Origin of the sequence: Solitalea lacus (assembly GCF_022014595.1) — a bacterium.
Lineage (GTDB): Bacteria > Bacteroidota > Bacteroidia > Sphingobacteriales > Sphingobacteriaceae > Solitalea > Solitalea lacus.
This window is the reverse complement of the sequence record NZ_CP091740.1, coordinates 2191516-2249186: the sequence shown is the minus strand read 5'-3', so window position 1 is coordinate 2249186 and position 57671 is coordinate 2191516. Positions and strand designations below refer to the sequence as shown.

The 57671-nt window shown below is 35.8% G+C and carries 57 protein-coding genes (2 of these 57 only partly in view); 29 read left to right on the top strand and 28 right to left on the bottom strand.

Annotated features, from left to right (window positions below; all coding sequences use genetic code 11):
• From L2B55_RS09535 to L2B55_RS09520, 4 genes are all read right to left on the bottom strand, one after another.
• Positions 1-265 carry the 5' portion of a CoA transferase subunit A gene (locus L2B55_RS09535; protein WP_237844412.1) on the bottom strand. It extends 434 nt beyond the left edge of the window, so 265 of the gene's 699 nt are visible here — the first part of the coding sequence; the start codon lies at positions 263-265; the stop codon falls past the left edge of the window.
• A gap of 447 nt (positions 266-712) precedes the next feature.
• Positions 713-3112 (bottom strand): heavy metal translocating P-type ATPase, encoded by a 2400-nt coding sequence (locus L2B55_RS09530; RefSeq protein ID WP_237844410.1) that lies wholly within the window; start codon positions 3110-3112, stop codon positions 713-715.
• Positions 3113-3203: 91 nt separating this feature from the next.
• Positions 3204-3917 (bottom strand): Crp/Fnr family transcriptional regulator, encoded by a 714-nt coding sequence (locus tag L2B55_RS09525; RefSeq protein WP_237844408.1) that lies wholly within the window; start codon positions 3915-3917, stop codon positions 3204-3206.
• A gap of 97 nt (positions 3918-4014) precedes the next feature.
• Positions 4015-4404, bottom strand: coding sequence for a GIY-YIG nuclease family protein (locus L2B55_RS09520; RefSeq protein ID WP_237844406.1), 390 nt, complete (start codon positions 4402-4404; stop codon positions 4015-4017).
• 119 nt (positions 4405-4523) lie between these two features.
• Between L2B55_RS09520 and L2B55_RS09515 the strand changes: the two genes are divergently transcribed.
• The 4 genes from L2B55_RS09515 to L2B55_RS09500 all read left to right on the top strand — a co-directional run bounded on the left by L2B55_RS09515 (position 4524) and on the right by L2B55_RS09500 (position 8299).
• A complete protein-coding gene (locus L2B55_RS09515) occupies positions 4524-5321 on the top strand; it encodes an XRE family transcriptional regulator (RefSeq protein ID WP_237844405.1) in 798 nt (265 codons plus the stop codon).
• Positions 5322-5342: 21 nt separating this feature from the next.
• A complete protein-coding gene (locus L2B55_RS09510) occupies positions 5343-5906 on the top strand; it encodes a GNAT family N-acetyltransferase (RefSeq protein ID WP_237844403.1) in 564 nt (187 codons plus the stop codon).
• 79 nt (positions 5907-5985) lie between these two features.
• Entirely contained in the window at positions 5986-6390 is a 405-nt protein-coding gene (locus tag L2B55_RS09505; RefSeq protein WP_237844401.1) for a hypothetical protein, read from the top strand.
• A gap of 283 nt (positions 6391-6673) precedes the next feature.
• On the top strand, positions 6674-8299 hold the full coding sequence (locus L2B55_RS09500) for a L,D-transpeptidase family protein (RefSeq protein WP_237844399.1): 1626 nt from the start codon (positions 6674-6676) through the stop codon (positions 8297-8299).
• A 17-nt stretch (positions 8300-8316) separates the two neighbouring features.
• On the opposite strand, the gene L2B55_RS09495 is transcribed toward L2B55_RS09500, so the two are convergent.
• The 3 genes from L2B55_RS09495 to L2B55_RS09485 form a co-directional block, all read right to left on the bottom strand.
• Positions 8317-8697, bottom strand: coding sequence for a DUF1398 family protein (locus L2B55_RS09495; protein WP_237844397.1), 381 nt, complete (start codon positions 8695-8697; stop codon positions 8317-8319).
• A 34-nt stretch (positions 8698-8731) separates the two neighbouring features.
• Complete coding sequence (locus L2B55_RS09490) at positions 8732-9130, bottom strand: hypothetical protein (protein WP_237844395.1); 399 nt, start codon at positions 9128-9130, stop codon at positions 8732-8734.
• Positions 9131-9341: 211 nt separating this feature from the next.
• The gene (locus L2B55_RS09485; RefSeq protein ID WP_237844393.1) at positions 9342-10610 is read right to left on the bottom strand and encodes a BamA/TamA family outer membrane protein; all 1269 of its coding nucleotides are present in this window, start codon (positions 10608-10610) and stop codon (positions 9342-9344) included.
• Between the two features lie 293 nt (positions 10611-10903).
• Between L2B55_RS09485 and L2B55_RS09480 the strand changes: the two genes are divergently transcribed.
• Positions 10904-11965 (top strand): PA0069 family radical SAM protein, encoded by a 1062-nt coding sequence (locus L2B55_RS09480; RefSeq protein ID WP_237844391.1) that lies wholly within the window; start codon positions 10904-10906, stop codon positions 11963-11965.
• A 245-nt stretch (positions 11966-12210) separates the two neighbouring features.
• Positions 12211-12648 carry a GNAT family N-acetyltransferase gene (locus L2B55_RS09475; protein ID WP_237844389.1) on the top strand — a complete coding sequence of 146 codons (438 nt, stop codon included), beginning with the start codon at positions 12211-12213 and terminating at the stop codon, positions 12646-12648.
• A 127-nt stretch (positions 12649-12775) separates the two neighbouring features.
• On the opposite strand, the gene L2B55_RS09470 is transcribed toward L2B55_RS09475, so the two are convergent.
• Genes L2B55_RS09470 through L2B55_RS09455 form a run of 4 tightly spaced genes read right to left on the bottom strand, consistent with a single transcriptional unit; the run spans position 12776 to position 19402 of the window.
• Positions 12776-16174: an efflux RND transporter permease subunit gene (locus L2B55_RS09470; protein ID WP_237844387.1), complete on the bottom strand. Its 3399-nt coding sequence runs from the start codon at positions 16172-16174 to the stop codon at positions 12776-12778.
• 49 nt (positions 16175-16223) lie between these two features.
• Positions 16224-17345, bottom strand: a complete 1122-nt coding sequence (locus tag L2B55_RS09465) for an efflux RND transporter periplasmic adaptor subunit (RefSeq protein ID WP_237844385.1) — start codon at positions 17343-17345, stop codon at positions 16224-16226.
• Positions 17346-17371: 26 nt separating this feature from the next.
• Complete coding sequence (locus L2B55_RS09460) at positions 17372-18769, bottom strand: TolC family protein (protein ID WP_237844383.1); 1398 nt, start codon at positions 18767-18769, stop codon at positions 17372-17374.
• A 6-nt stretch (positions 18770-18775) separates the two neighbouring features.
• Complete coding sequence (locus L2B55_RS09455; protein WP_237844381.1) at positions 18776-19402, bottom strand: TetR/AcrR family transcriptional regulator; 627 nt, start codon at positions 19400-19402, stop codon at positions 18776-18778.
• Positions 19403-19611: 209 nt separating this feature from the next.
• On the opposite strand from L2B55_RS09455, the gene purB reads away from it, so the two are divergent.
• Both purB and L2B55_RS09445 read left to right on the top strand, forming a co-directional pair.
• The gene (purB, locus tag L2B55_RS09450) at positions 19612-20955 is read left to right on the top strand and encodes an adenylosuccinate lyase (protein ID WP_237844379.1); all 1344 of its coding nucleotides are present in this window, start codon (positions 19612-19614) and stop codon (positions 20953-20955) included.
• A gap of 175 nt (positions 20956-21130) precedes the next feature.
• Positions 21131-21694, top strand: a complete 564-nt coding sequence (locus L2B55_RS09445) for a NifU family protein (protein ID WP_237844377.1) — start codon at positions 21131-21133, stop codon at positions 21692-21694.
• Between the two features lie 85 nt (positions 21695-21779).
• On the opposite strand, the gene L2B55_RS09440 is transcribed toward L2B55_RS09445, so the two are convergent.
• The gene (locus tag L2B55_RS09440; RefSeq protein WP_237844375.1) at positions 21780-22772 is read right to left on the bottom strand and encodes an outer membrane beta-barrel protein; all 993 of its coding nucleotides are present in this window, start codon (positions 22770-22772) and stop codon (positions 21780-21782) included.
• Positions 22773-23049: 277 nt separating this feature from the next.
• On the opposite strand from L2B55_RS09440, the gene L2B55_RS09435 reads away from it, so the two are divergent.
• Positions 23050-24231: an AIR synthase related protein gene (locus L2B55_RS09435; RefSeq protein ID WP_237844373.1), complete on the top strand. Its 1182-nt coding sequence runs from the start codon at positions 23050-23052 to the stop codon at positions 24229-24231.
• 73 nt (positions 24232-24304) lie between these two features.
• On the opposite strand, the gene L2B55_RS09430 is transcribed toward L2B55_RS09435, so the two are convergent.
• The 7 genes from L2B55_RS09430 to L2B55_RS09400 all read right to left on the bottom strand — a co-directional run bounded on the left by L2B55_RS09430 (position 24305) and on the right by L2B55_RS09400 (position 33125).
• Positions 24305-25447: a glycosyltransferase gene (locus L2B55_RS09430; protein ID WP_237844371.1), complete on the bottom strand. Its 1143-nt coding sequence runs from the start codon at positions 25445-25447 to the stop codon at positions 24305-24307.
• A 174-nt stretch (positions 25448-25621) separates the two neighbouring features.
• Positions 25622-26572: a glycosyltransferase family 2 protein gene (locus tag L2B55_RS09425; protein ID WP_237844369.1), complete on the bottom strand. Its 951-nt coding sequence runs from the start codon at positions 26570-26572 to the stop codon at positions 25622-25624.
• 183 nt (positions 26573-26755) lie between these two features.
• The gene (locus L2B55_RS09420; protein WP_237844368.1) at positions 26756-27319 is read right to left on the bottom strand and encodes a DUF4199 domain-containing protein; all 564 of its coding nucleotides are present in this window, start codon (positions 27317-27319) and stop codon (positions 26756-26758) included.
• 22 nt (positions 27320-27341) lie between these two features.
• Positions 27342-28070 (bottom strand): hypothetical protein, encoded by a 729-nt coding sequence (locus L2B55_RS09415; protein ID WP_237844366.1) that lies wholly within the window; start codon positions 28068-28070, stop codon positions 27342-27344.
• Positions 28071-28137: 67 nt separating this feature from the next.
• Complete coding sequence (locus L2B55_RS09410) at positions 28138-29403, bottom strand: dihydroorotase (RefSeq protein ID WP_237844364.1); 1266 nt, start codon at positions 29401-29403, stop codon at positions 28138-28140.
• Between the two features lie 28 nt (positions 29404-29431).
• On the bottom strand, positions 29432-31480 hold the full coding sequence (locus L2B55_RS09405) for a vWA domain-containing protein (RefSeq protein ID WP_237844362.1): 2049 nt from the start codon (positions 31478-31480) through the stop codon (positions 29432-29434).
• 61 nt (positions 31481-31541) lie between these two features.
• Entirely contained in the window at positions 31542-33125 is a 1584-nt protein-coding gene (locus tag L2B55_RS09400) for a L,D-transpeptidase family protein (protein WP_237844360.1), read from the bottom strand.
• 406 nt (positions 33126-33531) lie between these two features.
• Here L2B55_RS09400 and hisG point away from each other — a divergent pair, with 406 nt between their 5' ends.
• From hisG to L2B55_RS09350, 10 genes are all read left to right on the top strand, one after another.
• On the top strand, positions 33532-34383 hold the full coding sequence (gene hisG, locus L2B55_RS09395; RefSeq protein ID WP_237844358.1) for an ATP phosphoribosyltransferase: 852 nt from the start codon (positions 33532-33534) through the stop codon (positions 34381-34383).
• Positions 34384-34436: 53 nt separating this feature from the next.
• On the top strand, positions 34437-35729 hold the full coding sequence (gene hisD / locus L2B55_RS09390; protein WP_237844356.1) for a histidinol dehydrogenase: 1293 nt from the start codon (positions 34437-34439) through the stop codon (positions 35727-35729).
• Positions 35730-35763: 34 nt separating this feature from the next.
• Complete coding sequence (gene hisC, locus L2B55_RS09385) at positions 35764-36819, top strand: histidinol-phosphate transaminase (protein WP_237844354.1); 1056 nt, start codon at positions 35764-35766, stop codon at positions 36817-36819.
• Between the two features lie 32 nt (positions 36820-36851).
• Complete coding sequence (gene hisB / locus L2B55_RS09380; protein ID WP_237844352.1) at positions 36852-37988, top strand: bifunctional histidinol-phosphatase/imidazoleglycerol-phosphate dehydratase HisB; 1137 nt, start codon at positions 36852-36854, stop codon at positions 37986-37988.
• Positions 37988-38575, top strand: coding sequence for an imidazole glycerol phosphate synthase subunit HisH (gene hisH / locus L2B55_RS09375; RefSeq protein ID WP_237844350.1), 588 nt, complete (start codon positions 37988-37990; stop codon positions 38573-38575). The genes hisB and hisH overlap by 1 nt, the downstream gene beginning before the upstream one ends.
• A gap of 37 nt (positions 38576-38612) precedes the next feature.
• Positions 38613-39362: a 1-(5-phosphoribosyl)-5-[(5-phosphoribosylamino)methylideneamino]imidazole-4-carboxamide isomerase gene (locus tag L2B55_RS09370; RefSeq protein WP_237844348.1), complete on the top strand. Its 750-nt coding sequence runs from the start codon at positions 38613-38615 to the stop codon at positions 39360-39362.
• A gap of 70 nt (positions 39363-39432) precedes the next feature.
• The gene (gene hisF / locus L2B55_RS09365; RefSeq protein WP_237850282.1) at positions 39433-40203 is read left to right on the top strand and encodes an imidazole glycerol phosphate synthase subunit HisF; all 771 of its coding nucleotides are present in this window, start codon (positions 39433-39435) and stop codon (positions 40201-40203) included.
• A gap of 85 nt (positions 40204-40288) precedes the next feature.
• Complete coding sequence (gene hisIE / locus L2B55_RS09360) at positions 40289-40876, top strand: bifunctional phosphoribosyl-AMP cyclohydrolase/phosphoribosyl-ATP diphosphatase HisIE (protein WP_237844346.1); 588 nt, start codon at positions 40289-40291, stop codon at positions 40874-40876.
• Positions 40877-40895: 19 nt separating this feature from the next.
• Positions 40896-41807: a WD40 repeat domain-containing protein gene (locus tag L2B55_RS09355; RefSeq protein ID WP_237844344.1), complete on the top strand. Its 912-nt coding sequence runs from the start codon at positions 40896-40898 to the stop codon at positions 41805-41807.
• 75 nt (positions 41808-41882) lie between these two features.
• Positions 41883-42635: a class II glutamine amidotransferase gene (locus tag L2B55_RS09350; RefSeq protein WP_237844342.1), complete on the top strand. Its 753-nt coding sequence runs from the start codon at positions 41883-41885 to the stop codon at positions 42633-42635.
• An 8-nt stretch (positions 42636-42643) separates the two neighbouring features.
• Here the strand turns inward: L2B55_RS09350 and L2B55_RS09345 are convergent, their stop codons facing one another.
• The gene (locus L2B55_RS09345; RefSeq protein ID WP_237844340.1) at positions 42644-43474 is read right to left on the bottom strand and encodes a C40 family peptidase; all 831 of its coding nucleotides are present in this window, start codon (positions 43472-43474) and stop codon (positions 42644-42646) included.
• 98 nt (positions 43475-43572) lie between these two features.
• Positions 43573-43923 (bottom strand): 4Fe-4S dicluster domain-containing protein, encoded by a 351-nt coding sequence (locus tag L2B55_RS09340; RefSeq protein WP_237844338.1) that lies wholly within the window; start codon positions 43921-43923, stop codon positions 43573-43575.
• 85 nt (positions 43924-44008) lie between these two features.
• Between L2B55_RS09340 and L2B55_RS09335 the strand changes: the two genes are divergently transcribed.
• The 5 genes from L2B55_RS09335 to dnaJ all read left to right on the top strand — a co-directional run bounded on the left by L2B55_RS09335 (position 44009) and on the right by dnaJ (position 47853).
• Entirely contained in the window at positions 44009-45031 is a 1023-nt protein-coding gene (locus L2B55_RS09335) for an acyl-CoA reductase (RefSeq protein ID WP_237844336.1), read from the top strand.
• Positions 45032-45106: 75 nt separating this feature from the next.
• Complete coding sequence (locus L2B55_RS09330; RefSeq protein ID WP_237844334.1) at positions 45107-45310, top strand: fructose-6-phosphate aldolase; 204 nt, start codon at positions 45107-45109, stop codon at positions 45308-45310.
• Positions 45310-45993 carry a cell division ATP-binding protein FtsE gene (locus tag L2B55_RS09325; protein ID WP_237844332.1) on the top strand — a complete coding sequence of 228 codons (684 nt, stop codon included), beginning with the start codon at positions 45310-45312 and terminating at the stop codon, positions 45991-45993. The genes L2B55_RS09330 and L2B55_RS09325 overlap by 1 nt, the downstream gene beginning before the upstream one ends.
• 99 nt (positions 45994-46092) lie before the next feature.
• Positions 46093-46689 (top strand): nucleotide exchange factor GrpE, encoded by a 597-nt coding sequence (locus L2B55_RS09320; protein WP_255696401.1) that lies wholly within the window; start codon positions 46093-46095, stop codon positions 46687-46689.
• Positions 46690-46692: 3 nt separating this feature from the next.
• On the top strand, positions 46693-47853 hold the full coding sequence (dnaJ, locus tag L2B55_RS09315; RefSeq protein ID WP_237844330.1) for a molecular chaperone DnaJ: 1161 nt from the start codon (positions 46693-46695) through the stop codon (positions 47851-47853).
• Between the two features lie 70 nt (positions 47854-47923).
• On the opposite strand, the gene L2B55_RS09310 is transcribed toward dnaJ, so the two are convergent.
• Positions 47924-48994, bottom strand: a complete 1071-nt coding sequence (locus tag L2B55_RS09310; RefSeq protein ID WP_237850263.1) for an acyltransferase family protein — start codon at positions 48992-48994, stop codon at positions 47924-47926.
• A gap of 177 nt (positions 48995-49171) precedes the next feature.
• Here L2B55_RS09310 and L2B55_RS09305 point away from each other — a divergent pair, with 177 nt between their 5' ends.
• The 5 genes from L2B55_RS09305 to L2B55_RS09285 all read left to right on the top strand — a co-directional run bounded on the left by L2B55_RS09305 (position 49172) and on the right by L2B55_RS09285 (position 54245).
• A complete protein-coding gene (locus tag L2B55_RS09305; RefSeq protein WP_237850262.1) occupies positions 49172-50089 on the top strand; it encodes a DUF6624 domain-containing protein in 918 nt (305 codons plus the stop codon).
• A 153-nt stretch (positions 50090-50242) separates the two neighbouring features.
• Positions 50243-51178: an ABC transporter ATP-binding protein gene (locus tag L2B55_RS09300; protein ID WP_237850261.1), complete on the top strand. Its 936-nt coding sequence runs from the start codon at positions 50243-50245 to the stop codon at positions 51176-51178.
• Between the two features lie 23 nt (positions 51179-51201).
• Positions 51202-52521, top strand: a complete 1320-nt coding sequence (locus L2B55_RS09295) for an ABC transporter permease (protein WP_237850260.1) — start codon at positions 51202-51204, stop codon at positions 52519-52521.
• A 30-nt stretch (positions 52522-52551) separates the two neighbouring features.
• Positions 52552-53181: a hypothetical protein gene (locus tag L2B55_RS09290; protein ID WP_237850259.1), complete on the top strand. Its 630-nt coding sequence runs from the start codon at positions 52552-52554 to the stop codon at positions 53179-53181.
• Positions 53182-53303: 122 nt separating this feature from the next.
• Positions 53304-54245 (top strand): Ppx/GppA phosphatase family protein, encoded by a 942-nt coding sequence (locus L2B55_RS09285; protein ID WP_237850258.1) that lies wholly within the window; start codon positions 53304-53306, stop codon positions 54243-54245.
• Here L2B55_RS09285 and L2B55_RS09280 read toward each other — a convergent pair.
• The 6 genes from L2B55_RS09280 to L2B55_RS09255 all read right to left on the bottom strand — a co-directional run.
• Positions 54238-54807, bottom strand: a complete 570-nt coding sequence (locus tag L2B55_RS09280; protein WP_237850257.1) for a Maf family protein — start codon at positions 54805-54807, stop codon at positions 54238-54240. The two genes, L2B55_RS09285 and L2B55_RS09280, sit on opposite strands and share 8 nt — an antisense overlap.
• Positions 54808-54853: 46 nt before the next feature.
• Positions 54854-55375 (bottom strand): KdsC family phosphatase, encoded by a 522-nt coding sequence (locus L2B55_RS09275; protein WP_237850256.1) that lies wholly within the window; start codon positions 55373-55375, stop codon positions 54854-54856.
• Between the two features lie 75 nt (positions 55376-55450).
• Positions 55451-55693, bottom strand: a complete 243-nt coding sequence (gene iscX / locus L2B55_RS09270; RefSeq protein ID WP_237850255.1) for a Fe-S cluster assembly protein IscX — start codon at positions 55691-55693, stop codon at positions 55451-55453.
• A gap of 111 nt (positions 55694-55804) precedes the next feature.
• Positions 55805-56137, bottom strand: coding sequence for a 2Fe-2S iron-sulfur cluster-binding protein (locus L2B55_RS09265; RefSeq protein ID WP_237850254.1), 333 nt, complete (start codon positions 56135-56137; stop codon positions 55805-55807).
• A 38-nt stretch (positions 56138-56175) separates the two neighbouring features.
• A complete protein-coding gene (locus L2B55_RS09260; protein ID WP_237850253.1) occupies positions 56176-56940 on the bottom strand; it encodes a Rossmann-like and DUF2520 domain-containing protein in 765 nt (254 codons plus the stop codon).
• 114 nt (positions 56941-57054) lie between these two features.
• Positions 57055-57671 carry the end of a heme lyase CcmF/NrfE family subunit gene (locus tag L2B55_RS09255; protein ID WP_237850252.1) on the bottom strand. 1915 nt of this gene lie beyond the right edge of the window, so the window shows 617 of its 2532 coding nt (coding positions 1916-2532); its start codon lies beyond the right edge, outside the window — the gene reads right to left on this strand; the stop codon is at positions 57055-57057.

Here is a 57671-nt window from a genome sequence, read left to right as displayed (position 1 = left end):
GCAACTGTCGTTCAAACTCTGCGTTCTCACCAACATAAGAAGATATCATCTTCTTAATTTGCTTATTTTGAAGCAACAGACCTAAGCCAAAATCGTCAACTCCGGCATTGTTAGAAATACAAGTAAGATTTTTCACATTTTTCTTAACTAAAGCAGCTATAGAGTTTTCCGGAATCCCACAAAGACCAAAACCTCCAACCATTAAAGTTAATCCATCAGTTATGTCTTTAACCGCTTCATCAGCGTTAGCAACAACTTTATTCATAAGAGTATTGATATATTAATTGGTTATTTAACTAATTGGCACTTAAGGAAAAACATAGTATTAGCCATCCCAAAAACGCATCATAAATTGGTGTTCTAAAATACCATTTTGCTTTAATTAATAATCACAATCAATCAGGATAATTTCCAGGGTTATCAATGGCCTAATTTAAAATTTGTCTAAATATTATTTGTATTTAATCTAAATATTGCCTTATATTTGCCAAGCTTTAAGAATAGATGGAAGAGGTAAAATTTTTAGAATCTGATAGTTGCAAACTTCCGGTGATACCAACTGATCCGGAAATGGCAAAAGGCTTCAATGTTTATTTGAGTGGATGTTGTGCCTTTAAGAAGTGTTGTAAAAAATACAAACGTGGCAAAGCTTGCAAAAGCTGTCCTAAACGATAATTAGAACTCTCCGAATTATTAAGCTCGGAGAGTTTTTTTATTTTAGTCCCTTAATTTTTGCCATAAATGCGCTTGCTCCTGTTGTAAACAGAATTATGCTTATTGAGCTGGCAGGCATTAAAATAGCTGCAATAACTGGCGAGAGCGTACCCTGAACGGCAAATGACAACCCAACGATATTATATAAAATAGATATAATAAAGCTGATCATCACAATGGATTTGGCAGATTTCGCGTAACGTATTAATGAACTAAGTTTTATCAACTCACCACCAGCCAAAATAGCGTCACATGCAGGTGAAAAATTATTGACCTCATCAGAAACCGCAATCCCTACATTACTTTGCTTAAGAGCTCCGGCATCATTCAAACCATCTCCGATCATCATCACATTTTTACCGTTCCTTTGTAAGTTCTTTATATAATTTAGCTTGCTTTCCGGAGTTTGATTGAACAGTAATTCATTTTTGGTCTCAAACAATTGCGTGAGTGCACCTTTCTCTGCATCATTATCTCCTGAAATTAAGGACATTTTATATTGACCGCGCAATTCTCCAATCAACGGCACCAATCCTTTACGATATTGATTAGAGATGCTAAACACTCCCAAAAACTGTTCATTAATTGAAACGTATGTTTTTCCTGTTTTCACCTCGGATAGCTGTGTTGCTCCTGCAAAATCAGCCGAACCCACACGAATGATATTACCTTTAATCTCGGCCTGAATACCTTTACCTGGTAATTCAACCAAACTTTCAACGGTAAGAGTGTTAAACTTAGGTAAAAAAGCACTAATGGCTTTACTGTGCGGATGAACTGACTGTAACACCACGGAGCGTATCAGTTGCTGCTGTCCCTCAGAGAGATCCACACCAACATAGTTTACCATCGATTGCCCGTTTTGGGTAATTGTTCCTGTTTTGTCAAAAACAATAGTATCAGCATCAGCAAGCATTTCTATAACGGTTGCGTTTTTTAGATAGAAATTATTTCGTCCAAATATTCGCAGCACATTCCCATTTGTAAAAGTTGACGACAATAATAATGCGCACGGACAAGCAATAATAAGCATGGCAGAAACTGCATTTAGAATTTTGGAAGGATCATTTATAGCCCAAAATATTGCTGTTAAAGCAGCCATGGTAAACAATGCAATAGTAAAATAACGGCTTATACTATGTATATAAGAGTTCTTTTTGTCTTCATATAATCTAAAAACATCTTTGTTCCATAATTCTGTTAAATAGCTATTTGAAACATTTCGGGTAATCTTCAGTTCTATTGCACTTCCTACTTGCTTTCCACCTGCATAAATATTTTCACCTATTGACTTTTGGACAGGATCTGATTCACCAGTAACAAAGCTGTAATCAATATTGGCTTTCCCCTTAATTAAAATAGAATCAGCCGGTATCAATTCATTGTTTCTAATAATAAGCGTATCTCCACAATTCAATTGCGTCACAGGAATATTCTCTTCTTCACCATCATCCTTCTTAAGGGTTACAGCGATAGGAAAATAGGATTTATAGTCCCTGTCAAATGATAATTTCTGATATGTTTTATTTTGTAAATACCTACCAATAAGCATAAAAAACACAATTCCTGTCATCGAGTCGAGATAACCGGCACCTGTTCCACTTAAAATCTCATAAACACTTCTAATGAACGTAATGAGAATGGCCAATACAATTGGAGCATCAATATTTAAAAAACGTTTTTTAATTCCGGCCCAGGCAGATAAATAAAACACATTAGCACTATAGAAAAATACCGGAAGTGATAATGCCAAGTTCAGATAATTAAATATTTTTTTAAGAGTATAATCAACCGTTCCGTCTGAAAAATATTCAGGAAAACTTAGCATCATTATATTGCCAAAACAAAACCCGGCTATGCCTAATTTGTAAACCAAACCTCTATCAACCAAATAATTCTTCTTGCTGGAAATATCATTTAAATTAAGGTAAGGTTCATAACCAACACTAGTCAAAAGTTCGGCTATCACCGGAAGTGATACCTCATTTTCATTAAAAACAATGGTAATTTCTTTTAGAGCAAAATCAACCCTTGAGTGAATAATACCCGCGTTGATACGATGAAGATTTTCGAGCAACCAAATACATGAACTGCAATGGATTTGAGGAAGAAAGAAAACAACATGGGTCTGTTTTCCATTTGTAAACCGAATCAGTTTTTCCTTAATCTCCTGATTATTCAGAATTGAGAACTTGCCTTTGGCTGTTTTTTTTATTTTTTGAGAGATACCGGCATTAGCCGCAATTTGGTAATAATCACAAAGGTGGTTTTCTGCTAAAATTTCATAAACCACTTTACATCCGTTACAACAAAACGTTTTTTCGTCGAAGACAACGGTTTCTTCATCACAGTCAAGACCGCAATGATAACATGTGGTTTTAGTATCGGTTAGCTGCATAGTGTCCGCAAGGTTAAGCCCTAAAATTTAATGGATAGGACAAAACTATTTCCGATAAGTTAAGAAAAACATGATAAAAATCATGCTAGCGTTAATTGTAAATATTAGCCCTACGAACTAATTCTTTAACATTGACAATTTTAATTTTTTTTCCGACAAATTCAATCAAACCATCTCCCTTAAGTTCTGAGAGTAAACGAATTGCGGTTTCAGTAGCGGTGCCGGTCATATTGGCAATTTCTTCTCTGCTTAATACTACTTTAATTGAACCTGTTATTTCATCTACACCAAAAGTTTCTTTCAACAATAAGATATTTTCGGCAATTCGTTCACGAACAGGTTTTTGAGCTATATCAGTAAGCTTATTTTCAGCATGTCTTAAATCAGCAGAAAGCAGTTTAACCAAATTCAATGACAATGATGGGCTCTTATCAAAGATTTCAAAGAAATCAGTTTTTGGAATAAAGCATACATCAGTTTTTTCTAAAGCTATAGCACTACAATCGTACATCTCATTACCTAGCAAGGCGCGGTAACCTAATACATCACTTTCTTTTGCAAAACGTACAATCTGTTCCTTACCTGTCTCACCATGCTTAGACAGTTTTACTTTCCCTTCATGAATACAATAAATACCATGAGGACGATCTCCTTCCACAAAAATCTCTTCACCTTTATTAAAAGTAATATGGCCTTTATGAGAGTCAATAACGTCTAATTCATTCTCCCTTAAACCACAAAAAACTGAGTCTTTCCGGTATTGGCAGGATTTGCAGCTAAAATAATCTGAATGTTTTTTCGACACCTAAAGAATATTAAAAGTACGTGGCTAACACTTATTATTACAAAAATAGTATTTAAAGTTTAATACCACTACGTTCTTAAGGTTAAATGACGCAGATTTAACATGCAACAGCTGTATACCTGAAATTGGTACGGGGAAACTTCGGATCTAATATATTTTCAAAATCAACTCCTAAGGAAAGATCAACCCAGTCAGCGTTCACCGAACGAATAATTTTCTCTTTTTGTGCTTTGGTAAGATGTTGTAATATCAATAAACGTTTTTGTAATAACACTTCATTTTCAAACTCCTCAAAATACACCAAACGTGAATAGTGTCCAGAAGCATCGAAATGCAAGGTCGGAATTGCTCTGAATTTATTGATGGTGTTTATTAAATCATCACTGGTTCCAACTATAATACTTGAGCGATTACGATCAGTCATAAAATAGATGTAACGTTTGCTACCAGCTGAATTAATTCTTGAAGTGTTATTGAAAAGTGCCATAATCGTTTTTCTTTTAAAATCTATTTTTATTTATTTCTTGATAATCCCGAAATTGTCACTAACTTTATTAGCAAATATATACTATTATTTTTAGTATTATAAAATTTTTGGCAAAATTCATGGGCACTATCTCACAAAACTTAAAATACCTGCGCAAAAAACAAGGACTTACGCAACAGCAATTAGCTGACAATCTAGAAGTTAAACGGGCTGTTATTGGTGCATACGAAGAAGATCGGGCAGAACCAAAAACAGAACTACTTCTTAAGATGGCTAATTTATTTAGCATTTCAGTTGATGAATTGATTTCGGAAAGAATAACCGATAAATGGTTTGCTAAAAAGGAAAAAGCTGCAGAAGAGGAGAAAAACAAAACAAGTGGCGGCCTCCGGGTTTTAAGTATTACTGTAGATAAGGATCAAAATGAAAACATTGAATTAATCCCGGCCAAAGCAAGTGCAGGCTATTTAAACGGTTATGCCGACCCCCAATATGTAGCAGAGCTACCAAAGTTCCATCTCCCGTTCTTAAAAGGAGGAACATTCAGGGCATTTGAATTAAAGGGAGACTCCATGCTTCCATTAGAACCAGGAACCATTGTAGTTGGAGAATACATAGAGAACTTTGGTGATATTAAATCAGGTGATACATATGTTGTACTAAGCAAAGATGAAGGCATTGTTTACAAACGCGTAACCAATAAAATCAAAGAAAACCAACGCTTGTACCTTGCATCAGACAACAAAGCCTATGAAACTTACAGCATCAATGCCAGCGATGTGCTTGAAATATGGAAAGCCAAAGCCTTCATAAGCACAGCCTTCCCTACCCCAGCAATTGAACCTTCACTCGAAAAACTAACCGAAATGGTAGAGCAATTACAAAAGACTGTTACCAAACTAAAGCCAAATGATTAACTTTTTAGCAACTTTTCGGTAATGCTGGACATAAAGTTTGATTCGTTCCCTATACTCTCAACCCCTAGGTTAAACCTTAGGGCTATTGACCATTCTGACAGCATTGCTTTGTTTGAATTAAGAAGCAATGACCAAGTATTAAAGTATTTAGACCGCGAGCCACCCAGTGATATCCAAGAAATAGAAACACTGATTCAAAAGATAGTTGATTCCTTTGCTGAAAATGAAGGGATCAACTGGGCTATTACTTTAAAAGGCAACAATCAATTGATCGGAACAATAGGATTTTGGCGAATAATCAAAGAACATCACCGAGCCGAAATTGGCTATTTACTTCACCCCAATTACTGGAATAATGGTTTGATGTTTGAAGCTTTGATGAAAGTAATCAGCTATGGTTTCAATAACATCAAATTCCATTCTATTGAAGCCAATGTCAATCCAAACAATTTGGCATCAATAAAATTGCTAAAAAAAACAGGGTTTAGGCAAGAAGCCTATTTTAAAGAGAACTATTACTACAATGGCAAATTTTTCGATTCGGCCATTTTCACATTGCTATCAACTAAAACGAATAATATATAATTAATCACCAGCTATTTTTTTTTCATTTTACATTAAACCTTTTTTATAAATAAAACTCAAAAGCAAAAGAACAATAGAAATGAAAAAATTAGCTTTAGCAATTGTCACTTTATTAATTGCAACAACCATGTTTGCTCAAGAAAGACAACCTCGCAGTGCAGAGGAAAGAGCTTCGATGCAAACCCAGCAGCTTACCAAAAAGCTAGCATTAACCGATGATCAGCAAAAAAAAGTTCATGAAATTAATTTAAGTTCCGCAAAGAAAGTAGATGAATTAAGGGAAGCCAATGCGGGCGACCGTGCAGCCATGATGGAAGGCATGAAGAAAATTAACGAAGAAAAAGAGACTGCATTAAAAGCGGTTTTAACTGAAAAGCAATGGGCCGATTATGAAGTTTTGAAAAAAGAACGCATGGAAAAGATGAAAAGCAGAACACAAAACCAGAAAGGCAATGAATCTCCTGCAAACAACGGTTCAAATTAGTGAAATAAAAAAAGGAGTTGAAACCTGGGAAGTGTCAACTCCTTTAATTTAACCTAAACCAAAAGAAAAAGAATAATGGAAGGAATATAAAATATAACTTATACTCTTTTTCCTAGGCGCTAAAGTAGAGCATTAATTTGAATTAGCAAAATATTTTTTCCAAAACTCACATAAGCAACTTGATTATGTGCATATTACAAGAAAGCATTTATCCCTTCCAACAATTATCCATAGAGTTTTAAAAATGATAATACATTTGTAGCTTGACTGCAAATTTCACTCTATGAAATTAAAAACAACCATAATTTTATACACCCTATTTCCTGTTTTACTCTCATCCTGTGTTGGAAAACATAACAAACCCAACCTGAAACCTGTCGATACGATCATAAATGTATCAAACTGGAATAGAACCATCCCTGGTAACTACAGTTCCCAAACTGCTATTCACTTAGACAGCATAACTTTAAATAATTTCATCAATAAATACCCATTACTTTCCTCCTATCAGACGGATATTACTAAATTTTATAAGAATAGAAATTTTGCCTTTGCTTGGTTTGATCGTAAAGGTTTAATTGAGCAGGCTAGTAATTTAAACAATCGGGTTCAACACTTAGATGAAGAAGGTTTAAACGGAAAAATACCTTATGACAGCAAGCTTGATTCACTTATACACTCCATAATAAACAATAAACCGGATGCTACTACGGAATTAATGCTTACCGGCGCCTATTTTGCTTTTTCAAAAATTGCATGGCAAGGTTCTGTAAACGACAAGGAGATGCAAGAGTTAGAGTGGTTCCTTCCGAGAAAAAAGATTGACTTTCAGAAACAACTGGAAGATATAATTAACCAACCTGCATCAAATGTTTTAAGCAAAACACCAGTTTTTCGTCAATATGATTTACTGAAGGATAATTTGAAGCTGTATCGCAAGCTGACAACAAATGAGAACTGGGAGTCACTAAAACTTGATCAAAAAACTTATAACCCAGGCGACTCATCATCCTTACTTTTAGCAATACGCCATCGTTTGTTTTTATTGGGAGACCTAAAAAAAGATAATAAAAATCCATTATTTGATGCTGAATTAATAATGGCAACAAAGCAATTTCAAACCAGACATGGTTTAACTGCCGATGGAGTAATTGGGAATTCATTTATCAATGAACTGAATATAAAACCAAGTGAACGCCTGAAACAACTAATGGTAAACATTGAACGAAGCCGGTGGGTTCCGGAAAAGGTTGAAGGAAAACATATAATTATTAACATCCCCGCCTTTAAGCTGTATATATTCAATTCAGATACTTTAGAATGGGGGTGTAATGTGGTAGTTGGAAAGGTGATGCATCAAACTGTAATTTTTAATGGAAACTTAAGATATATTGTTTTTAGCCCATATTGGAATGTCCCGCCAAGCATAACACGTAATGAAATATTACCTGAAATGAGTAAAAACAGTAATTACTTACGAGACCACAACATGGAAATTACCGGCTATATGGGACAACTTCCGGTGCTGAGGCAACTTCCTGGCCCAACAAATTCACTTGGACAGGTAAAATTCCTCTTTCCAAATACATATAATATTTATTTGCACGATACACCTTCAAAATCTTTATTCAAAGAAGATCAAAGGGCTTTTAGTCATGGATGCATTCGAGTAAGCGAACCAAAGAAACTTGCTGAACTTTTATTAAAGGACGATAATACATGGACCAGTGATAAGATTACAGAAGCGATGAATGCAAACCAGGAGCTCTATGTTACTTTAAAAAAGTCAGTGCCAGTGTACATTGGTTACTTCACGGCTTTTGTTGATCACAACGGCTTATTAAACTTCAGAAAAGACGTATACAAAAAAGATAACCGTTTGGAAGAAATGCTCTTTAGTAAAAATTAAAGATTGACTGAATGAATTTAAATTGGAATAGATTCTTCATAGAATCCACCAAATCCAATATAAGTAACACGTTTATTTTCACCGGTTAATGTTGCTTCATAAAATCTGACCCCCGCAGCTCCTATTGCATGCATAAATTCAGGATATGTGGTTTTACCTTGTTGATTATCTCTGATTGCCATTACAGTTAAATCAGCACTAAAACGCTCAAAAATTGACCTATTATCAACTTCACCCACATGCAATAAATTCTCCCCGTCTGCTAAACGATATAATATTGAACCGGTTGCTACATCAACTGTATAAGATTGGATTCCTAATTCAATCAGCTTTTGGACAAGATCAGGATAACTCTTTACAGATTGATAAACTTCCAATATTTTATCGTGTAAACTCATGTTTCTAATGGTTGTTGTGATTATTCCATGATAATCAATCCCCTGGACATGCTCTGAATGCATTTCCTTGCTCAGTACCGGTAGTGCTTATGAATTTGTATTGGGCCCTTAGCTGCCCTTCAACGGCAGTACCTTTTACGTTAAGTGTAATTACAGTTCCTTTTTTCACAGGAGCACTTAACGTAAAATTATCACCTGGATTGGGAACCGTAATTACTCCATCAGTTCCTCTATAAGTTATGGAGCTTATAGTACTGCCATTACCTTCCTTGGTAACTGTATAGGTAACTGTACCATCGTTGTTAGTTGTGTAGCTTTCGGTAGAAAAATCACAAGACACTGTATCGGCATCACTTTTACTGCATGTAAACAATGTAACGCTGATCAAAAGTATAATTACAATGATTGTATGGCGTGGCTTAATGTTATGCATTACTTTCAGATGATTAGTTTGATTTATCCCTATATCTCGCAAAACATATGCCTTTTTGTCTACAAAACCCTAACTTTCCTGCATAAAATATTTTAAAAACCTAAATATCAACTACATAACAATAAAATATTTCGACTCTTTATGGGCCTATAGCCACCAAAAGAGTCGAAATAATTATAGTATTAAGTATACTCTTAGTTGCTTTCAGACCTTAGAATGATTCTCCGGCATTGAGATAAAATCCTTTTGATTTTCGTCCCCAAGCGTAATTAAATATGAGGTTTGTTCTCGTTTTTTTATCTAATAATATTCTAAATCCAACTCCAAAAGCGGGCTGTATTGAGTCAAACAGTTTTACATCGCGGTCTTTATCGCTTGCTGTGGTAAAATCACCAAATACAGTTCCACTGAACAACTGGTTTTTACTTATTGGAAATCGATATTCAGTTTCAAGATACACTAAATTATTTCCTCTGAATACTCCCTGAGTATACCCTTTACCTCCTCTACTTCGTTGATCCCAGCCAATTGATGGTAAGTTAAGATATGGCACCTTTCCGCTGGTTACAAATTGACCATATACCCAAATACCCCACACATGTTGCAAATTAGTTTTACTTAATGGTTTAAAATATCTCATTTCAGCAAACAACACAGTACTGGTGTAATCATTTTTTCCTATAGCGGGATTTAATCTGAAATTTAGGTTACCGTACAATCCATGATTAGGATTAATTTGGTTATCTCGAGAGTCGTAAAGAAAATTTAAACTTACCCCATATACATAATACTTTTTCGGATCAAATCCATATTTGGTGCTATAATTATAATGTGCTGTATAACGTTGGTTGGCAGTATCTAAATTATTATCATCTATACTTGTATAGCCATCCAAATGTAATCCGGCCCCTACATAAAAGTTGTTCTTTACAAGCCAGGATGCTGTTTGGTGAAATTTAATGTAATTATAATCCATTGGCTGAGACAAAGAATCAAGACTAAAACCTTCATCATCTTTTGCAGGGGGAATAATATCAGTACCTAAGCCATAATTGGGTTGTGAAAAGATATAAAAACGCCAATCGCCACTTAGAAAAATTTTGTTACCGGAAAGCAGCACATTATTTTTCATATTGATTAACCATTGGTCTTTAGTAGTGTAGGTGGCGTTAAGGTTTATAGTTGAATATTTATCCTCTGGTTTCAGTCCTTTAAACGTATACTGCCCCGTAAAGCCAAACATAAAACCAGTAGCAGGCTGGGATCCAATAACCGGTATTAGAAGAAAGAAACTATCCTTTTTTTCTGCAATCTTAATAGAATCTTTTTTCTTTTTCTTGAAGAGCACGTCACCAATATCCTTAATTTGTGTACTTATTAAGGTATCAGTTTTTGACTGAGCTATACTAAATTCATAGCTAAATAATAGAACCAATACAAGATAGGCGTGCTTAAAATGTTTTGTATAGGCTAGTTGCATATGTAAAATTTAGATTTGAATTATCCTCCTGTAACCGCCAGGTCGAACATCTCTTTCAGCTTCATAGGCAATGATTTTTTCACAACGATGATTTAAAAGAATAGTTAATAATGAAGCTTCTAAAGTGAGTTCGGAATGCGATTCACTACTTTAATTTACACATAATAATCAATATAAAGCACTACTTTACAGACAATTAAAATCATAAAGCATCTTTTAACAAATAGTACCTTCAAATAATTTGTTCATGACAATTTTAAAAAAAATACTAATTTTTTTAGTATTTTTATAAAATGGATACGATGGACTATTTTAAAGGAAGGGGGGCTCAAATTAATACCCAAAACCCTTATTTGAAGCAAGAATATGTAACGGAACATATTGAAGGGCTGGATGAACCTTTGTTAGAAAATTCAGCCACACAGCTATTCAAAGAATCTGCTAAAAAAATTGTCAATAAAATTGAAAGTCCTGATTTACCACTTATGTTCTCAATTAATCCGTACCAAGGTTGTGAACATGGTTGTATATATTGTTATGCTCGCAATGCACATCAGTATTGGGGGTTTAGCGCCGGACTTGATTTTGAAAGAAAAATCATTGTTAAACATAATGCAGCTGAACTTCTGATCAAAAATTTTGAAGGAAAGAACTGGACCCCTACTCCAATTCTCCTTTCCGGAAACACAGATTGTTACCAACCTATTGAGAGAAAACTCAAAATTACCCGTTCATTGCTCAAGGTTTTTCTGAAATATAAAAACCCGGTAAGCATTATTACCAAAAACAACCTTATTCTAAGAGATATGGATCTTTTAACCGAACTCAATTCTTTTAACCTTGTTCATGTGAACATAAGTATAACATCACTGAATGAAAAATTAAGACAAGTACTAGAACCGAGAACCGTTACAGGTGAAGGCCGTATCCAAATCATAAAACAACTAACTGAAAGAAACATTCCTGTACGAGTAATGGTGGCTCCAATCATACCAGCATTAAACAGTGAAGAAATTCCATCAATAATTAAAAAAGCCGCAGAAGCAGGCGCATCAGATGCGGGTTATACTATAGTAAGACTAAATGGATCTATCGGAGATCTCTTTACTGATTGGATATATAAAAATTATCCCGACAGAGCTGAAAAGGTTTTAAACCTGATTAAGGAGTGTCATGGAGGGCAGTTAAACGATAGCCGTTATGGAACCAGAATGCGTGGAGAAGGAAATGTTGCCGAATCAATAAGAAACTTGTTTAAACTATCCGTTGCAAAGTACCTGGCTAATAGGCAAATGCGAGAATACAGCATACACTATTTCAACAATCAACACAACAAACAACTAAACTTATTTTAAATCGCGGAGCCATTTAAGACTTCTTACCATATCACTAAAACCTTACGTCAAAAAACATCAATTCCTATCATTTGAATTTAAATACTTGAAAAGAACATTGCTTGAATAAAATTGTTGTAGAAACTAGTAACTCAATACAATTCAATTGTTTCACATCAATTTTAAAATATAAAATAAATTTTAACTTTGCGCCGCTTAATTATTGCGCTCTCAATTGAATTGTTTGATCGGTACGGTACGGCGTCATGCATGTAAAATTTATTTCGGCTGAAGACACATTTTGTCTTCGCCAACGGGTATTAAAACCTGGAGTTGCAATTAATTCTTGTTATTTTCCAAAGGATAACGAGCCTGAGACTTTTCACCTGGCTGTTGTTGAAAATGATGAAATAATAAGTATAGGATCTTTTAATCGATCTAACCTCCCTTACTTTGGTAGTACAGCTCAATACCATTTAAAAGGAATGGCGACTTCTCTTGAGCATAGGGGCAAAAACGCAGGAAGTGTTTTAGTCAGATTCGCTATTGATTATTTAAAACAAAAAGATATTCACCTACTTTGGTGTAATGCCCGGGTTTCTGCTGTAGGATTTTATCAAAAATTAGGCTTTACCAGCATTGGAGATGCTTTTGAAGTTGAAGGAATAGGTATGCATCAAACCATGTATATCAATTTCAATTAAAATAAACCAGGAAATTATCTTATAAAAAAGCAAGCAATTCACCTATGAACTGCTTGCTTTTCTTTTTTAGTTACACCATAAAAAAGCCCCCTGCTTTCGCAGGAAGGCTCAAACACAAAAAAGTATTTTATTCTGCTAATTCAAGTTCAACTTTTTTAGCATGCTTTGTTTTTCCTTTAATTCTGGCTTTGGCGCTATATACAAGATAGTACATAATTGGTACTAGAATTAGCGTAAGGAAAGTTGCAAAGGCCAGACCAAAAATCATTGTCCATGATAAGGGTCCCCAGAATGCAACACTATCGCCACCAAAGAAAATATGAGGGTTCAAATCTGTAAACAAGGTAACAAAGTCAATATTTAAACCCACAGCCAGAGGAACTAAGCCCAACATAGTTGCAGATGCTGTTAAGATTACTGGCGTCATACGAGTTCTACCAGCTTCAATAATAGCTTCTTTCAACTCAAAACCTTGCTCAAGCAGTAAATCGGTAAACTCTACCAATAGGATACCGTTCCGAACAACAATTCCAGCTAATGCCACAATACCAATACCTGTCATTACAATAGAAATTTCCATCTTAAACAAGGCAAAGCCTAAAAGAACTCCGGTAATACTGAATAAAATTTCAGAAAGAATGATAATCGGTTTACCAACTGAATTAAATTGAGTTACTAAGATGAGGAATATCAGTCCTAAGGACACCAACATTGCTGTTCCTAAAAACGCACCGGTCTCAGCTTGTTCCTCCTGCTCTCCACCCATTTTTATTTGAACTGATGGAGGAACTTGGAAATCAAGCAAGGCTTTTTGAATATTACCAACAACTTCATTAGCATTGTAATTACCCAATACGTTGGAGGAAATGGTTACCAAACGTTTTTGATTTTTACGCTTAATACCGGCATAAGACGTTGAATAATGAATATCAGCTACTGCAGATAGGGGAATCTGACGAATTGCTCCACCCATGTTCATATCGCGGTAGGTTAACTTCATATTCATTAAGGAATTGATATTATTACGCTGATCTTCTTTTACACGCACCTGGATTTTGTAATCGTCCTTATCATCCCGGAATTTTGAGGCTTCATTACCAAATATGGCTGTACGCAATTCCATACCAATTTGCCCGGTACTGATACCTTCCCTACCTGCACGTTCACGATCAATATCAACTACTATTTCAGGTTTATCACTTTCAAAATCCGACTTTAACTCTTCAACCCCTCCAATTTGTAATGAATCTAAGTACCGTTTTAGTTTATTTGAAGTACCAACCAACTCATCAAAATTATCTCCGGCAATTTCAATACTGATTGGTTTACCGGTTGGAGGTCCGTTTTGTTCCTGATCAACAGAAATCTCAGCGCCTGGAATACCTTTTACAGCTTCGCGAATTTTTGCTAAGTAGTCTCTTGTTGATTCTCCGTTTCGTTTTGCAAAATCAACAAACGCAATACCTACTTTTCCTAAATGTGGTTGGGCATTGCCCCCTCCCATAGGATCTTCACTGGCACCAATTGAAACATTGGCAATAACTGATTCCACAATTGGATTGTTTTTCCCAATTACTTTAAAGATTCTACCTTCTACCACTTTAGTAATCGAATCAGTATATTTCTGGTCGGTACCAATTGGCATACGAATGTATGTGTAAATGAAGTTAGGGTCACTTTGTGGGAAGAAAACCACTTTGGGCTGACGAATTCCAAAGAAAACAAACGAAAAGATCAAAAGGCCAAATGTTCCTAACAACAACCATGTTGGACGGCTTTTACCAAGTGACCAGGTAATTAATTGCTTATACTTTTCCTGAACCGCTGGCCAGCGTCTTTCCTGAAAATTACGAATCACCCCGGTTAACACAAATCTATTCAGTGCATATAAGCCGAACAAGGCTATAATCAAGTTACCCATCCCGAATAACCCGCTCAAATAGAATAATAAGGCCAATCCAACCATTACAACGGCTGTAACCTTAAATCCTTTGGTAACTTTCTTCGATTCCTGATGATGATCATCGGTATGAGGCTTCATGAAATCAACCGCAAAAACAGGATTAATGATATAAGCAACCAATAATGACGCGAGTAAAGTCACAATTAATGTAATCGGTAAATAGAACATGAACTTACCAATTACCCCTTGCCAAAATGCCAATGGAATAAATGGCGCTAACGTAGTAAGAGTACCTGATAATACCGGGAGGAAAACCTCACCAGTTGCCATTTTTGCCGCTTTCTTTATCGGTACCTGCCCATTATCGAATATCCGGTGCGTATTTTCAATCACCACAATGGCATCATCCACCACAATTCCCAAAGCCAAAAGGAAAGAGAACAACACGATCATATTTAAGGTAAACCCTATCCAAGGCATTACCAAAAAAGCAATAAACATTGACAAGGGAACGGAAAGCGCTACGAAAATTGCATTGGTAGTACCCATGAAGAACATCAGGATAATTGTTACCAAAATAAACCCGATGATGATAGTATTAATCAAATCATGCAGGGTAATACGTGTTTCGTCTGATTGATCACCAGTAATTACCACCTTTAGACCAGATGGAAATGTATTGGCCTCCATATCTTTTACAATTTCACGAATTTTATCTGAAGCATTAATCAGGTTTTGTCCACTGCGCTTAACCACGTTTAAGGTAATTACATTCTTACCATCTAAACGGGCAAAACTTTCCTGTTCCGCAAACGAATCTTTAACATCAGCTATATCTTTCAGGAATACGGTAGCCCCTGAGGCCCCTCGAATAATAATATTGCCGATAGTTTGAGCATCCCTGAACTGGCCATTTACACTTAAGGTACGTTTCATACCATCCATGGCAATTTGACCACCTGTAAGGTTTACGTTCTCTGAACGTATGGCACTCTCAATATCATAAAAAGAGATATTGGCGGCCATCATTTTATACATATCAACATTGATCTGGAATTCACGATCAAGTGCACCAACAAGATCAACGCGGGTAATTTCTCCTAATGACTCAATGCGATCTTGCAGTTGTTCAGCATATTCCTTAATTGTTTCAAGATCATAATCACCTGAAATATTGACGTTCATAATTGGAATTTCCGAAACATCAATGCGAATAACCTGTGGTTGGCGAGTCAAATCGTCTGGTAAATCATCCTTTGCCCGATCAACCGCATCCTTTACTTTTTGAAGAGCTGCATCAACATCCACATCAGTATTAAACTCTACAATAATATTCGAAAAGTCTTGAACAGAATTGCTTGTTATCTTTTTAACTCCTGATATAGATTTCACCTGTTTCTCAATTTGTTTGGTCACCAGGTTCTCAATATTAGTTGGAGAAACACCCAAATAGACGGTTGAAATGTACATTTGAGGGAAAACCACCTCAGGAAATTGTTCTTTCGGCAATTTAAAATACGATAACAACCCGGCAAGTGTGATAATAACCGTAAGTACGTAAATACTTGTTTTATTATCTATGGCCCAACTTGAAGGCTTAAATTCTTTAAAAATGTCTTTCATCTTTTAGCTATTAAATGTTAGCTTTTTAGTAAGCACAAAACTTATTTCTTTAAAATTTGATAGCTTCACCATCATTTAAGCCTTGATAGCCAATTGTAATTAACTTATCTCCTTCTGATAAACCGTTAACAATTTCAGCTTTACCATTATAAATTTTACCTACTTTAACTGCTTTTTTGCGTGCTACTTCTTTTCCGTTTGCCTTATCAGCTACCAGTACAAATGTTTCATTATTTACATTTTGAACTGCATTAACTGGAATTGTTACCGCTTTGGCAGAATTATAATCTACAATTTTCATTACAGCCACCATGTTGGCACGGTAAGCAGGATCCGAAGGCAATTTTGCTTCAACCGTAAATGAACGGGTTAACGGATCAATTGAACGGCTAACGAAAGAAACATGTGCGTTTACTTCTTTATTTAAATCTGGCAATACTATTTTAACCTCATCACCTTGCTGTACATTTGCTGCATAACTTTCAGCAACAGTTGCACGAGCTTTAAGATTTCCGGCATTTACCACCCTGAATGAAGGCATACCTGGAGATGCAGCATCGCCTAATTTTGCAATAACGGCATCAACAGTACCGTTAATTGGGGATTTAATTTTAGTTAGATCGGCCTGATCATCCATAGAAGCTAATTGACGTTCAAGACCTTCCTTAGCACTCTTTGCTTGCAAATACTGAATTTCAGTTCCTATTTTTTGATCCCAAAGCGCTTTTTGACGATTGTAAACAGTATTGGCCAACGCCAAATTAGTTTTAACAACCTCTATTTGACTTAATAAAACGGCATTGTTAAGTTGAGCCAGCACCTGCCCTTTTTTTACACCCTGCCCCTCGGTAACATAAATATTTGTAATTGTACCGGGTGCTTGTGCTGAAACATTTACGTTTTCAACGGCTTCAATTCTTCCTTGAATATCTATATAGTGTTTAAAACTTCCAGATGTTACCCCAGCAATTTCAACAAACCGTACTTTTCTGGTTGTAGAGGTATCTGTTTTTGCCAATTCACCTTCAATTTCTTTGATTTGAGCGGCAATTTTAGCTTGTTCTTTCTTTAAATTTTCAAGCTGTGTTTTTTTATCAGTAGAGTTGGTGCTTCCGCAAGAGGCCATTAACCCAGCTAAAGCAATAATCGAAATTGATTTATACGTATTCATTTGAGTAGCTTTTACAGTTTAGTTGATTAATTAAAATTTCCCATAGCTTTTTGTAATTCAATCCATGATAGAATTGCACTATAAACAGCCGTGTAATAATTATTTTCGGCAGATTTAAGATCAGTTTCGGCTGTTGTAACCTCCAAGCTTGAACCCACACCCTGATTATACTTTATCTTTGTTACCCTTGCCACTTCTCTCGCCAGTTCAAGATTTCTGTTTTGGTTATCTACCTCATCTTTGTTATTTTCAAACCCTACCGCAGCATTTTTCAATGAAAGGTTCAACGTATTTTTAAGGTTCACCATATCGTTTTCCGTTTTGGTAAGGTTAAACTTTGCCATGTTTATACGCTGTTGGCGTTGGCCGCTGCTCCATAATGGAATTGAGAACCTGACACCTACCAGATTGGTTGGGAAAAACTTTTCAAATGTTTTGATAAACGAATTATTCTGTCCTGTTTGGCCAAAGCTTGCATAAGCGGCAACACTTGGCACATAAGCCAACTTATAGCGTTTTAAGTCATATTCTAACAAACGCTTTTGAGTTTGAAGCAAAGAGTACTCAATACGGTTTTCAACATTGACACCTTCGAGTGAAGGCATCATGGCATCAAGCTTCATATCTTCCAGTTTTTGATTAACAACTAAACTATCAGTTACCGGCATCCCCATCTGATACTTTAGCAAATAAGCATTCAGATCCGATAAGCGTTTAATTGTTTTCTTTTGAGTTTCAGCATTGTTTAGCAATACCTTTATACGTTCTACATCAATTTTTTCAGCAAACCCACTTTTATTCAAAGCTTCGGTTTGTTTGTAGGCTTCACGTAAACGCTCAATCGATATTTCAACAGTATTCAAATAAGCATTATTTACAATTACACTGTAATATGCTTTTGAAACTGCTTCTTTGGTGTCAATCTGCGTTCTTTTAACATTTTTGGTAGATAATTCTTTATACACCTTTGCAGCTTTAAGTCCCATTAAATAAGTTCCATCAAACAACAATTGTGAAATACTTAATGTAGCTGTAAATGTGTTTTTTGTACCAAATTGAGCAGGAACTCCACCAAATTCAGAAGGTTTGGTAATTGGACCGTTATTGCCTTCAACACCTTCCTTCTCTAAAACTCCATAAACAGCTGGACTAATAAAGTCAGGAATAATTGTGGTAGGAATATCCATAAAATGCTGAAAATTTGCTTCACCATTTACTTGGGGCAATCCAATTCCTAAAGTTTCTTTCACTTTAGCTGAAGCAGTTTGTTCATCCAATTTGGCATTTAAAATGGTATTCTGATGTTCATAGGCATAACTTAAACAATCCTCCAGTTTAAAAACATGCACCTGCGCTCGCTCTTGGGCAAGAGCCGAACCCGTTGTTAGTAAACCTGTCATGATAAGTGTTAGTAGAGGTTTCATAATAGTTTATTCTTCTTCGGTTACTTGTAAGTATTTATTGATTAGTTTATGTCCTTTTAGGGTTGCAACTCCGTGCATAAAATGATCGGTAAGTTGATTTTGTACTTCGTTAATATTGAAACGGGTAGCAGGAAAATACAATGGATTAAAAATGCTTGAAACCTGCAACACACGCATGTGTGCTAAAATTTCAAGGTTAATACCTTTTCGATAAAGTCCTTTTTCCACACCCTTCGTCAAATTCTGTAAAATGCAATTGTATACGTGATTGAACTTAAACTCTTCAAAAGAGTTCCATGCATTGGCATGGTACTTTTGCAAATCATAAAACATGCTCGGATTAATCGTTTTCAGCATTTTCTCAACCTGTTCTGTCATAAGAAAAATTTCATGAATCGGGTCATTGGCCTTTGAAGCACATTCATCCATTTCAATCACATGTCTATCCAAAACAAAACGAATCAATTGAGTTACCAGATCATCTTTATCATTGTAATACAGGTAAATAGTTTTTTTTGACATGGCAAGTTCACGTGCTATGTCATCCATGGTAATACTTTTCACTCCGTATGTTGAAAACAATTTGTACGAAGCTTCAAGTATGCGTAGTCGTTGGAGTTCTTCTTTTTCCATTTCAAAACAAAACTATGGAAACAAATTCAACTTCAAAAGTTTCCAGCGTTTCCGTCACGCACATTTTACAAAGCATGCACAATAAATGTTCAACCAACAGTCAATTCGTTTAAGCAAAAAGCATTGTTCTTTCGTGTATAATAGCATTTACTGTTAATTATTTGCGCTTTTTTTGGCATCTTTGCATTTTCAAAAAAATCGTTCCTTATATGTTGGTAAATACACTTACGGCAATCTCTCCTGTTGATGGCCGATATAGAAATGCTACTCATGAACTGGCAGCTTACTTTTCTGAAGCAGCTTTAATTGAATACCGCGTTCGCGTAGAAATTGAATACTTTATTGCACTTTGCGAACTTCCTTTACCTCAACTAGCAGATTTTGACAAATCGAAATATGAGCAACTGCGTGAAATTTATACTGATTTCAGTGAGGATGATGCCGAGCAAATAAAAGAGATTGAAAAGACCACCAACCATGATGTTAAAGCGGTAGAATACTTTATTAAGGAGCAGTTTGATAATCTTAACCTGGAAAAATATAAAGAATTCATCCATTTTGGTCTGACATCTCAAGACATTAATAATACAGCTACTCCGTTAATGCTTAAGCATGCTGTTGAGCGTGTTTATCTTCCTGAATTTACTAAGCTACTTACCCGCTTAAAAGAGCTTCGTGATGAGTGGGCAGAAATCTCAATGATGGCGCGCACACATGGCCAGCCAGCTTCACCAACTAAACTAGGTAAGGAAATCGGAGTATTCATTGAGCGTTTTGAGGCGCAACTTAATTTGTTGAAACAAGTTCCTTTTTCTGCAAAATTTGGTGGAGCCACAGGTAATTTCAATGCACATAAAGCGGCTTATCCTAATACTGATTGGATTGCCTTCGGAAATAAATTCGTTAATGAACAATTGACATTGAATCGATCTCAATTAACAACACAAATTGAGCATTATGATAACTTTGCAGCTCATTGCGATAGCTTTAAACGCATCAACAACATTTTGATTGACCTTGATCGTGATTTCTGGACATATATTTCTATGAATTATTTCCGCCAGAAAATAAAAGCCGGTGAAGTTGGTTCATCAGCAATGCCTCACAAGGTTAATCCAATCGATTTTGAAAACTCTGAAGGTAACCTTGGAATTGCTAATGCTTTATTTGAGCATTTTGCAGCAAAATTACCTATCTCTCGTTTACAACGTGATTTAACTGATTCAACCGTATTACGTAATATTGGCGTACCAATTGCCCATACTATTATTGCATATAAAGCTACAATAAAAGGTTTAAACAAACTTTTATTGGATAAGGCCACTATCGATGCTGATTTAGATAACAATTGGGCCGTTGTTGCTGAAGCAATTCAAACTGTTTTACGCAGAGAAGGCTACCCTAAACCATACGAAGCTTTAAAAGAGCTTACTCGCACAAATGAGCAGATTACTCAGAAAAGTATCCATACGTTTATTGACAGCTTAAATGTAAGCGATTCGGTAAAAAATGAGTTAAAACAATTTAGTCCACATTCATACACCGGGTATTAATATCCTGGTAGTTTACAGAGATATAATGCAGAGTTAATCAGCTCTGCATTATTTTTTTCCACTGAATCTCACAACGGCATAATTTGAACTTATTACGCCTCTATTTCTAAAATCTAAAAATCATAAAACCTTTTTTGTCTATCTTTGTACTTATTCTAAATAAACAGACAAAAGGATGAGTTTAACAGCAACTGTAAACGTTTATACCGAAATAACGCCTAATCCGGCTACTATGAAGTTTATTACTAATAAACTTTTAATCAATGGTAGCAAAGACTTTGCAACTAAGGAAAGCGCCCAAGACTCTCCTTTTGCACGTGAATTATTCAAATTTTCATTTGTTGATGGTGTTTTCTTTGCAAGTAATTTTGTTACCGTGACTAAAGTTGCCGGTGCCGACTGGGATGATCTTGTTCCCATTTTAAAAGAATTTGTAAAAGGAGCTGTTGAATCGGAACTTAAAATTGTGGATAATCACAAGGAAGAAGTAATTTTTGAAGGAACCGATATTGAGAAAAAAATCCAACAAATTTTACATGATTATGTACGCCCGGCTGTGGAGCAAGACGGAGGCGCAATTCACTACAAATCATTTGATGAAGCAGGAGTTGTAACCGTAGTATTAAAAGGATCATGCAGCGGCTGTCCGTCTTCAACTATAACTTTAAAAGCAGGAATTGAAAACCTTCTAAAACGAATGGTACCTGAAGTAACTGAAGTAGTTGCTGAAGCAATGTAATTCCCCTAACCTTTCATATAAGTGAAAAGGCCTGAAATTAAGTTTAATTTCAGGCCTTTTCACTTATAGCTTTCTTTAGGCTATTTTAAAAACTATACTTCAATCCAACGCTAAAACCTAAACCACCAATATTTATATAATTTCTATTATCATCTAACGGTTTATTTTCATCAAAAGAAGCTTTGTTAGTAATACGGTTATTAGATGTAGTGGTTAACTCTTTTTGATAATTTGTTTGGCGCTCATATGTTTTCAAATCATTAATACCCCGCGATTGAATCACCGTTCCATTAGCAGCTAATCGAGTAACCCTTGTGTATTCAGTAGTCTCTTTGTTTTTACTACCTACCGGAATATTTCGATATTCAGTTTCAGCGTAGAAACCTAAATTTTCCATGAACTTGTAACTTACACCCAAGGCTCCTTGAAAACCGATAGTAGGTTTAGGATCGACCTTTTCAACTCTGGAAACTTCAGTAATAATTTGTTGGCCAAGTAACGGGGAATTAGGATCGGTTATAATACCAGGTCGTTTTCCCGATGATTCAATAGTTAATGTACCCCAAAGTGGTACTGTAAAACCAATGCGGGTATATGGTTTAAATTTACCCTCAATAGGTAAGGCAAAAACCAAGCTTGGCGCTAAAGTAACAGCCTGAACATAACCTCTTGATTTTCGAGATGCAATTACATTTCCACCGGCAAATACTTCATCTGAAGACATCAGATTTTTAACGCTTTTAAAATAGTTTACATCCACTTCAACACCTAAGGTTTTATTAAACATATAACCTCCAGCAATACCACCACGAACTCCTTCTCCATATGAACCGGTAAGGTTTTTCATGTAGGTTGTATCTCTGGCACCAGTAGCCGGATTTAATAGGTTACCTTGAGTTGCATAGGGCTGAAATTCGCTTACATTGGGAAACTCCCCCGGGGTAATGCTAAAAAAATAACTTGCTCCACCTCTAATATACCAACCGCGACCAGCCTTAGGTTCCACATCAACATTTTGTGCCAATGCCCCTGTACATAATATCGTCATCATAAGGGCTGATAGTAAAATTTTCTTCATAATGCTATTGAATAAATTGTATATAAATTACTAATAATAAATGAGTTGTTAGTAATTTGAACGGCGAAATTCAGGCATTAAGTATTTAATACAAAACAACAAACTACAATGCATGCATAACATATTGGCACTCAAAAGAAAAAAATTTATGAATGATAAATATTTCCCTAATAATTATATTATCCCCATCTGGATTTTTAATCATACAATTACCTCCCAAGTAATTAGCATTAAAAAAGCACCCTCATCAACCCCTAAAAAATTTTATCTTTGCGCTATGCAAACAGATGCTCGTTATAATTTAAGAGGTGTATCGGCTTCCAAAGAAGATGTTCATGCCGCTATTCAAAATATTGATAAGGGAATTTTCCCTAAAGCTTTCTGCAAAATAATTCCTGATGTTTTAGGTGGTGATGAGGCCTACTGCAACATTATGCATGCCGACGGCGCCGGAACCAAATCATCACTTGCCTATATTTACTGGAAAGAAACCGGAGATATTAGCGTTTGGAAAGGTATAGCTCAGGATGCCATCATCATGAATATTGATGACTTGTTATGTGTTGGTGCTGTTGATAATATTTTGCTTTCTTCAACCATTGGCCGAAATAAAAATTTGATTCCGGGAGAAGTAATTGCGGCCATTATTAACGGAACTGAAGAAATTTTGACTGAATTACGTGAACATGGCATCAGCATTTATTCAACTGGTGGAGAAACCGCTGATGTGGGCGATTTAGTAAGAACCATTATCGTTGACTCAACAGTTACCTGCCGAATGAAACGTGAAGATGTAATTTCAAATGATCGCATCAAGGCAGGCGATGTAATTGTAGGTTTAACATCTTATGGAAAAACCACTTATGAATCAGAATATAATGGTGGTATGGGCAGCAACGGTTTAACATCTGCACGTCATGATGTGTTTAACAAAACCATTGCCGATAAATTCCCGGAAAGTTATGACCCTGCCGTTCCTTACGAACTTGTTTTCTCTGGCAATAAAAATCTAACAGATAAGGTTGAGGTTGAAGGATTCGGTCAAATTAATGCAGGAAAGTTAGTTTTGTCTCCAACCCGCACTTATGCGCCTGTTATTAAAAAGATTTTAGAAAAGTACAGAAAACAAATTAATGGAATGGTGCATTGCAGCGGAGGCGCTCAAACTAAAGTATTGCACTTTATTGATGATTTACACGTTATCAAAGACAACTTATTCCCAGTACCTCCATTGTTTAAGTTAATACAAGAGCAATCAAATACCGATTGGAAGGAAATGTACAAAGTATTTAACATGGGGCATCGTATGGAATTATATGTTCCGGAAGAAATTGCCGCAGACATAATCAGTATTAGTAAATCATTTAATATTGATGCCCAAATTGTGGGACGCGTTGAAGAATATACGGGTAAAAAAGTGACTATAAAATCAGAATTCGGAGAGTTTATTTACAAATAAACACCTGATAATCACATAAAAAAAGAGATGTTTCAACAACGAAACATCTCTTTTTTTATATAAACCAATTACTTTAGAAAAGTTCTTTTAATCTAGCTACAAAGTAGTCCCAAGAATACTTTTCCTTCTCAATTTCTATATTATCAGCAAACTCCCTTTCAAGTGATTCAGCATAAAATCGATTAATGGCTAATGCTAATTCATTACTATTTTCAGGTTCAACAATAAATCCCGTTTTACCGTTAATTACCACTTCACTTAATGCCCCTACCCTTGTACTGATCATCGGACGATCGTAGAAATAAGCTATTTGAGAAATCCCACTCTGGGTGGCGGATATGTAAGGTTGAACCACTAAATCTGATGCACAAAAGAAATAACGAATATGCTCATTAGGCACATATTTAGATACTTGGATTATTTGATTTTCAACACCCAATTTGGCGATTTGATCTATGTAAGGCTGCTCATCCTCATAATATTCACCTACGATCAAAAGCTTTACATTTTGTTGCTTTAAAACAGCCGGAATAGCATCTAGCAGATAATGCAAACCTTTATACTTACGAATAAAACCAAAAAACAGCATTACATTTTCGTCAGCTAAATCAACATTATACAGATGCTTGATTTGATTACGAGCTTCAAATTTCTCCACCGCGACGCCAAAAGTGTTGTAAATTGGATGAGGTGAATTACGATATGGTTTTGTTTTATTGAACTTCTTCAAATCATTTTCAACACTATCACTCAATACCATAAATCCATCAACCTGAGCAAACAAAATTTTAGTCAGCAAGTTTTGACCAGGTTGCTTCTCATGCGGAAGAATATTATGGCAAATCAGCAATATTCTGGTCTTACAAAAGCGATTAATAAAGAATGCTATTTTTGCATAACAAGGTGCAAAAAAAGGCATCCAATACGAAAAAATGACCACATCCGGCTTCATTCTGGCAATTTTAATTCCAGTAGATATCCATGAAAAAGGATTCAGAATATCAATTAACCTTCTGTTCTTTTCTTGAGGAATACCAAAAACATCTTCACCCTCTTCAAACTGACTCTTTCCCGGAAACAGAAGGCCTGGATATTGTCTTTTGAAATTTACGATGCTTACATTGTTATCTTTTGATAAATGCTGAAAAAGGATAGCTTGACTTTGCGCAATTCCGCCACGAAATGGATAAGCAGGCCCAACGAGTATAATATTCATTAATTCGTTTTGAAAATTTAAGTGTTGAAAATTACTAAAACATGCAGCATTAAAACAAATGAAGCCTCTGCCTTGCCATCTGTTTACCTACCAAAACAAAAAAATTGAAAATAACAGAAGTGAATCTTTCGTTTCTGTCATTTTCAATTTTTCAATACAAGTTTCAGGTTATAACTAAATCTCCTTTTCTATCTGGTACGTATTACGTTCAGGTGCATTACGAGAAACCAGTTCAGCCAAAAAGCCGGTTAGAAACAATTGAAAACCTATTACAATGGCAATTAACGCGATGAAGAACAAAGGGTTATTAGTTACATCGCGGTAAGGGACATGACGTGCAATTGAAACCAGTTTTTCTACTAAAAGCCAAATTGTAACAAAAAATCCGATAAAAAAGCTTAACACCCCCATCGCACCGAAAAAGTGCATTGGACGTTTCGAAAATTTTCCAACAAAGAAGATAGAAAGCAAGTCCAAAAAACCATTAATAAAACGGCTCATTCCAAACTTCGTGGTTCCGTATTTACGAGCACGGTGCTCAACAACCTGTTCTCCTATTTTCTTAAAACCTGCCCATTTTGCAATTACAGGAACGTATCGATGCATTTCACCATACACTTCAATGCTTTTTACCACATCGTATCTGTAAGCCTTTAAACCGCAATTAAAATCATTTAATTCGATACCTGACATCTTACGCGTAGCCGCATTGAACAATTTGGTAGGAATGGTTTTGGTAATTGGATCATAGCGTTTTTTCTTCCAACCAGAAACCAAATCAAAACCTTCATTTACGATTCTGCTATAAAGAGCAGGAATTTCATCCGGACTGTCTTGAAGGTCAGCATCCATAGTAATTACAACACTCCCTTGAGCAGCCTCAAAACCAACATTCAATGCAGCTGATTTTCCATAGTTTCTACGGAATTTAATGCCGCGAACATTATCATTTTTTCTTTCTAGCTCTTCAATTACCTCCCAGGTACGGTCGGTGCTACCGTCATCAACAAAAATTACTTCGTAAGAAAAGTTGTTTTCCTTCATTACTCGTTCAATCCAATTGGTTAACTCCGGTAACGATTCATCTTCGTTGTATGAAGGTACTACTACTGAAATATCTTTCATTTATTCGATCTGCGATTTAAAGATTAAGATTGAAGCGCACTTTAACTCAATCCTATATCTTTTTAGTCAATTTTAAATATGTGATTTTGATTTAATTCTAAGAATTACGGTAATTCATTAAAACATAAATGTCCCGTCTTTTTCGGACGGGACAAAAATATAAAAGTTCCTGGCAATAATTACCTATTGGGCGTCAAACATCGGTTTAGCTTTTTTTAATACAGCTCCCATTATAAGAGAAATTATTGCATAAAATACCAAAGTGCCTCCTAACTGAACAACTGTAGATTTAAATGTAACTGACATATCTTTCTTTTCGATCTCTTTAAGAGCTTCGTCAATTTTATCCTGCGGAGTGCCAAACTTAGCCAACATGCCTTCAGTTTGATTGATTACAGCAGTTTTTAAGGTTTCAGATAGAGTTGGATCAATGAAATTGTGGAGTATATACACAAATATTTGACCGATAACGGCAGATACAGCCAAAATAATAAAGCAAGAGACAAACGCCTGACGAAAATCCCAGTAGCCTCCTACCGAATTTCTTATGTTTCTCATGGCAATAACCAGAAACACTATAAAAACAACTAATGAAAGACCACCCACTTTGAATGAAGCCAACAGTGTTGCATCTATAAGGTAAACGCCCAAAGTGATAAGAATGGCGATTAGGCCTAAATAAAGACCGTAACGTAAGGATTCACTTCTGATTTTTGAATTTTGAATTAATTGAATTTCTTGCTCCATAGTTTTTTTTAAATTTTGTTTATTAATTAATTTTTACGGGTAATTCCGATAAGTTATTATTATAAACAAGTATAGCAAAAAGTGCTGCAGTATCAAATGGCTTATTTTCAGCCTGCTTTAAGTATTCTTTCAAATCAGCAGCATCAGGATAAGTTTCATTGAAGAAACTCATCAAAACATAAAACAAATCTTTCAACGGTGCTGTTTCATCTAATTTGTTTGCTGTTTTGGCAATTTCTCCATAAGTGCTTTCTACCAGCATTTGATTGGCCACTACCTCTTCATAGATTTCCAATTCCTCCTGAAACTCTTCTTCCTCAATCAATAAAAATTCTTTAAGATAATCAGAAAGTTCAGGTTCAATGTTTTCAGTTTCACATTCGTGTAAGTAGAGGAAAAGATTAAGCAGCTCAGTTCCTCGGTCAATGGTTTCATCCTCAATTTTTACCCATTCAGGCGACTCCAAGTAATCCTCTCCCAAACGAGTTGCATCCGATTGGAAGAAGTTGATTAACAATAGATCGAAGAAAAACTCTTGCAAGGGCGCAAACTCTGGATTCTCATCAAATGCATCATCCATTGCTTTCATTTTCGATTTAAAGTTCTCTTCACTTGAGAAGATTTTTACCAAAGCCTCATAAAAACCTTTGACAGAACCATTTAATTCAAAATTTGCTGGCAATGAACCAGACTGACCGATTTTATATCCAGCCAAAGCCGCTCCAAGAGCCTCTTGTACTTTTTTATCCATTTTATTTAGAATATTGAATTACAATTGATGAATACCAAAAGGCCTCCATCATTTAAAAATCTATAAATTATAATTTCACAATTTGGCCATTATTGACAACTGCCATTGCTTTTCCTTTCAATTGTTTTCCAATTAAAGGGGTGTTTTTTGACTTAGAGAGAATAGATGATTCCTGTAAAACCCATTGATGATCAGGATCAAATACAGTAATACTAGCTTTTTTATTGAGTTCAATTGCAGGAACTTCTAATCCTAAAATTTCCCGAGGGCTAATTGCCAGTGCATCAACCATCTCTTCAATAGAAAGTATTTTCTCACATCCCATGTTAAACAAAGCATAAGCAGTTTCCAACCCACAAATGCCATAAGCAGCTGTCTCAAACTCCTGAGCCTTGTACTCTATTTCATGTGGTGTATGTTGTGAAACTACAGCATCAATTGTTCCATCTTTCAAACCAGCTTTAAGGGCCTTAATATCATTTTGAGTGCGCAAAGGAGGTTTTACCTTATAATTACTATCGAAATCCGTTAAAACAGTTTCATCCAATACCAAATGATGTGCAGCAACATCTGCCGTTACCTTTAATCCTTTTTTACGGGCTGCACGAATAAGTTCAACACTCCCGGCAGTTGAAACAGTGGTAAAATGGACCTTACCTCCTGTATATTCTGTCAGAAAAATATCTCTTGCCACCATTAACTCCTCAGCTAAATTTGGAATACCTTTCATTCCTAAATACGTAGCCGTAATTCCTTCATTCACCTTGGCTTTTTCGGCAATAGAAGCGTCTTCGGCATAAGAGATTACCAAACCATTAAATGCCGAAGCATATTGCAAAGAACGCATCATTAAGCCAGCATTCTGTACAGGTTTGTTTCCGTCAGAAAAGGCAACCGCCCCAGACTGTGTCATATCAAACAATTCAGCAATATCAACGCCTTCACGTTTAACGCTTAAACTTCCTATTGGATATACATCAACCACCTGTCCTTTAGCTCTATTTTTTACATATTCAATTTCAGCTTTTGAATGTAATGGCGGTTGGGTGTTTGGCATCAGGGCAACAGCCGTAAAACCTCCAGCAGCGGCGGCCTTACAACCACTATAAATATCTTCTTTGGTCTCAAGACCTGGATCACCAAAATTCACATGCATATCCATCCATCCTGGAGAGACAAACTGACCTGTAGCATCATAAACTTCTGCACCAGGAGCATTAATATTCGATTCAATTTGAACAATTTGCCCATCATTGATCAAAATATCCTTTACTTGTCCGTTAAAACTTGAATTTGGATCAACAATAGTGGCTGATTTTATAAGAAACTTCATTTAAGTTGTTATTTTTTTATTTGCTTTATTATGCCACATTAACCTGTAACTTCTCGAAATACCTGATCAGCAATACTTCCGATCCTAAAAAAAGAAGTGTTAGCAAAATACAGTATTTCCAAAGTTTTCTGCCTGAATTTTCAACTTGAAGGGCTTTTCCAACAACATCTGCAGGGGCATTTAATACAGCTATATTTTTAGCTTCAAGTACTTTCTCCAACTCGCTGCCTGTGTAATAACTAAGGTCCGATTCTGAACGATCGTAGTTAAATGCAAAGCAAGCCAATTGCTCATTTCCGTTTACAAAATTATAAATTCCATCTTTTTTCACCTGATCATCTACATAGAGATTTGATTTTGATTCATCATTTCTAATGTCAGGTATAAACTCCAGATCCTTGCTTTTAAGCTTGTATTCGTTTCGTTCAATAGCAGGAAGCTTGGCTGTTTCAAGCAAGGTACTTTTGCCAATGGTATAATAAAGTGGATAACGCTGACTACCAAGCATGGCAATTTTATACATCATGGGTACAAAAATTGCGTGTCTTGGCAAATTAGTAATACTATCGTTTAAGGGAATGGTTGCCAAATATACTTTACCCAAACCTACCTGAGTTACACTCAACAATGGTTTTCCCCCTTGCATACCTAACAGCACCTCCCTCCTGGTGTTACTTGAAGTCTGGGTGTTGAAATACCTATTGGCAAAAGGCAGGTCAATATTTTGGGGAATGGTTTCGAACAGTCCGGTAAAGACTGCTGATTGCAGATTAATTTTTTCGGTTTTATTGGCAACAACCTCGACCGTTGTAAATTTCTCTACGTTTAAAGAAGTTAAAAATGAGTTGTACGAGTTTACATCTCCTGAAAATGAAGGAAAGAGCAAAACTGATCCGCCTGATTGCACAAACTTGTTCAGTTGCTGTGCCAATCCTCCTGAGACAGAACTTAATTGATCAAGTACCACCAAACGCTGTTGCGGAATTACCTGGTAATCAATCTGACTTTCACTATTAGAAGTAATTTGGAAGTAATCATCAGTTTGATAAACTGTTTGAACATAATTTTTGGTTATGTTACCGTTTATTTCAAGAACATTAACTTTCTGATCAATTTGATAAGAGAAAAACAATTTATCATCAAATGTAACCGGAAAATCGGTAATCTGAACTTCTCCTTTTTGCCAACCGGTACCTTCAGGTTTAAAATTTAAGGTATCTGTTGCAGAAGATTTGGCCTTTACCGCCACACTTCCTATAGCTTTTTGAACTCCATTGATAAACAGTTTCAATGGTACACTTGATGCGTCTTCGTCTGTAAAATTTCGCAATTTCACTATCAATTGTTCAGTTTCACCGACTTTATGCAGCGGTGAAATAAACCAAACACTATCAACAGATATATTTACGGTTTTAGCTTCCTCAACCGGTATTGCTGTAATGTTAAGTGTTGTATCTAACAGCAGTTTGGATTCGTCTATACTGTTTCGTTGAAAATCGGAAATCAGGTATGAATGTTTAATTCCTCCCCCAGAAGCAGATAATAAATCCTTTTGACGGGCAATAACCTCATCCACCCTCCTCTTATTAGGACTGATTTTAACCTCATCAATAAATCGTAAAAACGCTTCTTTATCAATTAACCGTTGATGACGGCCTTCAAAATCATTGGTTAACAATTGAAAACGGTCATTTAAACCGGCAGAAGCAGCAATACTCCTTGCTTTTCGTTTGGCTTCGTCAAGCAAATTGCCTTCGGTATTACGGGCGTCCATACTGTTTGAATTATCAATATAAACGCTGTATACATGTTGTTTACCTGCATTTATTGTATTCCTTGTAGGTAAAATAGGTTGAGCAAAAGCTAGGACTAAAAATATAATGCCCAATATTCGGCAAGTCAGAATCAGCAGGTGCTTTAATCGCGAGCGTGAATCTGTTTGCTGCTTAATTTCCTTCAAAAAACGCACATTCGTAAACGGAACACGTTTAAACTTGCGGAAATTAAACAAATGAATAACAATTGGAATGGCTATAGCCGATAGTGCAAATAGGAATGACGGATAAAGAAAGTTCATCAAAAATCAAAAATAACAAATTACTTTAATTCTCAACTAACAAAAAGCCGTTACAATTATTTTACTTTTTCAGAAACCTTTTAAGCGAGTCGAGTAGAATTTCATCATACTCGTAAACATCTTCATATAGTTTCAAAGCGCCATTATCAAGCGGTACGCAAGTATAATAATCAATATAAAGAGGCCATTTATTATTTAATATCATCCAGCGGGTTTGCCGGCCGTTTGCAGATTGCATTTCCTGTTTTTCAAGAAACCGCTTCATTCTTAAGGTATCAATCGGAGGATAACCTGTTTCCATTCTTATATCGTCAAACATGCGTGCATTTTTCACTAAGTGCTGGGCCAGATTTAGTGGATCGGCAACACGAATACATCCATGACTTACTGCACGGTTTTGCTTCATAAATGCTGATTTATTAGGAGTATCATGCAGATAGATACTTGATTTATTAGAAAAGTTAAACTTAAACTTTCCTAAAGCATTTCCTTCTCCAGGGTCTTGTTTAAACCGATAAGGAATATTGTTAGGATTAACATTATCCCAATCAATTTCTGTTGGATCAACAGCTTGTCCTTGTTTGTTATAAACCCTGATACCACTTCTAACCAAATAGTATGGGTTAGCACGGATTTTGGCCAACAACTCCGTTTGGGCTATTGAATTCGGAATATTCCATTTAGGGTTTAACTGAATATTATTTATTAAACCATACATGATAGGAGTTTCATGATTCTTCGGTTTATCTTCAATTAATCCCGATTTCAGATAAATCTCCTTTTTAGCTGCATAATCATCAACACGCTTTTCTCCCACACAAACATCCATTGTTAAAACAGTTTTCCCACTATCAACCATCTTTAAAGAAAATGCAGGAATATTAACTTGAATATACTGGTTGGAGTCCGATGGAATCTGCCATCTGTATCGTTCCATGTTTACAAGTATCTTTTTTCTTAGATACAAATTTGTACATGAATCCAAAGCCTTTTGTAAAATAAGGTATTCAATTCTTTTAGGCTGAATATCTGTTAATATTTTACCCCAATCATGGCTTCTTAATAAACTTAGCAATATTGAGTCAGTGGGACGCTTTACTGGAATGTAATAACGGGTGTAAATTTTAGATGGGTTTACACAACCGTATTTCACCTTTGAGGAGTAGGAAACCAATGCATTAGCTGTATAAATCTGAAGCTTAGCAACCAAAGTATACAATTGAGGTAATGAATCAAACTTTCCTTGATAGAAACGTTTTTTTAACGAATCAATTTTTGAAGGATAAAATAGTTGTGAAGACAAGCCATGTTCATTTGCTTTATTAACAAAATGAAGGAGCGTATCAAGCTGATTATTATTAATCAATGCAATAAACCACGCTGTATCACTTTTTGCCTGTTCGTTAAAAAAGGTTGAGAGCAACTTATAATTTACAAGATTCTTCCTTTGATATCGTAGTTCTTTGCGCAATGTATCATTGAAAGCTGCTGTATCAAACTTTTTAAATTTCTTATCCTTAAATAACTCCGACAAATAGATTCCCGTTGCTGAAGGCTTAGGACCGCAGCCTGTAATTCCATTTACAAAAAGAAGCACGATAACTATCCTAAACGAATAGTTAAAGTATTTAACTAAAATTTTCAAATAATAAACAATTAAACAGAAAGACAGACGTACGAAACGTTTCAAATATAACTATTTAATATTCATCAACATGATTACGTTATATTTCCCGTCTGTCTTCAATTTTCCTTAACAATTCCCAATTTAACTGGTTTTGTATTTTTATTTTTTTTTAAAATTAGTCTTGCTTTTTTGTAGGGTATATCTTTTCTTTGTGCATCCACTTCCAAAAGTGTTAATGATAACTAAAAAACATATCGCGCTGCATCATCGTACCCATCATCATGGGCATCATCATCATTGTGCCTAATCGCAGCGAGTTTTAGTATCAATCCAAAATTTTAAATCACACTTTCTTTATAAAACTGCGGTTAGCTTGCAAAAGGCATTATTAAGGCTTTTTTGTATGCTACCCACTACGAAAATTATGAAAACTATAAAAATAGCAATTCAGAAATCAGGCCGACTAAACGAAAAGTCCGTTGATTTACTCAAGAAAAGCGGCTTAAGCTTTGAGAATTATAAGAGCTCATTGATATCGCCTGTTAACAATTTTCCACTTGAAATTTTGTTCCTGAGGGATGATGATATCCCGGAATATGTACAAGACGGTATAGCTGACTTAGGAATAGTAGGAGAAAATGTTATTGCTGAAAAACAAGTTGATGTAACTTATCTTCAAAAATTAGGTTTCGGTAAATGCAGCCTAAAACTGGCCATCGCTAACAACAGTGACATTCAGAATCTGAGTGACCTTAATGGCAAATCTATTGCCACCTCCTACCCGGTCATTCTGGATAAATTCCTTCAAGAAAACAACATTTCGGCAGAAATTAGAGAAATCAGTGGCTCTGTTGAAATTTCAACAAATTTAGGCTTAAGTGATGCTATTTTTGATATTGTTTCAACAGGTGGTACATTGAAAAGCAATGGGTTAAAGCCATTTGCTGAAGTAATGCGCTCGGAAGCCGTTTTGATTGGTAAAAATGGAATTGCCAAAAATCCAATTGTTAATGAGTTATTGCAACGCATACAAAGTGTACTACGTGCAGAGCAAACCAAATATGTGGTAATGAACGTGTCTAAAGAAAACCTCCCTGGAGTTTTAGAGCTTTTACCAGGTATTAAAAGCCCTACAGTTATGCCGTTAGCCACTGAAAACTGGGTTGCTGTTCATACTGTAATTCCGGAAAAAGATTTTTGGGATAAAATTAACCGCTTAAAATCTACAGGAGCTGAAGGCATTGTGGTTTTACCAATAGAGAAAATAATCTTGTAAATCAGATGTAGGATCTAAAACGTAAGACTACCTTACGTTTTCAATCTATTACCATGCTAAAAAAGTATAATTATAACGAATTAAGCAATCAGCAACTTCAGCAACTTATTACTCGTAATGCTGATACCACAAATGAAATTGGCAATTCAGTGGAAGCCATTATCAACCAGGTTAAAGTTGATGGAGATAAAGCTTTGTTTCAGTTTTCAGAGCAGTTTGATAAAGTAAAACTCAGTAAACTGTTTATAGAGTTTGATGAAATAGAAGAGCTTGCCGGGCAAATTGACGAAATCGAACAAAAAGCACTTGAAAAGGCCTTCTATAATATTCACAAGTTTCACCTTGAACAATTAAAAACGGAAAACAAAGTTGAAACAACTACAGGCGTAACCTGTTGGCGTGAACTGCGAGCAATTGAACGAGTGGGTCTTTATGTTCCGGGGGGCTCGGCAGTATTACCAAGTACCTTCTTAATGCTTGGTGTGCCGGCTAAAATTGCAGGTTGCAAAGAAATCATAGTTTGTTCTCCACCTCAAAAAAATGGTTCCGTTAATGGGTATATTGCTTATTGTGCTCTATTATTAGGTGTTAAGCGAATTTACTTAACCGGAGGAGCTCAGGCTATTGCGGCCATGGCTTATGGAACGGAAAGTATTCCGAAAGTTGACAAAATTTTCGGACCTGGGAACCAATATGTTACCAAGGCAAAAACCATAATCCAAAGTAACACTAATACGGCTATTGACATGCCGGCGGGGCCTTCAGAGGTATTGGTTATTGCCGACGACAGCGCTATTCCAGCCTATGTTGCAGCCGATCTGTTAGCGCAGGCTGAACATGGTACTGACAGTCAAGCAGTTTTGGTTTGCAATTCGGAAACTTTACTTGAAAAGGTAAACAAAGAACTTCAAAAACAACTTAATATCTTACCACGTAAGGAAATAGCCATAAAAGCTATTGAAAATTCTTACGCAGTTTTAACAACCGACTTGCAACAAGCCATGCTATTTAGCAATGCTTATGCACCTGAACACTTAATTTTAGAAGTTGATAATTACGAACAGTTGATTCCTGAAATTATTAATGCTGGTTCAGTATTTCTTGGGCATTTAACCCCGGAATCTGCAGGAGATTACGCTTCGGGAACCAATCATACTTTACCTACTTCAGGTTATGCTCGAAGTTACTCAGGAGTTTCGGTTGATAGCTTTGTCAAGAAAATAACGTTTCAACATATTTCAAAGGCCGGAATTAAAAACCTTGGCCCGACAGTAGAAGTTTTAGCAGAATTGGAAGGTCTTCAAGCTCATGCCAATGCAGTAACTGTTAGAATGAAGGAAGTATAAACATATTAACGCTCTTAAGGCTCACTTAAAAAAGATGACAACAATCGATATCAACTCGCTATTACGAGAAAACATAAAAAAGCTTACTCCCTACTCTTCAGCACGCGATGAGTTTAGTGGCGAAGCAAGTATTTATCTTGATGCGAACGAAAACAGCTTTGGATCTCCGCTACCAACTGCATATAACCGCTATCCTGATCCTCTGCAATGGAAATTGAAAGAGAAAATCAGCACTATTAAAGGCGTCCCCCCCCAAAACATTTTTATTGGGAATGGTTCTGATGAGGCTATTGATATTCTCTTCAGGGCATTTTGTAACCCTGGCGTTGATAATGTAATTATTGTACCGCCAACTTATGGTATGTACGAAGTTTCGGCAAACATCAACGATGTCGAGATAAGAAAAGTGAAACTGTGTGAAAACTTTCAGTTGGATTTGGAAGGAATTGCAGAAGCAATTGATCAAAATACTAAAATGATTTTCATATGCTCACCCAACAATCCAACCGGAAATTCAATAGACCGTCAGGATATTGAAACTGTGCTAAGTAACTTTCAAGGAATTGTGGTAATTGACGAAGCGTATATTAATTTCTCCCGTCAAAAAACATTTATTCAGGAATTAACCGAATACTCTAATCTTGTAGTACTACAAACCTTATCTAAAGCATGGGGATTAGCAGCCTTGAGAATAGGAATGGCATTCGCTTGCGAAGATATTATCGATGTATATAACAAAGTAAAGCCTCCTTACAACATTAGCCAGGCAACACAAGAATTAGCAATGGAGGCCTTAAATAATATTGAACAGGTTAATGTTTGGATAAAAGAAACTGTTCAGGAACGTACCAAACTTGCTAATCAGTTGGCCGAAATTTCCATTGTAGAAAAAGTATATCCATCAGATGCTAATTTCCTTTTAGCTAAAATAAAATATGCTGATTATCTATACGATTTTTTAGTTGACAAGGGAATTATTGTAAGAAATCGTTCTAAAGTTGTTTTATGTGAAGACAGTTTGCGAATAACCATTGGAACTCCTTCAGAAAACGAAACATTAATAAAAACGATTAAAGAATTTGTGATATAGCAAGTTTAAACCTATTCAGCCTTAAACAATAAATGAAAAAAGTATTATTCATAGATAGAGACGGAACTTTAGTTTTAGAACCTGAGGACGAACAAGTTGATAGCTTTGAAAAGCTCGAATTTTACCCGAAAGTATTTGAATATATGGGAAAAATTGCCCGTGAGCTTGATTTTGAATTAGTAATTGTTACTAATCAGGACGGACTTGGCACAGCCTCGCTTCCGGAAGAAATATTCTGGCCTATTCAAAATTTCATTATCAAAGCGTTTGAAAATGAGGGTGTAAAGTTTAACGGAGTTTATATTGACAGAACATTCCCCAAAGACAATGCGCTAACCAGGAAACCAAATACTGGCTTGCTAACAGAGTTTTTTGATCAGGAAAAATATGATTTAGCTAATTCATTTGTGTTAGGCGATAGAATTACTGATGTTCTGCTTGCAAAAAACTTAGGCGCAAAGGCTATTTGGTTAAATGAAGACAGAGGTCTTGGGCATGGAGAAATTTATGAAAAAGCCGAGGAACTGAAAGAGTTCATTGCATTAGAAACTACAGATTGGGCCAAAATCTATTCTTTTTTAAAACTAGGTCAACGAACTGTTAAGCATGAACGAAAAACCAAAGAAACAGATATTGAAATTGAACTCAATATTGACGGAACCGGCAAAGCAGACATTTCTACCGGATTGCATTTTTTTGATCACATGCTGGAACAAATCGCTCGTCATGGTGCTATTGACTTAAAAATTAAAACCATTGGCGATTTGCATATTGATGAGCATCATACTATTGAAGATACTGGAATAGCCTTAGGTGAAGCATTTGCAAAAGTGTTAACTGACAAACGCGGCTTGGAACGCTATGGTTTTTGTTTACCGATGGACGATTGTTTGGCTCAGGTGGCCATTGATTTTGGCGGGCGTAATTGGATTGTTTGGGAGGCAGATTTTAAACGCGAAAAAGTTGGTGAAATGCCTACAGAAATGTTCTTCCATTTCTTTAAATCGTTTTCTGATGCTTCACACAGCAATTTAAACATCAGAGCGGAAGGCTTAAACGAACATCATAAAATTGAAGCTATATTCAAAGCCTTTGCCAAAGCAATAAAAATGGCCGTTAAGCGTGATGTTGAAAAACTGGTTCTTCCAAGTACAAAAGGAGTATTATAATGATAGGTGTAATAAACTACGGTGCCGGAAATATCTTTTCGCTAAAAAGTGCTCTAAACCGATTGAATATCAAGCACAAAATAATAAATAAAGTATCAGATTTTGATGGCTGCGAGCGTTATATAATACCAGGTGTAGGACATGCAACTCCAGCCATGAAACAGTTAACGGCCACCGGTTTGGTTCCATTAATTAAACAAACTTCAAAACCTGTTTTGGGAATTTGTTTGGGAATGCAATTACTTTCATCGTTTTCAGAAGAAGGTAACACCGATTTGCTTGACCTTATTCCAATTAAAACCTTGCGATTTACTGCTGAAGATTTAAAAATCCCACACATGGGATGGAATAAAGTCCATGCATTAAATAACAACACCCTGTTTAAAGGAATTGAACCTGATAGTTATTTCTATTTTGTTCATTCTTATTATTTGGAGCATACAGAACAATATAGCTTAGCTACAACCAATTACGGTTTAACTTACGCTTCTTCCATTCAAAAAAATAATTATTTTGGGGTTCAGTTTCACCCTGAAAAATCGGGGAAGACGGGAGAGCAATTATTAAAGAATTTCTCAGAATTATAATAAACCCAGAGATACTCAACACACTAAAACTTTTAAAATGTACGTAATTCCTGCTATTGATATTTTGGACAAAAAAGTTGTTCGTTTACGTGAGGGTAAATACAACGAAAAGACTGTTTATGATGTAAGCCTAGAAGAAATGCTTGATAAATATATTTCTGCCGGCACTCAATTCGTCCATATTATTGATTTAAATGGAGCAAAAGGAGACTTTACAAATCAGCAATATGTACTAAACGCTATCAAAAAATATAACATTAAAGTGCAATATGGTGGTGGTGTAAGAAGTATTGATAAAGTAAAAGAGTTACTTACCATTGGTTTTCACCGTGTAATTGTAGGAACACAGGCTATTACAGATCCAACTTTTTTAGAAAACTTAAGTAAAGAAGTTTGCGATCAGTATCAATGCTCAGATCAGGTGGTTGTAGCGATTGACGTGTTGGATGAAGTAATAAAATATTCGGGGTGGATGGAATCCTCACCTGTTAAGCTGATGGACTACATTGACAGATGTACGAATCTTGGTTTCTTCCGCTTCCTTTGCACTGATATTGCCAAAGATGGAAAACTGACTGGCAGTGGGGTTGATCTTTACAAAAAACTTCTTGATCATAAACCATTTATCAAACTGATCGCTTCCGGGGGTGTAAGTTCAATTGCTGATTTAAATGCACTAAAAGAAATTAAATGTGAATCGGCTGTGGTTGGCAAAGCTATTTATGAAGGCAAAATAAGCGTGGATGAAATCAAGCAATGGAATTTGCAATCATTAGTAGCCCTGTAAACACTAAAAATTTTAAAAAGTACTAAACTTGAATACAGATACAATCCTTACTAATTCGCAAAACAGTTCCATTAACAAACAACAAGGCGGACTTGCCAAACGCATTATCCCTTGTCTTGATGTTAAAGATGGACGTACTGTTAAAGGGGTAAATTTTGTAGAGCTAAAAGATGCCGGAGATCCTGTGGAGCTGGCCATTCAATATGCTGAGCAAGGAGCTGACGAATTGGTTTTCTTAGACATTACCGCCACACATGAAAAACGTAAAACATTGGTGGAGCTGGTAAAAAATATCGCCCAAAACATCAATATTCCTTTCACTATTGGCGGAGGCATTAATGAAATAAATGATGCGGACGTTTTGTTAAATGCAGGAGCAGATAAGGTTTCGATTAATTCTGCAGCAGTTCGTAACCCTGATTTAATAAATGCATTTGCAGATAATTTCGGCAGCCAGTTTATAGTAGTAGCTGTTGATACTAAGCGATTGCCAGAAGGACATATTGTTCATTTGAACGGCGGAAGGCTTCCCACAGAGCTTATTACCAACAATTGGATAAAAGAAGCACAAGACCGCGGAGCCGGTGAAATTTTACTCACCAGCATGGATCATGATGGCACCAAGAACGGCTTTGACTGTGAGCTGCTTGGTGAAATTAACCAATGGTTGAAAATCCCTTTAATAGCTTCTGGCGGAGCCGGAAATATGGCTCATTTTGCTGAAGTATTTTTAAAAACCAATGTTGATGCTGCCTTGGCCGCTTCCGTTTTTCATTACGGTGAAATCTTAATTCCTGATTTAAAAGCAGAATTAAGAAAACAGGGCATAACAGTTAGATAGTGCTCTCTGGTATCATCCAATAGAAGAAAGAAACAAACGAATTAAATTTAGTATGTAAACTCCCTTAAGGGAGTTGGAGGGATATATGATCGACTTTTCAAAAGATATAAACGGATTGGTTCCGGCAGTTATTCAGGATAACCAAACATTGGAAGTGTTAATGCTTGGCTACATGAACGCCGAAGCTTATGAAAAAACTAAGGCCGAAAACAAAGTAACTTTTTTCTCCCGTTCAAAAAACCGGCTTTGGACTAAAGGTGAAGAGAGCGGAAACTTTCTAAACGTAGTAAGCATTTTTGAGGATTGTGACAACGACACCATTTTAATTAAAGCCAACCCTGTTGGACCTACCTGTCATACCGGTTCTCGCAGCTGCTTTTTCACTGAATACAATCAAAACTTCATTTTTGAGTTAGAAAATATAGTAAATGATCGTTTTGAAAATCCAATAGAAGGTTCATATGTCAATAAACTTCGTCAGAAAGGGCTTAATAAGATTGCCCAAAAAGTTGGTGAAGAAGGCGTTGAAACCGTAATAGCGGCATTAAACGAAACCCCTGAAGATTTTATCAACGAAGCTTCTGACCTTGTGTTTCATTTAATAGTTTTATTACGCGAAAAAGGCTTCTCGTTGAAAGACATTGCCCAAAATCTGGAAAAAAGACATAAATAGGCTATAGTACTACTAATTCATGCTTGACATAAAACTAAAAACTGCTCTTGCTGGTCATAGAAACCCAATTTTTACTGTTGAAAACTCTCAAAAAGAGCATATATTTTTTACAGGCGGAAACGATTTAGGGGTTGTTGAATGGAGTTTAAAAAAAATGGAGTTTGTAAAGGTATTGATGCCGGTTCAGAGTTCCATATATGCACTTCATGCGCCATTATTCGGCCGTAATAGTTTATTGGTTGGAGAGCGTAGTGGTAAAGTTTCCGTTTTTGATTTTGAGTCCCAAAGAGTCTGTTCTATTCTTGCTCTGCATCGGAAACCTGTGTTCGATATAAAGTCGTCAAAACGCTTAAATCAGATTTATACAGTTTCTGAGGAAGGAATATTGGGAATTTGGTCAGCAGAAAACTTTGAAAAAATTTACGCTGTTAAAGTATCTGAACAAACAATTAGAGCAATAGCTATCAGTCCGGATGAAAAACACATGGCCCTTGCAGGAAAAGATAATATCATACGTATTTACAACATGGATGGTTTTAACCTGATCAAGGAACTTAATAGCCATACCATGCCAGTTTTTGCCTTGCAATATTCACCTGATGGAACCAGCCTTATTTCGGGAGCAAGAGATGCACAGTTGAAAATTTGGAATGTTGCCGATTATGAGCTTAAACTAAATATTCCTGCACATATGTATGCAATCAATCATATTGCATTTCATCCTTCACAACCTTATTTTGCTACAGCCAGCATGGATAAAAGCATAAAAATTTGGGGCGCTGATGATTTTAAGCTTTACAAAAAAATTGACCTGACCAAAAACATAAGCCACAGTAAATCAGTAAACAAACTTTCCTGGAATACCTACCATGATTATCTGATATCAGTAAGTGATGATAAAATGGCTATGGTATGGGAAGTTAGTTTTTAAACTGACCGGAAATGTTTACAAATTGTGGTTGAATTTCTTAAATTTAGATAATTCAACCGCAGTTTTATGTGCCGTATGCTTGCCAAAGTGAGTATTTTCCCAACTTCTATTCAGGAGGAAATGCTTCTATCACCCTACTCCATGCAATATCTTTCCAAACATGGACGTTTGCCTGAGGACCCTGAAACTCACGGGGAGCATAATGATGGATGCGGAATTGCTTTTGTAAAGAACAATCAACTGGAAATTCACCGACGAGACAAAGACCATTCATGGGATTATACCTTTAGACTGATTGTAGAGAACGCAAAGTCTAATTTGTTCATTGCCCATAATCGTAAAGCATATAAAGATCTCACTATTAATGAAAAACGCTCTCACCCCTTCCTTTATCAAACATTTGCATTTTGTCATAATGGAGGTGTTTATTCGTTTATGGATGAAGCTTTGGATCATGGCATTACCGATACAGAAATCTTTTTTAAAGAATTATTAGATAAGGCCGAAAACAAATCATCTCAAGGCATATTTAATTCGCTTAATAATATTGCCAATACAACTGACTACAGTTCTTTAACAGGTTTTCTAATGAACAATCAAGAGCTGTTTGCCTGGAGAATTTACAATACAAAGAACAAAGAAAGGGCTCAGCGATTTGAAGATTATTATACACTATGGCTGAAAAACAACAAAGGCTCAGTGGTAATTGCCTCTGAGCCTTTGGATAATGGAAATTGGGAGAAACTACCAAACTTTTCTTTTATACATCTAAAACCTACTCCTGATCGTATCGATCAGTTTCGGAAGCATATTACTATAACCAGGTAACTAATAAATTAAAGTAATCTCTTTATAATCCTTAATTTATGAGAATATTGCTGGGTTTCATTATTAAAAATCCCCTGATGATCAATTGAATCAATTCTTACTTTACCTGAAGCATGAATAATTTGATGATTATTGAGTAAAACACCTACGTGTGTAATTCGTCCTTCAGCATTATCAAAAAAAGCCAAATCTCCCAGTTTACCTTCTTCAATAAAACTTACCAACTCACCTTGTTCGGCTTGCTGATAAGCGTCTCTTTTAAGTTTTACACCCATTATTTTAAAGCAAACCTGTGTCAAACCTGAACAGTCAATCCCCAATATTGACCGCCCACCCCATAAATAAGGAGCATTTAAAAACATTTTGAACAAACTCTCCATGTTTTTGTACGGATATAATTGAGGGACGTATGCTTTCCCTTTGAAGTAATACTTTTCATCACCCAGGAAAATGGTATCTCCTCGGAATAACGGCAGTGAGGAGCCTGGCGATAAATAATGTGAATGTCCTAAGGCATTTGTAAGAAAGTTAAAAGGTGCAGAACAAACAAACTCCTCATGCTGATTAAGTTCGTCCAATTCATTTTTCTCCAAGCCTAAGTATTGTTTATTCCCAATCCAACCTATGTAATCATCATAAAGCACCTTCACTTTTGTCCAGTTTTCCTTTTGTTCCAAAACTTCAAAGGTTTCTCCAAACAATAGCTGTGTTACCATCTCACTCCTATCACTTGGTTCAGCTCTAACAGGAATTACACTTAAATTACAAATCCCAAAAGGTGTGCTTAATTCAGGGCGCATTTGCAACAAATCGCCTTGTAAGTTTGTTGCGTTAGTCATAGTTTCTTTGACTTAAAACATAAAAATAAGAAAAGGGAAACAACATTGTCATTTCCCTTTTCAATATTTTTACTAAAACGAATTTATTTCGCTAAAAGTTATTCGGCGTGTAGCCATTCCTTTTTAGCTGTAAGTTCCTCTTTTGTTTCACGAACATCCTCATCATCAACACAACAATCAACAGGACACACTGCAGCACACTGAGGTTCATCGTGAAAACCTACACACTCAGTACATTTATCAGGAACGATGTAGTAAACTTCATCTGAAATAGGTGCTTGCAAAGCATCCGCATCCAATGTAGTACCGTCACCGAAATCAATTAATCCTTTTAATTCGGTACCCTCAGAAAATTTCCATGAAGCACCGGCGTCATAAATAGCATTGTTTGGGCATTCCGGCTCGCAGGCACCACAATTAATACATTCTTCAGTAATCTTAATTGCCATATCGTTAAACTTAGACGGGTTTTCTTAATTTTGCTGCAAATATAACAATTCAACAGCGATTTAGTTTCGAAAAATATCAATTAATATGCCTCAACTTACTATTAATAAAACTATAAACATTTTTTCACAATTGGGTTCTTATTTAAGTAATCCCAATGATGAACTGGAGCTTCTTATAAACAAAGCAAAGGTTTATAACAATTGGTTTACTCCTGAATTTACACGTGAAGCAATTACTTCTATTGGTCAATCACTTACAACTAAAAAGTTAGAGACCTGGCTTAATAACTATACAGCATTGTGGGATATTAAACCAGCAAAAACAGTGGGATTAATTTTGGCGGGCAATATTCCATTGGTTGGTTTTCATGACATACTGTGTGTCATCATTTCTGGCCATAAAGCACAAATTAAATTGTCATCACAAGACAACAAGCTAATTCCTCACATTCTGAACAAGCTTATTGAGATAGAACCTGCTTTTGTACAAAGCTTTGAATTTGTAGATAAACTTAGTTCATTCGATGCTGTCATAGCCACAGGCAGCAATAACAGCTCTCGTTATTTTGAGTATTATTTTGGTAAATACCCCAACATTATTCGTAAAAACAGAAACTCAGTTGCTGTAATAACCGGAAAAGAAACTCAGGAGGATTTTCATTTACTTGGAAAAGACATTTTTACCTATTTTGGCTTAGGCTGCCGCAATGTTTCCAAACTTTTTGTACCGAAAGACTATAATTTTGAAGCTTTTTTCAATGGAATAGAATCCTACAAGCCGATCATCAATCATAACAAGTATGCAAATAACTTTGATTACAATTTAACACTTCTGATGATGAACCGGATACCTTACTTTGAAAATCACTTTGTTATGCTAAGTGAAAACACTGCGTACGCATCCCCTATTTCGGCTTTACATTATGAAGTTTATGAAGATGAAAACTCACTTTCAGAACGTTTAAACAATGATGCGGAGCAAATTCAATGCATTGTGAGCAAGGATGGCGAATTTAAATACAGCCTCCCATTCGGCAATGCGCAGCAACCGGAACTTTGGGATTATGCCGATGGGATAGACACAATGAATTTTTTATTGAATTTATAACACCGGGCAGTTTAAGTTAATTGTAATTAGTAATTATTGTTATTTTTGAACCAAAACCTTTAAACAAATAATACTTTGTATATTTTAAAAGTTAAAGGCGTTGCCAAAATCCCTGACTATATCCAACTCAGAGATGATAAGTTTACACTATTAGCTTATTTTAGAGTTGACAGACCGGAAAAATCACTTGAAAAAATCGGCTTGGGCAATAAACAGGATTATATTTTAGATTTAGTTAAAGACTTACCCTTCGGAAAAATAATAAAACTGGAAATCTGATGATTCAAAACGTAATAAAGCTTGAAAATGTAGATATATACCAGCAGAAACATCTGGTACTTTCAAATGTTACTTTAAACATTGATAAAGGCGAATTTGTGTACCTAATTGGTTCAACCGGAAGTGGAAAAAGTAGCTTACTTAAGGTATTATATGCTGATTTAAATATGCATCAGGGACAAGGTATGGTTGCCGGATTCAATTTAAAAACATTAAAGGATAATGAAGTTCCTTTTTTACGTCGTAAACTGGGTATTGTTTTCCAAGATTTTCAGCTTTTAACCGACAGAACCGTTGAACAAAACCTTCGGTTTGTCTTAAAAGCCACTGGCTGGAATAATGACAAATCGATGCAAGATCGCATATTAGAGTCCCTAGATAATGTAGGCATGCGCTCTAAATTAAAAAAATATCCTCATGAGCTTTCTGGTGGTGAGCAACAACGTATTGTAATTGCCCGCGCCTTACTAAATCACCCTGAAGTCATTTTGGCAGATGAGCCTACGGGTAACCTCGATCCGGATATTTCAGCCGAAATTTTATTACTACTAAAAAAAATTAGCGAAGCAGGTACTGCTGTTCTTATGGCAACGCATGATCATTATACAATTCACAAATTCCCACAACGTATTATCAAATGCGAAAGCGGAAAAGTAATTGATAATGCTGTACTTACTCTGTAAGTGCCTTATTTGAGTGGTTTAGCGGTGCACAATAAAAACTGACAGCCTGTCGGTCTTTATTGTGTTGGCAATATTTTTGACAAATCAGCAATTAGTTTAATGCAACTTATCAATCAACTTAAAGCTATGTTGAAGAATAAGAAAAAAGATATGGAAAATAGAGAAAATCAGGCGCACGAAGAGTTTATTGACAATACTGCAGATGCAGCAGAAATTCAGGAAAGTATGGCAGTTGCTGAAGAAGTGGCATCTCCTGAAAAAGTATTAAAAGAAGAGTTGGATCTGGCAAATGAAAAATATCTTCGTTTATATGCTGAATTTGACAATTTCCGTCGTCGTACTTCAAAAGAACGTGTAGAATTAATTCAAACGGCAGGAAAAGACGTTATCAAATCATTATTGCCTGTTCTTGATGATTTTGACCGCGCAATAAAATCTTTTGACGGCCGTGAAGATGATGCCGCATTAGAAGGCATTAAGCTTATTGCCAACAAATTTAGAAATACGTTAACGCAACAAGGCTTGAAGGAAATGGAGGCTATAGGCCAGCCATTTGATGCTGAATTGCATGAAGCAATCACCAATATTCCTGCTCCTAATGAAGAAATGAAGGGAAAGGTAATGGATGTGGTTGAAAAAGGATATTATTTGAACGACAAGGTAGTTCGTTACGCAAAAGTAGTTGTAGGAGCTTAAAGCATGTCAACCAAAAGAGATTATTACGATATATTAGGAGTTTCCAGAACTGCTAGCGCTGATGAGATAAAAAAAGCTTATCGCAAGCTGGCAATCAAATATCACCCAGACAAAAACCCGGGAGATAAAGAAGCTGAAGAACATTTTAAAGAAGCGGCCGAAGCTTACGAAATATTAAGCAATCAGGAAAAACGCCAACGTTATGATCAATTTGGACACCGTGCAAGTGCTGCCGGAGGACAAGGTGGATATGGTGGTGGCAGCATGAATATGGAGGATATCTTCAGCCAGTTTGGAGATATATTCGGTGGTGCGCATCCTTTTGAAAGCTTTTTCGGCGGTGGCGGTGGTCGCTCTGGTGGCCGTCGTGTACCAAGGGGCTCTAATCTTCGGATAAAAGTTAAACTTACTTTAGAAGAAATTGCCAACGGGGTTGAGAAAACCATTAAGGTGCAAAAGCAGATAAACTGCAGCACTTGTAATGGCAGCGGTGCCAAAGGAGGTTCTTCTTTCAAATCATGTTCTACCTGTGGTGGCAGCGGAAGTGTCAGAAAGGTAACCAATACCATTTTGGGCCAAATGGCAACCACCAGCACCTGTCCTACTTGTCATGGTGAAGGACAAATTATTACCGACCGTTGTACTTCTTGTCACGGCGAAGGGGTTGTTCGTGGTGAAGAAACGCTAAAAATCAATATTCCGGCTGGAGTAAGTGATGGCATGCAACTTTCTTTAAGTGGAAAAGGAAATGCAGCTCCACGTGGCGGAGTTCCTGGTGATTTGATCATTCTGATTGAGGAAGTTGAACATGAAACCCTGAAACGTGATGGAAACAATATTGTTTACGATTTATACTTAAGCTTTATTGATGCTGCTTTAGGTACTTCTACTGAAATACCTACCATAGATGGCCGTGCTCGCATCAAAATTGATCCGGGAACACAAGCAGGCAAAATATTACGCCTAAAAGGAAAAGGTATTAAGGAAGTAAACAGCTATACCCGTGGTGATCAATTAGTGCATGTAAATATTTGGACACCAAAGAATCTTTCAGCTGAGGAAAAAGCAATGCTTGAAAAACTGAAAGAATCACCAAACTTTAAGCCTAATCCGGGCAAAAACGAGAAAAGCTTCTTCGAGAAAATGAAAGAGTTTTTTGAATAGCCGCAATACTTTACGCAATAAAAACAATCCCCCATTTATTTTCAAAATGGGGGATTATTTTTTTATTGCATTAGTTAGTGACCATATTTCTTTTATTTATAAGCCGGTTACCTAAGTCAACAAAGTATTTCTCGTAATGATATGTAACACGCGACAGTACAATTGTAATAATTAAAACGAGGGCATAGAGTTGCCAAAAGGTTGGATTAACATTGGCCATCGTCAACAATTTCCTTGTCAATATATACACAAATGGATGCAGCAGATACACTGAAAAACTTATAGATGCCAACCAATCACTCCAATGATTTAACCATTCAGCCTTAAATTTCACCTTTAAATAGAAATAAAGTACAATTAATGTAACGCTGACGGATAAAAGCAGTCTGTTCAAACCGGTTACTAACCCAACTGAATAATCGTTTGTCTGAACATTCAAAAAACCTGAAAACACAAAAAGCAAAAGACCTGCCACCAGGTAACCCCAATGATTATTAACTCCTCTAAACCTTGAGATAAGAACTCCCAACCAAAAAAACAGAAAATGGTTTAACGGATAAGAATAGATGCTCCAGCAATCTGAGAGTTTAGAATACCGACTCACCACAATAGCTACAACAACAACACTACTTAATAGCGTCAATAAAATTACAGCATCCCAAAAACGGTTTTTTTGTGCCAAAAACAACATAAAAGGGAAAAACAAATAAAAGAAAAACTCCGCACCAATAGACCATCCCCCGGTTAACATTGAATAGCCAGGATTAACAACACCAAACAACAAACTAAAATTACTTAGTAACCTTATTATAAGATCAATATTAACAGGACGATGGTAAGCCCAAATAGAAAAAATACAAAGAAGAAAATATAATGGAGCAATCCGAAAATATCGTTTTATAAAAAAGTTTTTAAGATCATCAATCCTAAGGGTTGCAAACTTTTCAAGATAAATATAGCCCATACTTATGCCGCTAAGCAAATAAAACAGCTCCACCATATAAATGCCGAACTTTTGTGTGATAAAAGTGCCACCATCATATAAACTTCTATTTTGCCATATAGAAACGTGATATAAAACTATAAGTAGTGCTGAAACACCTCTTACTGCATCTAAACTAAAAATTCGTTGTTTCGCCATAGGCAGCAAGTTAGTAATGAAATTATCTTTTTCACTCAAACGACGGTATTTTTCTTCAATGTTAAGTTTTTAATTTGATAGTTGATATTCTGAATATTATACTATATTTGACTATACTCAAAATTATGTTTGGCTATTTATTGAATAAAGTCAATATAATTACAACATCACTGTCACATGAGGAAATTTTATGTTTTCATCCTAATTTACGTACTCTTTGGGATTTCCTTTTCTAAAGCACAATCTGAAGTTTATTTACATCTGATCAAAACTGCTGATTCGCTATTTTACTTTAAGGAGTACAAAAAGTCAACTTATGCTTATACCTGGGCTTTTAGGGTGAATAACTATCGTTCTACTCTTAATGACCGTTATAAAGCCGGACGTGCATGGTCTCAGTATGGAGTACCCGATTCAGCTTATTTCCATTTACTTAAAATTGCAGAACAAGGTAATTTTATTGACTATGACCGTGTAATTGCCGATGAAGCATTTAAACCTATTCAAAATGATCCACGTTGGGTAAAGTTTACCAATGCAGTTAAACAGAACCACCAGAGAGCCGAAGCCAACCTAGACCAAACGCTAAAAGCTCAACTGGATACTATACATGACAATTTATTACATTGGCATGCTAAACTTGACAGTGTTAAACGTAAACATCCTAAAGATTCAATCAAAATTGCTGAAATCACAAAAACAGTTAGCTATAAAGACTCTCTTTATAAGGAAATAGTTACTGATTTATGGAAGGCAATTGGCTGGATTGGACCTAATGTGGTTGGCAAAAAAGCTCGGGACGCTCAATTCTATGTTTTAAAATTTGCCAGTCTTTATACTCAAAAAAAATATTACCCTTTATTCAAAAAAGCTGTGAAAGATGACTTTGCAACACTTGAGCAAATGGCTATAATTGAAGATATTATGGCCCTAAAACAAGGGAAGAAGCAAATTTACGGCACGCAACTGGCATATGACAACAAAGGAAATTATTACTTACAACCAATTGAAAGTCAAACTAAAACAAATCAACTTAGAGCAGAAATTGGGCTTATCCCTTTAGAAGAATACTTAAAAGATTACGGCATCGATTAAAAACTTATAGGATCAATTTTAACAGGTTGCTTCAAACATGAGGCAACCTGTTTTTTTATTCAGCATTTATAATAATTAGTTTCCTTGTAAAACTTTTATTTACACCACTATTTCAACACATATTTTCCTAAATTCAGTTTTTATTTCTTTCACATGCTAAGCATCCGCAACATCGTAAAGCAATACGCCAACCATACTGCATTAAGTGGCGTAAGCCTTGAAATTGAACAAGGTTCTGTATTTGGGTTACTAGGCCCAAATGGAGCCGGCAAAACCTCATTAATTCGTATAATCAATCAAATCACAGCACCCGATAGTGGCGAAATTTTTTTTAAAGGCGAAAAACTTTCGCAAAAACATATAGCCCAAATTGGTTATTTACCTGAAGAACGCGGATTATATAAGAAAATGGAAATTGGAGAGCAGGTTTTATATCTGGCCCAATTAAAAGATTTAAGTAGAGCTGACGCTCTTAAAAGAGCCCGATATTGGTTTGAGAAGTTGGAAATTCAAAGCTGGTGGCACAAAAAAGTAGAAGAGCTTTCTAAGGGTATGCAGCAAAAAGTACAGTTTGTTACCACTGTCATGCACCAACCTGAACTATTGATTTTAGATGAACCTTTTTCAGGCTTCGACCCTATCAATGTTGACATCATTACCCGGGAAATCTTAGAGCTTAACAAGCTAGGCACCACTATTATTTTTTCCACTCACAGAATGGAATCAGTTGAAGCTCTTTGTGATTCAATTGCTTTGCTTAATAAGTCGCAGAAAATTTTAGAGGGAAAAGTGAAAGAAATACGCTACCAATATCGTAGTCATTCTTTTAAAATAACGTACAACGGAAATTTACCCTATTTAAATGGTAGTGCTAATCAAATTTATGATATATTGACTCATTCCTTTGACGATATGCATCAGCATCTTACAGTTAAATTAAAAGGAGAACACACTTCTAATGACCTGCTTCGTTTTTTAATGCCCCATGTATTAGTTGAAGGTTTGGAAGAAATCATCCCTAGCATGCATGATATTTTTATTGCCAAAGTGAAAGAAACAGGTGGAATTTTACCAGAAGAACTTCAATAATAGTTACCCAACCAAAAAACATCATGAATAAGATATTTTTAATAGTTAGTCGAGAGTACCTAACACGTGTGCGCAAAAAATCATTCATCATACTAACCATCGTAGTTCCATTGTTTATAATGCTGATGTATGCAGGAATTATAACCCTTGTAATGAAAGGCAGTGAACTTAGTGGCCCTCAAAGTGTAATTGTAGTAGATGAAAGCGGCTTTTTTAAGCAGAAATTAAAAGACGATAAAACATTAAAATTCACCTACCTCGATATCAATTTAAAGGAAGCAAAGAACATTGTAAAAGCTAGCGAAAACAGTTATTTGCTTTACATTCCTAAGTTTTCAGGCTATCAACCTAAAAACATTGAATTAATAGCTAAAAAGCAAGCGAGCTTGGGTTTTAGTTCCGATTTGGAGAAGCAATTGGAAAATGTAATCCGCGATAAAAAATTATTAGAAGCAGGAATTAATCAAAAGGTATTAGATGATCTTAAAACCAATATCTCCATTGACACAAAAAAACTGACAGAGAAAGGGGAGGAAGCCGGAAGCTCTGGAGCTGCTTTTGGGGTTGGAATGATCGCTTCTATACTAATATATATGTTCATTTTCCTTTACGGAGTGCAAGTGATGCGTGGGGTGATAGAAGAAAAGTCCAATCGCATTGTAGAGGTAATCATTTCATCCGTAAAACCATTTCAATTGATGATGGGCAAAATAATTGGTGTTGCATTAGTTGGGTTAACTCAATTTTTACTTTGGGTAGTATTAACAACTACCATTGGATCGGTAGCTATGAAAATGATGCTACCTGAGAATGCAAAAAGCAAAATTGAGCAACTGCAACAACAAAATAGCTCTTTATCAAATGACTCTTCCAATGCTGATAATCCTGCTGAAAAAATATTTGAAGCTATTAATACAATTCCATTAGGTTTAATATTGGGCAGCTTTCTTTTCTATTTCTTAGGAGGCTACTTGTTGTATAGTGCCATTTTTGCAGCCATAGGATCTGCTGTAGATAATGAAACAGAAACTCAGCAATTTATGCTACCGGTTACTTTACCATTAATATTTGCTTTTATTTTTTCAATCAACTTTGTGGTGAATAACCCCGACAGTCCTATTTCTTTTTGGATGTCAATGATCCCCTTCTTTTCCCCTGTTGTAATGATGGTTCGTATCCCTTATGGTGTTGCTGCATGGGAACTAGCCCTTTCTATGAGTCTATTAATCTTAGGTTTTTTGGGTACTGTTTGGTTGGCGGCAAAGATTTACCGTACTGGAATTTTAATGTATGGCAAAAAGGTAAGCTGGAAGGAGCTTAGCAAATGGCTATCTTATAAATAAGAAATCGCCTGCACCTGTAACCGGCCCTCAATGGAGCAACTAGTTTCACATATGCGCACAAAGCACTGGCTAAATATCTTCATTATTTACAGTAGATATTTAATTGGAGGTGCTTTTGTGTTTGCCTCATTTGTGAAGATAAAAGGAGAACGTTTCTACGGAAGTGATGGAACGCATAACCCGGTTAACTCAATGCCTCATTTCTTTGAAACCCTTTACCAGTCTGGCATTTACTGGCAATTTTTGGGCTGGTCACAACTTATTGCGGGTATGATTTTAATGACCCAGCGCTTTGCAACATTGGGAGCTCTCCTCTTCTATCCGATTATTTTAAACATTTTCCTCATTACAATCTCTTATAACTTTAAGGGTACCCCTTTTATTACATGTCTAATGCTCTTGGCCAACACCTTATTAATCATATGGGACCTTCATAAGTTTAAGCCACTGCTGAATAACCAAAACAGAGTTGAAACTTTCACTCACCCAGTTGAAAAGAATAACATTTGGATGTTTCTAGGAATTATTTTATTCATTACAACCGTTGCATTTCGTCTTATTTACAATAATATGATGGGGTGGTTTGTGCTTTGCTGTTTCGAAGGCTTGATGGGCTTCACAATCTATTATTCGAAAAATATTAAGAGGAATTTATTGTAATGCTAACAGTATATTAATTCCCAGGAAAAATAATATTAGAACACTTTGTAACAATTATTGTTACTTATCTTTGTAAGTACCGATCAGGAGCCAGTAACTACCAACTATAACTTAATAACACAATGAAGCTTGCCGTAATTGACATGGGTACTAATACATTTCATTTATTAATTGCCGAACTTAAAAACGGCTTTATGAGTGAGGTATATAAAGAAAATATCCCTGTTAAGTTAGGCGAGGGCGGCATTAATAGAAGGTTAATTACTGAAGCAGCTTTTGAACGTGGAATTAACGCGGTAAAGCACTTCGAGGAAAAGGTGTTGGAGAATAATATTGAAGCCCTTAAAATAATAGGAACCTCTGCCTTACGCAATGCTCATAACGGAGCTGAATTTGCTGCCAAAGTAAAAGAAATAACCAATTATGACGTCGAAATAATTGATGGAGATAAAGAAGCTGAATTCATTTATTTGGGGGTAAAGGAGGCCATCAACCTGTACCACCACAAATCATTGATTATGGATATTGGTGGCGGTAGTGTTGAGTTTATAATTTGTGATGAAAATCAAATGTTTTGGAAACAAAGCTTTGAAATAGGAGCTTCACGTTTAATCCAAAAGTTTAAGCTAAGTGACCCAATTACTTCCGATGAGATAAATGAACTGGAAGCGTACTTTGACCAAACACTGGAACAATTATTTACTGCTGCTAAGGAAATATCTGTCGACCAAATTGTAGGTTCAGCGGGTTCCTTTGAAACTTTTGCGGATATGATTGGACACCGTTTTTATACTCCGGAACTTATTGATGAGCTGACCACCTATGAGTTTAAGAAAAGTGAATTTGATGCTATATATGAGCAATTGATCCATTCAACGCATAAAGAACGCTTGCGCACTCCCGGTATTATTACCATGCGTGTTGACATGATTGTTGTTGCCGCAGTATTAACCAATTTTATTCGTAAAAAGTTAGGATTGGACCGTATGCATTTATCAACATATGCATTGAAGGAAGGCGTACTATCCGAAATGGCTCGAGAAATTAATAACCTGGTTAACTAAGGGCAATGAGATGCTTATATAATTTTTCAGTTGGCAAGCCCATTACATTGGTATAGGAACCTTCAATCCTTGAGATTTTATTCATTCCAATCCATTCTTGAATACCATAAGCTCCAGCTTTATCATAGGGCTTGAAGGTATCGATATAATAAGCTGCTTCCTCGTCAGTTAAAGCTTCCAAACTAACAGTGGTAGTATCGTGAAAAGAAATTATGTTATGATTCCGTAAAATTGAAACTCCTGTAATCACTTTGTGTGTTGCGCCGGATAGCATCGCTATCATATTCAGCGCCTCTTCCCTATCCACTGGCTTACCTAAAATTTGGTCATTAATGCAAACAATAGTATCCGAAGTAATTACCACTTCATCTGTTATGCTGTCATCAAAGGCCCTGGCTTTTTTTTCTGAAATAAAAATTGCAACTTCTTCAGGTGTCAAAGTTACTGGGAATGACTCATCAACATCTTTCAATACTACTTTAAAATCAAACCCCATAAGTTTTAGCAATTCTTGGCGACGAGGAGATTTTGAAGCTAGTATTATATTTAAAGGAGATTTCATTATTCTGAAGTTAAGACGAAAACATTAAAGTAGACTATTTAATCAACTACCACACAAAGCCCTGTTGATCATCGGCCCATTTTCCTTGAACTTTCATCACTTTTTCAATCACATCCCGTGCACATCCTTTTCCACCATCATATGGAGAGATGTATTGTGCGATTTGTTGAATTTCCATAACTGCATCGTTGGGGCATGCCGCTATTCCAACCATTTTCATCACCAAATAGTCTGGAATATCGTCGCCAACATACAAAACCTGCTCTTTCGATATATTTTTTTTTGCAAGCAAGCTTTCAAAAACATCGATTTTTTTACCCGTACCTAAAAAAACATCTTTTATCCCGAGATTTTCAAGACGTTTACGAATACCCTCAGATGTTCCACCTGAAATTATAGCCACATTGTAACCTTTCTTTACTGCTAATTGTAAGGCATAACCATCTTTGATATTAAAGCTGCGCAAATGATGCCCATCTTCGGTAACCAACACCGACCCATCAGTCAAAACCCCGTCAACGTCAAAAATGAAAGTGGTAATTTCTTGTAGTTTAGGTAGAAAACCCATTATATAAATTGTATATGACGAATTATGAATTATGAATGATCTTCCATCCATAATTCATAATCAATAATTTCAAATCTATTGATTGTCTCTCCACTCGTAAACCCAAGCACTTTGAATTTGCTCCAAATGGCCTTCATTACACTCCTCACGCTTACCGTTAAAATTAGGGATAGAAAGCACCCACTCAATTAATTCAGTAAATCTAATACGGTAAATTTTTGATTCATCGAAGTCATCACCGAACTTTTCATACAAACCCATTGCAATATCTTCATAATCATTCCATTTTATAGGCAATGCATATTTTTGATCTTTCATATTAATTTCAATTAAAGCCATTTCCTACTCAGCGATTTTGACAGTGAATCCGGATTTTAGCTATCTTAAAGAGTATTTAAATTTTAAGTATTTACTTTACACTAATAGATCTTAATGACCCATAAATCCTGATTGATCAGGAACCAATATTTCAATATTGCCATCAATTATCACACATTGACAACCCAAACGAGAATTAATTCGTGGATCAACGGCTCTATCAATAAAATCTTCTTCTTTATCAGAAATTTCCTGAATGTTGTCCATCCCATTTACAACATAAATATGACAAGTACTACAACCACAAACTCCACCACAATTATGCTGCAATTCAATATCGTTATCAAGAGCAACGTCTAAAACCGATTCACCCTCCGCAATGGGAAGTTCAATTGATTCTTTACCTGCCTCCTCAAAATTAAATTTTACTTTATAAACGTTCATACGCCAAAATTAAAAAAAATGAAACCATAGCACTGTTATTATTGAAAAGATTTAACAATACTATCTGATAATAACTGATAAATAAATTGTAAAGGCTGATTGTTTGACAATAATTGTAAATGCTTTGTCATAACCTGCTGGTCATTTCTACGCGCCGGACCGGTTTGGGCATTATGCGGATGTAATTGTTGAACCTTTTGTGCAGTTTCCAATATCAATGGTTTAAGTGCATCAAAGCTCAGATTATGTTCTTTCAGCAATCCATTAGACAAGTCATACAGATGATTTACAAAATTACAGGCAAATACCGCTGAAAGATGCAATATCCTTCGTTGCTCGGAATTAGAAACAGTTACAAAATGAGCAATACTTTGCGCCAGCCTTTTAATTGTTTCGGATGTAATATCATTTGCCCCTTCAATAAATAAGGGCACTGATTGGAAGTCAAGCGCACGATCTTTAGAAAAAGTTTGCAAGGGATACAAAACTCCAACATTTGGAGTTGCAGGCAGTAATACGTTCATATCAACGCTACCTGCAGTATGTACTACTACCTTATCTTTTAAATTTAATTGTTGAGCTATAATGCCGATAGCGTCATCTTTTACTGAAATGATGTAAACATCCGCCTGGTCAGTTATTTCATTTATTTTATCAGTAAAAGCGCAATTAAGTTTACCAGCCAGTTCCACTGCTCCATTTAACCGATGATTAAATATCTGAAGAACTTTGTGACCTGCCTCTTGAACAGTGCAAGCAAGGTGGGTTGCAACATTTCCAGAACCTAAGAAAACAATCTTCATTGCAATTCAAATAAATAATTTAGGATGATGGCGATAACCTCTTTTAAAATAGAAACAGAGTAAAAGATAAAAGTGACTATTTCTTTTATCCTTACTCTGCTTATTGAATATTATTTAAGCTGTTTGTTTAGCTTTTTTTCCTGTAGTTTTTTCAGATGCTCTGAACTCTTTAACACGACGCGCAATTGCAAACAAAAATCCGATTACCATTATGATTGTTCCACTCCATAACAAATTAATATAAGGAAAAACAATTGCCTTCATAATAACATAATCTTTCTGCTTACCTGGTTTTTTAAGCATAACAAGCTCAAACTTGTTTTCTTTAGGAAGAATGTTTACAAACTTGAACTTCAAACCAAATTCATCCATTTTTTTGGCAAAGCTGAAAACAGCATTGTTCTTAATAAGATAAATAGGCTCTACAGGGGTAATCTCATTATTATCATTTGCAATAACATCAAGCATCAAGCCTACAGCCAAATCGTTACTCGTCAAAGGAATGTCTTTTAATTGTGCATTTTTATTAATGCCTTTTACCACAACCTTGCCTTCATCAAAGAAGATCGTGTCACCAACGCCCACTTTATAAGTTACAGGTTTCTCATACTCTTCGTCATCATTATGCCCTTCGTGTGGCTTATGCTCTTCTTCTTCTGTTTCTTTTTTAGGAACAGAACTTACATGCGTATAAATATCGTGGGTTAAATAATGACGAGTATCTGGTGAAG

Bases quoted from the DNA above. Each gene is read 5' to 3' on its own strand.
- L2B55_RS09530 (WP_237844410.1), bottom strand. From the start codon at position 3,112: ATGCAGCTAACCGATACTAAAACCACATGTTATCATTGCGGTCTTGAC.
- L2B55_RS09520 (WP_237844406.1), bottom strand. From the start codon at position 4,404: ATGGCACTTTTCAATAACACTTCAAGAATTAATTCAGCTGGTAGCAAA.
- L2B55_RS09515 (WP_237844405.1), top strand. From the start codon at position 4,524: ATGGGCACTATCTCACAAAACTTAAAATACCTGCGCAAAAAACAAGGA.
- L2B55_RS09510 (WP_237844403.1), top strand. From the start codon at position 5,343: ATGCTGGACATAAAGTTTGATTCGTTCCCTATACTCTCAACCCCTAGG.
- L2B55_RS09505 (WP_237844401.1), top strand. From the start codon at position 5,986: ATGAAAAAATTAGCTTTAGCAATTGTCACTTTATTAATTGCAACAACC.
- L2B55_RS09500 (WP_237844399.1), top strand. From the start codon at position 6,674: ATGAAATTAAAAACAACCATAATTTTATACACCCTATTTCCTGTTTTA.
- L2B55_RS09495 (WP_237844397.1), bottom strand. From the start codon at position 8,697: ATGAGTTTACACGATAAAATATTGGAAGTTTATCAATCTGTAAAGAGT.
- L2B55_RS09490 (WP_237844395.1), bottom strand. From the start codon at position 9,130: ATGCATAACATTAAGCCACGCCATACAATCATTGTAATTATACTTTTG.
- L2B55_RS09485 (WP_237844393.1), bottom strand. From the start codon at position 10,610: ATGCAACTAGCCTATACAAAACATTTTAAGCACGCCTATCTTGTATTG.
- L2B55_RS09480 (WP_237844391.1), top strand. From the start codon at position 10,904: ATGGATACGATGGACTATTTTAAAGGAAGGGGGGCTCAAATTAATACC.
- L2B55_RS09475 (WP_237844389.1), top strand. From the start codon at position 12,211: ATGCATGTAAAATTTATTTCGGCTGAAGACACATTTTGTCTTCGCCAA.
- L2B55_RS09470 (WP_237844387.1), bottom strand. From the start codon at position 16,174: ATGAAAGACATTTTTAAAGAATTTAAGCCTTCAAGTTGGGCCATAGAT.
- L2B55_RS09465 (WP_237844385.1), bottom strand. From the start codon at position 17,345: ATGAATACGTATAAATCAATTTCGATTATTGCTTTAGCTGGGTTAATG.
- L2B55_RS09460 (WP_237844383.1), bottom strand. From the start codon at position 18,769: ATGAAACCTCTACTAACACTTATCATGACAGGTTTACTAACAACGGGT.
- L2B55_RS09455 (WP_237844381.1), bottom strand. From the start codon at position 19,402: ATGGAAAAAGAAGAACTCCAACGACTACGCATACTTGAAGCTTCGTAC.
- purB (WP_237844379.1), top strand. From the start codon at position 19,612: ATGTTGGTAAATACACTTACGGCAATCTCTCCTGTTGATGGCCGATAT.
- L2B55_RS09445 (WP_237844377.1), top strand. From the start codon at position 21,131: ATGAGTTTAACAGCAACTGTAAACGTTTATACCGAAATAACGCCTAAT.
- L2B55_RS09440 (WP_237844375.1), bottom strand. From the start codon at position 22,772: ATGAAGAAAATTTTACTATCAGCCCTTATGATGACGATATTATGTACA.
- L2B55_RS09435 (WP_237844373.1), top strand. From the start codon at position 23,050: ATGCAAACAGATGCTCGTTATAATTTAAGAGGTGTATCGGCTTCCAAA.
- L2B55_RS09430 (WP_237844371.1), bottom strand. From the start codon at position 25,447: ATGAATATTATACTCGTTGGGCCTGCTTATCCATTTCGTGGCGGAATT.
- L2B55_RS09425 (WP_237844369.1), bottom strand. From the start codon at position 26,572: ATGAAAGATATTTCAGTAGTAGTACCTTCATACAACGAAGATGAATCG.
- L2B55_RS09420 (WP_237844368.1), bottom strand. From the start codon at position 27,319: ATGGAGCAAGAAATTCAATTAATTCAAAATTCAAAAATCAGAAGTGAA.
- L2B55_RS09415 (WP_237844366.1), bottom strand. From the start codon at position 28,070: ATGGATAAAAAAGTACAAGAGGCTCTTGGAGCGGCTTTGGCTGGATAT.
- L2B55_RS09410 (WP_237844364.1), bottom strand. From the start codon at position 29,403: ATGAAGTTTCTTATAAAATCAGCCACTATTGTTGATCCAAATTCAAGT.
- L2B55_RS09405 (WP_237844362.1), bottom strand. From the start codon at position 31,480: ATGAACTTTCTTTATCCGTCATTCCTATTTGCACTATCGGCTATAGCC.
- hisG (WP_237844358.1), top strand. From the start codon at position 33,532: ATGAAAACTATAAAAATAGCAATTCAGAAATCAGGCCGACTAAACGAA.
- hisD (WP_237844356.1), top strand. From the start codon at position 34,437: ATGCTAAAAAAGTATAATTATAACGAATTAAGCAATCAGCAACTTCAG.
- hisC (WP_237844354.1), top strand. From the start codon at position 35,764: ATGACAACAATCGATATCAACTCGCTATTACGAGAAAACATAAAAAAG.
- hisB (WP_237844352.1), top strand. From the start codon at position 36,852: ATGAAAAAAGTATTATTCATAGATAGAGACGGAACTTTAGTTTTAGAA.
- hisH (WP_237844350.1), top strand. From the start codon at position 37,988: ATGATAGGTGTAATAAACTACGGTGCCGGAAATATCTTTTCGCTAAAA.
- L2B55_RS09370 (WP_237844348.1), top strand. From the start codon at position 38,613: ATGTACGTAATTCCTGCTATTGATATTTTGGACAAAAAAGTTGTTCGT.
- hisIE (WP_237844346.1), top strand. From the start codon at position 40,289: ATGATCGACTTTTCAAAAGATATAAACGGATTGGTTCCGGCAGTTATT.
- L2B55_RS09355 (WP_237844344.1), top strand. From the start codon at position 40,896: ATGCTTGACATAAAACTAAAAACTGCTCTTGCTGGTCATAGAAACCCA.
- L2B55_RS09350 (WP_237844342.1), top strand. From the start codon at position 41,883: ATGCTTGCCAAAGTGAGTATTTTCCCAACTTCTATTCAGGAGGAAATG.
- L2B55_RS09345 (WP_237844340.1), bottom strand. From the start codon at position 43,474: ATGACTAACGCAACAAACTTACAAGGCGATTTGTTGCAAATGCGCCCT.
- L2B55_RS09340 (WP_237844338.1), bottom strand. From the start codon at position 43,923: ATGGCAATTAAGATTACTGAAGAATGTATTAATTGTGGTGCCTGCGAG.
- L2B55_RS09335 (WP_237844336.1), top strand. From the start codon at position 44,009: ATGCCTCAACTTACTATTAATAAAACTATAAACATTTTTTCACAATTG.
- L2B55_RS09325 (WP_237844332.1), top strand. From the start codon at position 45,310: ATGATTCAAAACGTAATAAAGCTTGAAAATGTAGATATATACCAGCAG.
- L2B55_RS09320 (WP_255696401.1), top strand. From the start codon at position 46,093: ATGCAACTTATCAATCAACTTAAAGCTATGTTGAAGAATAAGAAAAAA.
- dnaJ (WP_237844330.1), top strand. From the start codon at position 46,693: ATGTCAACCAAAAGAGATTATTACGATATATTAGGAGTTTCCAGAACT.
- L2B55_RS09310 (WP_237850263.1), bottom strand. From the start codon at position 48,994: ATGGCGAAACAACGAATTTTTAGTTTAGATGCAGTAAGAGGTGTTTCA.
- L2B55_RS09305 (WP_237850262.1), top strand. From the start codon at position 49,172: ATGAGGAAATTTTATGTTTTCATCCTAATTTACGTACTCTTTGGGATT.
- L2B55_RS09300 (WP_237850261.1), top strand. From the start codon at position 50,243: ATGCTAAGCATCCGCAACATCGTAAAGCAATACGCCAACCATACTGCA.
- L2B55_RS09295 (WP_237850260.1), top strand. From the start codon at position 51,202: ATGAATAAGATATTTTTAATAGTTAGTCGAGAGTACCTAACACGTGTG.
- L2B55_RS09290 (WP_237850259.1), top strand. From the start codon at position 52,552: ATGGAGCAACTAGTTTCACATATGCGCACAAAGCACTGGCTAAATATC.
- L2B55_RS09285 (WP_237850258.1), top strand. From the start codon at position 53,304: ATGAAGCTTGCCGTAATTGACATGGGTACTAATACATTTCATTTATTA.
- L2B55_RS09280 (WP_237850257.1), bottom strand. From the start codon at position 54,807: ATGAAATCTCCTTTAAATATAATACTAGCTTCAAAATCTCCTCGTCGC.
- L2B55_RS09275 (WP_237850256.1), bottom strand. From the start codon at position 55,375: ATGGGTTTTCTACCTAAACTACAAGAAATTACCACTTTCATTTTTGAC.
- iscX (WP_237850255.1), bottom strand. From the start codon at position 55,693: ATGAAAGATCAAAAATATGCATTGCCTATAAAATGGAATGATTATGAA.
- L2B55_RS09265 (WP_237850254.1), bottom strand. From the start codon at position 56,137: ATGAACGTTTATAAAGTAAAATTTAATTTTGAGGAGGCAGGTAAAGAA.
- L2B55_RS09260 (WP_237850253.1), bottom strand. From the start codon at position 56,940: ATGAAGATTGTTTTCTTAGGTTCTGGAAATGTTGCAACCCACCTTGCT.